The 56,788-nt window shown below is 58.9% G+C and carries 59 protein-coding genes, 1 tRNA gene and 1 riboswitch (2 of these 61 cut by a window edge); of the genes, 23 read left to right on the top strand and 37 right to left on the bottom strand.

Going from position 1 to position 56,788, the window contains the following annotated elements; genetic code table 11:
• Positions 1-68, top strand: a protein-coding gene (locus TG4357_RS17415) for an IS3 family transposase (RefSeq protein ID WP_139193705.1); it begins 1,062 nt to the left of the window's first position. Within the gene, positions 1-68 belong to an annotated coding region that runs on past the window's edge; the region does not span the whole gene.
• On the opposite strand, the gene TG4357_RS17410 is transcribed toward TG4357_RS17415, so the two are convergent.
• The 3 genes from TG4357_RS17410 to TG4357_RS17400 all read right to left on the bottom strand — a co-directional run.
• Positions 1-1,794, bottom strand: partial view of a DUF927 domain-containing protein gene (locus tag TG4357_RS17410; RefSeq protein WP_058264165.1) — the 5' portion only. It extends 15 nt beyond the left edge of the window; the window shows 1,794 of its 1,809 coding nt (coding positions 1-1,794); its start codon is at positions 1,792-1,794; its stop codon lies off the left edge, out of view. The genes TG4357_RS17415 and TG4357_RS17410 overlap by 83 nt on opposite strands.
• Before the next feature lie 118 nt (positions 1,795-1,912).
• Positions 1,913-2,149 carry a helix-turn-helix transcriptional regulator gene (locus TG4357_RS17405; protein WP_058264164.1) on the bottom strand — a complete coding sequence of 79 codons (237 nt, stop codon included), beginning with the start codon at positions 2,147-2,149 and terminating at the stop codon, positions 1,913-1,915.
• Between the two features lie 392 nt (positions 2,150-2,541).
• Positions 2,542-2,631, bottom strand: a tRNA-Ser gene (locus TG4357_RS17400).
• A 192-nt stretch (positions 2,632-2,823) separates the two neighbouring features.
• On the opposite strand from TG4357_RS17400, the gene TG4357_RS17395 reads away from it, so the two are divergent.
• Complete coding sequence (locus TG4357_RS17395) at positions 2,824-4,992, top strand: YjbH domain-containing protein (protein ID WP_233487559.1); 2,169 nt, start codon at positions 2,824-2,826, stop codon at positions 4,990-4,992.
• Entirely contained in the window at positions 4,989-5,663 is a 675-nt protein-coding gene (locus TG4357_RS17390) for a YjbF family lipoprotein (RefSeq protein WP_158509094.1), read from the top strand. The genes TG4357_RS17395 and TG4357_RS17390 overlap by 4 nt, the downstream gene beginning before the upstream one ends.
• A 68-nt stretch (positions 5,664-5,731) precedes the next feature.
• Here TG4357_RS17390 and ychF read toward each other — a convergent pair whose 3' ends face one another.
• Positions 5,732-6,829, bottom strand: a complete 1,098-nt coding sequence (gene ychF, locus TG4357_RS17385) for a redox-regulated ATPase YchF (protein ID WP_058264162.1) — start codon at positions 6,827-6,829, stop codon at positions 5,732-5,734.
• A gap of 229 nt (positions 6,830-7,058) precedes the next feature.
• Here ychF and trpA point away from each other — a divergent pair, with 229 nt between their 5' ends.
• From trpA to TG4357_RS17365, 4 genes are all read left to right on the top strand, one after another.
• Positions 7,059-7,850 carry a tryptophan synthase subunit alpha gene (trpA, locus tag TG4357_RS17380; protein ID WP_058264161.1) on the top strand — a complete coding sequence of 264 codons (792 nt, stop codon included), beginning with the start codon at positions 7,059-7,061 and terminating at the stop codon, positions 7,848-7,850.
• A 263-nt stretch (positions 7,851-8,113) separates the two neighbouring features.
• Positions 8,114-9,277, top strand: coding sequence for an alpha-hydroxy acid oxidase (locus tag TG4357_RS17375; RefSeq protein ID WP_058264160.1), 1,164 nt, complete (start codon positions 8,114-8,116; stop codon positions 9,275-9,277).
• A gap of 144 nt (positions 9,278-9,421) precedes the next feature.
• Positions 9,422-10,054, top strand: coding sequence for a hypothetical protein (locus tag TG4357_RS17370; RefSeq protein WP_058264159.1), 633 nt, complete (start codon positions 9,422-9,424; stop codon positions 10,052-10,054).
• Between the two features lie 177 nt (positions 10,055-10,231).
• A complete protein-coding gene (locus tag TG4357_RS17365; protein WP_058264158.1) occupies positions 10,232-10,867 on the top strand; it encodes a 50S ribosomal protein L25/general stress protein Ctc in 636 nt (211 codons plus the stop codon).
• 85 nt (positions 10,868-10,952) lie between these two features.
• Here TG4357_RS17365 and TG4357_RS19585 read toward each other — a convergent pair whose 3' ends face one another.
• Positions 10,953-11,126 carry a hypothetical protein gene (locus TG4357_RS19585; RefSeq protein ID WP_158509093.1) on the bottom strand — a complete coding sequence of 58 codons (174 nt, stop codon included), beginning with the start codon at positions 11,124-11,126 and terminating at the stop codon, positions 10,953-10,955.
• 47 nt (positions 11,127-11,173) lie between these two features.
• Here TG4357_RS19585 and pth point away from each other — a divergent pair, with 47 nt between their 5' ends.
• Complete coding sequence (gene pth / locus TG4357_RS17355; RefSeq protein WP_058264156.1) at positions 11,174-11,857, top strand: aminoacyl-tRNA hydrolase; 684 nt, start codon at positions 11,174-11,176, stop codon at positions 11,855-11,857.
• 102 nt (positions 11,858-11,959) lie between these two features.
• Positions 11,960-12,337, top strand: coding sequence for a DUF2237 family protein (locus tag TG4357_RS17350; protein ID WP_058264155.1), 378 nt, complete (start codon positions 11,960-11,962; stop codon positions 12,335-12,337).
• On the opposite strand, the gene TG4357_RS17345 is transcribed toward TG4357_RS17350, so the two are convergent.
• The 11 genes from TG4357_RS17345 to TG4357_RS17295 form a co-directional block, all read right to left on the bottom strand.
• Positions 12,319-12,852 carry a helix-turn-helix transcriptional regulator gene (locus tag TG4357_RS17345; protein WP_058264154.1) on the bottom strand — a complete coding sequence of 178 codons (534 nt, stop codon included), beginning with the start codon at positions 12,850-12,852 and terminating at the stop codon, positions 12,319-12,321. The two genes, TG4357_RS17350 and TG4357_RS17345, sit on opposite strands and share 19 nt — an antisense overlap.
• Positions 12,853-12,864: 12 nt before the next feature.
• Positions 12,865-13,347, bottom strand: coding sequence for a hypothetical protein (locus TG4357_RS17340; protein WP_074646842.1), 483 nt, complete (start codon positions 13,345-13,347; stop codon positions 12,865-12,867).
• Positions 13,348-13,434: 87 nt separating this feature from the next.
• Complete coding sequence (locus TG4357_RS17335; protein ID WP_058264153.1) at positions 13,435-13,974, bottom strand: hypothetical protein; 540 nt, start codon at positions 13,972-13,974, stop codon at positions 13,435-13,437.
• A 351-nt stretch (positions 13,975-14,325) separates the two neighbouring features.
• Positions 14,326-14,979, bottom strand: a complete 654-nt coding sequence (locus TG4357_RS17330; RefSeq protein WP_058264152.1) for a DsbA family oxidoreductase — start codon at positions 14,977-14,979, stop codon at positions 14,326-14,328.
• Positions 14,980-14,997: 18 nt separating this feature from the next.
• Positions 14,998-16,239 (bottom strand): tryptophan synthase subunit beta, encoded by a 1,242-nt coding sequence (gene trpB, locus TG4357_RS17325; protein WP_058264151.1) that lies wholly within the window; start codon positions 16,237-16,239, stop codon positions 14,998-15,000.
• Positions 16,240-16,485: 246 nt separating this feature from the next.
• The gene (locus TG4357_RS17320) at positions 16,486-17,130 is read right to left on the bottom strand and encodes a phosphoribosylanthranilate isomerase (RefSeq protein WP_058264150.1); all 645 of its coding nucleotides are present in this window, start codon (positions 17,128-17,130) and stop codon (positions 16,486-16,488) included.
• 4 nt (positions 17,131-17,134) lie between these two features.
• The gene (locus TG4357_RS17315; protein ID WP_058264149.1) at positions 17,135-17,491 is read right to left on the bottom strand and encodes a lipopolysaccharide assembly protein LapA domain-containing protein; all 357 of its coding nucleotides are present in this window, start codon (positions 17,489-17,491) and stop codon (positions 17,135-17,137) included.
• A gap of 7 nt (positions 17,492-17,498) precedes the next feature.
• Positions 17,499-17,780 carry an integration host factor subunit beta gene (gene ihfB / locus TG4357_RS17310; protein WP_058264148.1) on the bottom strand — a complete coding sequence of 94 codons (282 nt, stop codon included), beginning with the start codon at positions 17,778-17,780 and terminating at the stop codon, positions 17,499-17,501.
• Between the two features lie 396 nt (positions 17,781-18,176).
• Positions 18,177-19,856, bottom strand: a complete 1,680-nt coding sequence (gene rpsA, locus TG4357_RS17305) for a 30S ribosomal protein S1 (protein ID WP_175473927.1) — start codon at positions 19,854-19,856, stop codon at positions 18,177-18,179.
• A 289-nt stretch (positions 19,857-20,145) separates the two neighbouring features.
• A complete protein-coding gene (locus TG4357_RS17300) occupies positions 20,146-21,147 on the bottom strand; it encodes an aldo/keto reductase (protein WP_058264199.1) in 1,002 nt (333 codons plus the stop codon).
• Positions 21,148-21,259: 112 nt separating this feature from the next.
• Positions 21,260-21,889: a nitroreductase family protein gene (locus tag TG4357_RS17295; RefSeq protein WP_058264147.1), complete on the bottom strand. Its 630-nt coding sequence runs from the start codon at positions 21,887-21,889 to the stop codon at positions 21,260-21,262.
• Between the two features lie 97 nt (positions 21,890-21,986).
• On the opposite strand from TG4357_RS17295, the gene TG4357_RS17290 reads away from it, so the two are divergent.
• A complete protein-coding gene (locus tag TG4357_RS17290; protein WP_058264146.1) occupies positions 21,987-22,385 on the top strand; it encodes a winged helix-turn-helix transcriptional regulator in 399 nt (132 codons plus the stop codon).
• Positions 22,386-22,448: 63 nt separating this feature from the next.
• On the opposite strand, the gene cmk is transcribed toward TG4357_RS17290, so the two are convergent.
• The 17 genes from cmk to miaB form a co-directional block, all read right to left on the bottom strand.
• Positions 22,449-23,063, bottom strand: a complete 615-nt coding sequence (gene cmk / locus TG4357_RS17285; protein ID WP_058264145.1) for a (d)CMP kinase — start codon at positions 23,061-23,063, stop codon at positions 22,449-22,451.
• Complete coding sequence (locus tag TG4357_RS17280; protein ID WP_058264144.1) at positions 23,063-23,458, bottom strand: GFA family protein; 396 nt, start codon at positions 23,456-23,458, stop codon at positions 23,063-23,065. The genes cmk and TG4357_RS17280 overlap by 1 nt, the downstream gene beginning before the upstream one ends.
• Positions 23,455-23,967, bottom strand: coding sequence for a hypothetical protein (locus TG4357_RS17275; protein WP_058264143.1), 513 nt, complete (start codon positions 23,965-23,967; stop codon positions 23,455-23,457). The genes TG4357_RS17280 and TG4357_RS17275 overlap by 4 nt, the downstream gene beginning before the upstream one ends.
• Before the next feature lies 1 nt (position 23,968).
• On the bottom strand, positions 23,969-25,324 hold the full coding sequence (gene aroA, locus TG4357_RS17270) for a 3-phosphoshikimate 1-carboxyvinyltransferase (protein ID WP_058264142.1): 1,356 nt from the start codon (positions 25,322-25,324) through the stop codon (positions 23,969-23,971).
• A 99-nt stretch (positions 25,325-25,423) separates the two neighbouring features.
• Complete coding sequence (gene trmB / locus TG4357_RS17265) at positions 25,424-26,137, bottom strand: tRNA (guanosine(46)-N7)-methyltransferase TrmB (protein WP_058264141.1); 714 nt, start codon at positions 26,135-26,137, stop codon at positions 25,424-25,426.
• Between the two features lie 94 nt (positions 26,138-26,231).
• Entirely contained in the window at positions 26,232-27,413 is a 1,182-nt protein-coding gene (metK, locus tag TG4357_RS17260) for a methionine adenosyltransferase (RefSeq protein ID WP_058264140.1), read from the bottom strand.
• A 6-nt stretch (positions 27,414-27,419) separates the two neighbouring features.
• A riboswitch (SAM-SAH riboswitch) is annotated at positions 27,420-27,468 on the bottom strand.
• Positions 27,469-27,500: 32 nt separating this feature from the next.
• On the bottom strand, positions 27,501-29,042 hold the full coding sequence (gene lnt / locus TG4357_RS17255; RefSeq protein WP_233487556.1) for an apolipoprotein N-acyltransferase: 1,542 nt from the start codon (positions 29,040-29,042) through the stop codon (positions 27,501-27,503).
• A 2-nt stretch (positions 29,043-29,044) separates the two neighbouring features.
• Positions 29,045-29,935 (bottom strand): hemolysin family protein, encoded by an 891-nt coding sequence (locus tag TG4357_RS17250; RefSeq protein ID WP_058264197.1) that lies wholly within the window; start codon positions 29,933-29,935, stop codon positions 29,045-29,047.
• Between the two features lie 35 nt (positions 29,936-29,970).
• Positions 29,971-30,489: an rRNA maturation RNase YbeY gene (gene ybeY, locus TG4357_RS17245; RefSeq protein WP_058264139.1), complete on the bottom strand. Its 519-nt coding sequence runs from the start codon at positions 30,487-30,489 to the stop codon at positions 29,971-29,973.
• A gap of 71 nt (positions 30,490-30,560) precedes the next feature.
• Entirely contained in the window at positions 30,561-31,571 is a 1,011-nt protein-coding gene (locus TG4357_RS17240) for a PhoH family protein (protein WP_058264138.1), read from the bottom strand.
• Between the two features lie 145 nt (positions 31,572-31,716).
• Entirely contained in the window at positions 31,717-32,031 is a 315-nt protein-coding gene (locus tag TG4357_RS17235) for a hypothetical protein (RefSeq protein WP_058264137.1), read from the bottom strand.
• A 21-nt stretch (positions 32,032-32,052) separates the two neighbouring features.
• Entirely contained in the window at positions 32,053-32,625 is a 573-nt protein-coding gene (locus tag TG4357_RS17230) for an OmpA family protein (protein WP_082644189.1), read from the bottom strand.
• A gap of 231 nt (positions 32,626-32,856) precedes the next feature.
• On the bottom strand, positions 32,857-35,727 hold the full coding sequence (locus TG4357_RS17225) for a Calx-beta domain-containing protein (RefSeq protein WP_058264136.1): 2,871 nt from the start codon (positions 35,725-35,727) through the stop codon (positions 32,857-32,859).
• 179 nt (positions 35,728-35,906) lie between these two features.
• Entirely contained in the window at positions 35,907-37,076 is a 1,170-nt protein-coding gene (locus TG4357_RS17220; RefSeq protein ID WP_233487554.1) for a calcium-binding protein, read from the bottom strand.
• 210 nt (positions 37,077-37,286) lie between these two features.
• On the bottom strand, positions 37,287-39,941 hold the full coding sequence (locus tag TG4357_RS19870) for a calcium-binding protein (RefSeq protein ID WP_058264134.1): 2,655 nt from the start codon (positions 39,939-39,941) through the stop codon (positions 37,287-37,289).
• 88 nt (positions 39,942-40,029) lie between these two features.
• On the bottom strand, positions 40,030-41,595 hold the full coding sequence (locus TG4357_RS17210; RefSeq protein ID WP_082644182.1) for a CAP domain-containing protein: 1,566 nt from the start codon (positions 41,593-41,595) through the stop codon (positions 40,030-40,032).
• Positions 41,596-41,819: 224 nt separating this feature from the next.
• Positions 41,820-43,139, bottom strand: a complete 1,320-nt coding sequence (miaB, locus tag TG4357_RS17205) for a tRNA (N6-isopentenyl adenosine(37)-C2)-methylthiotransferase MiaB (RefSeq protein ID WP_058264132.1) — start codon at positions 43,137-43,139, stop codon at positions 41,820-41,822.
• A 113-nt stretch (positions 43,140-43,252) separates the two neighbouring features.
• Between miaB and TG4357_RS17200 the strand changes: the two genes are divergently transcribed.
• On the top strand, positions 43,253-44,122 hold the full coding sequence (locus TG4357_RS17200) for a hypothetical protein (protein ID WP_058264131.1): 870 nt from the start codon (positions 43,253-43,255) through the stop codon (positions 44,120-44,122).
• A 39-nt stretch (positions 44,123-44,161) separates the two neighbouring features.
• Here the strand turns inward: TG4357_RS17200 and TG4357_RS17195 are convergent, their stop codons facing one another.
• On the bottom strand, positions 44,162-45,079 hold the full coding sequence (locus TG4357_RS17195) for a LysR family transcriptional regulator (protein WP_058264130.1): 918 nt from the start codon (positions 45,077-45,079) through the stop codon (positions 44,162-44,164).
• 275 nt (positions 45,080-45,354) lie between these two features.
• On the opposite strand from TG4357_RS17195, the gene TG4357_RS17190 reads away from it, so the two are divergent.
• From TG4357_RS17190 to TG4357_RS17150, 9 genes are all read left to right on the top strand, one after another.
• Complete coding sequence (locus tag TG4357_RS17190) at positions 45,355-46,134, top strand: 5-oxoprolinase subunit PxpA (RefSeq protein ID WP_175473926.1); 780 nt, start codon at positions 45,355-45,357, stop codon at positions 46,132-46,134.
• A 38-nt stretch (positions 46,135-46,172) separates the two neighbouring features.
• The gene (locus TG4357_RS17185) at positions 46,173-46,406 is read left to right on the top strand and encodes an acetyl-CoA carboxylase (RefSeq protein ID WP_058264128.1); all 234 of its coding nucleotides are present in this window, start codon (positions 46,173-46,175) and stop codon (positions 46,404-46,406) included.
• A 3-nt stretch (positions 46,407-46,409) separates the two neighbouring features.
• Positions 46,410-47,786 carry an acetyl-CoA carboxylase biotin carboxylase subunit gene (locus TG4357_RS17180; protein ID WP_058264127.1) on the top strand — a complete coding sequence of 459 codons (1,377 nt, stop codon included), beginning with the start codon at positions 46,410-46,412 and terminating at the stop codon, positions 47,784-47,786.
• Positions 47,783-48,658, top strand: coding sequence for a 5-oxoprolinase subunit B family protein (locus TG4357_RS17175; protein ID WP_058264126.1), 876 nt, complete (start codon positions 47,783-47,785; stop codon positions 48,656-48,658). The genes TG4357_RS17180 and TG4357_RS17175 overlap by 4 nt, the downstream gene beginning before the upstream one ends.
• Complete coding sequence (locus tag TG4357_RS17170) at positions 48,648-49,619, top strand: 5-oxoprolinase subunit C family protein (protein WP_058264125.1); 972 nt, start codon at positions 48,648-48,650, stop codon at positions 49,617-49,619. The genes TG4357_RS17175 and TG4357_RS17170 overlap by 11 nt, the downstream gene beginning before the upstream one ends.
• A gap of 246 nt (positions 49,620-49,865) precedes the next feature.
• A complete protein-coding gene (locus tag TG4357_RS19740) occupies positions 49,866-50,276 on the top strand; it encodes a hypothetical protein (RefSeq protein WP_168370957.1) in 411 nt (136 codons plus the stop codon).
• Positions 50,254-50,922 (top strand): energy-coupling factor ABC transporter ATP-binding protein, encoded by a 669-nt coding sequence (locus tag TG4357_RS17160; RefSeq protein WP_233487552.1) that lies wholly within the window; start codon positions 50,254-50,256, stop codon positions 50,920-50,922. The genes TG4357_RS19740 and TG4357_RS17160 overlap by 23 nt, the downstream gene beginning before the upstream one ends.
• Entirely contained in the window at positions 50,897-51,511 is a 615-nt protein-coding gene (locus TG4357_RS17155) for a CbiQ family ECF transporter T component (protein WP_058264194.1), read from the top strand. The genes TG4357_RS17160 and TG4357_RS17155 overlap by 26 nt, the downstream gene beginning before the upstream one ends.
• 3 nt (positions 51,512-51,514) lie before the next feature.
• A complete protein-coding gene (locus TG4357_RS17150) occupies positions 51,515-52,069 on the top strand; it encodes a biotin transporter BioY (RefSeq protein ID WP_058264123.1) in 555 nt (184 codons plus the stop codon).
• A 165-nt stretch (positions 52,070-52,234) separates the two neighbouring features.
• Here TG4357_RS17150 and TG4357_RS17145 read toward each other — a convergent pair whose 3' ends face one another.
• Genes TG4357_RS17145 through fabA form a run of 3 tightly spaced genes read right to left on the bottom strand, consistent with a single transcriptional unit; the run spans position 52,235 to position 54,818 of the window.
• Positions 52,235-53,026 (bottom strand): enoyl-ACP reductase FabI, encoded by a 792-nt coding sequence (locus TG4357_RS17145; protein ID WP_058264193.1) that lies wholly within the window; start codon positions 53,024-53,026, stop codon positions 52,235-52,237.
• A gap of 6 nt (positions 53,027-53,032) precedes the next feature.
• Positions 53,033-54,262, bottom strand: coding sequence for a beta-ketoacyl-ACP synthase I (gene fabB / locus TG4357_RS17140; protein ID WP_058264122.1), 1,230 nt, complete (start codon positions 54,260-54,262; stop codon positions 53,033-53,035).
• A 46-nt stretch (positions 54,263-54,308) separates the two neighbouring features.
• Positions 54,309-54,818: a bifunctional 3-hydroxydecanoyl-ACP dehydratase/trans-2-decenoyl-ACP isomerase gene (fabA, locus tag TG4357_RS17135; protein WP_058264121.1), complete on the bottom strand. Its 510-nt coding sequence runs from the start codon at positions 54,816-54,818 to the stop codon at positions 54,309-54,311.
• Positions 54,819-54,987: 169 nt separating this feature from the next.
• Between fabA and irrA the strand changes: the two genes are divergently transcribed.
• From irrA to TG4357_RS17120, 3 genes are all read left to right on the top strand, one after another.
• Positions 54,988-55,410, top strand: a complete 423-nt coding sequence (irrA, locus tag TG4357_RS17130) for an iron response transcriptional regulator IrrA (protein ID WP_139193601.1) — start codon at positions 54,988-54,990, stop codon at positions 55,408-55,410.
• A gap of 142 nt (positions 55,411-55,552) precedes the next feature.
• A complete protein-coding gene (locus TG4357_RS17125; protein WP_058264120.1) occupies positions 55,553-55,867 on the top strand; it encodes a DUF1244 domain-containing protein in 315 nt (104 codons plus the stop codon).
• Positions 55,868-55,901: 34 nt separating this feature from the next.
• Positions 55,902-56,711 (top strand): enoyl-CoA hydratase/isomerase family protein, encoded by an 810-nt coding sequence (locus TG4357_RS17120; protein WP_058264119.1) that lies wholly within the window; start codon positions 55,902-55,904, stop codon positions 56,709-56,711.
• Positions 56,712-56,788: the final 77 nt, after the last annotated feature.

The raw sequence follows: 56,788 nt of genomic DNA, 5'->3' as shown, positions 1-56,788 counted from the left end.
ATCCGCGCCGACGCCATTCAGCACTGGGCTGGAAAAGCCCCGTCGCTTTTGAGCGGAAGGTGGCTTAAACGAGCACTTGGGGCGGCACGAAACCGTGACAGGTCCAATGGCGATACCCCGATTCCGCAGCGTCAGGCGATCGTAAAACGATTTCAGGGGAACCTCCAACGGGAGGGCTTGTTCGATCTTCTGATACTCGGCCCCAAGGCAGCTGGAACCGGGCTTAGGCTCGCCGGCTTCTGCACCAAGCAAGGCGAACCGCCCCAGGTTCTGGGACACATAGTTTCTGGTCCGCTCGACTGCCGCAGTGATCTCCCCACGGGTGACCCCATCACGGGCCTCGAACCAATTCAGGAAGAGTTCACGCGCGGCGGCGAATGACGCGCCAGTGCCCCAGCCGGTGATGCCGAATTTCGTGGCCATCTCACCAGCAAGAGCGGCGATACCAAACCGCGCAAGAACCCGCTGCACCTGCCCGTCCGGCGGAATGTCGGCTGCGACCAAACAGGACTGGCAGAATCCGTCGATCTGGCGCTGAAACAGGTCACGCCTATCAACGTTCGCCAGGAGCTTCTCGACGAAGGCCGGACCGGCCACGCCGTAGTTCTCCCGCCCAGCCCGCTGCATCCTCTCCGCGAAGGCGCGGCCATCAGGCTCTCCATGCAGGCAGTCGAAGGCGCCATACGGCCGGACATCGGCTGCGAGATCGATCAGCCTGATGCCCTGCCCGGCAAACATGCCGCAACCGCCGCTCGCCATGTGCTCCTCCAGGGAGAGCTCGCCGCTTGACAGCACGGATACACTCCAGCGCCGGGTCGGCTGGGCCTTACCGTTGGAACTCATACGCGTCTTTCCGCGGCCATTCGCCAGCATGTAGACAATATCTCCAGCCACACGCGGCTCCACCTGGTGGAGTTCATCAAGCACAAGCAGGCTGTCGTTACAGGCCGCTGCGATCCCTTCTATTCCGTTGTCGGTGCCACGCCAGCTCTGCACGAAGGACGGCGCGCCCCATACCGAGGCCGCCACGCCCAGCAGAGTGGACTTGCCGCGCGACGAGACACCACGCAGATGGAACCCTCCCCCGTCACGTCCCAGCACCGACAGGAGCGGACCGCTGAACGCGTGCGAAACCGCAAGCACCATCAACGGGTTCCCGGCGCAGGGCTCCGCCACGGCGGCACGCCAGCCCTCCAGCGTTCCCTTGACGTGCATTGCGGCGGCCACGTCATCGGAGACCGCATCAGTGATCACCCTGGCACCGCCAAGCACCCGGTGATCCCCCAACGTGAAGGCGCTGAAGGTCGTGTCCGCCCATCCCAGCCGGTCGGAGCGCACATACCGCGCGCCGGGCCGCCAAGCTGCGAGCAGCTCAGTAACGCTCTGTGCTGCCTTTTCGACCGGCGCCAACTCCAGCCCGTTATCGAACAAAACGTTCAGCGCCGCGGCCGACTTCCTCGACACGTCCCGCGCATCGAGGATCAGCTCGTGCCAGTTCCCGTCCGGGTCCTCGACTGCCACGACGCGGCCCCAACCGCCACCACTCGGCCTACTACAAATCCCCTTCACGATCAGAGGCGAGCAGATCCGGATCGGCAGAAGATCGTCGCCTTCGCCGGGCCGCAGCTGGTAGATGCCATCAGCGTTCAGCGAGAAGTTGCAGGGCATGCCGTCCGGCACCGGCTGCATATTTTCGAAGGACACTACACTTGCCGGCGATCCCGCGCATACGGGAAAGGACACGACGTTTTCGATATCGGAGCCGGGACGGAAGGTGAGGTTCTGGTCAGTCATTATGAAGTCTCTCTTGGACAAAAGGGGGCGTTCGGCGCGACGAGAGCCGCGCCGCCAAGGGGCAATGCGCCCCGCTGAAGCTCGGGGCTGGTTCAGGATGATGAAAAGGCGGCGGGCGTCAGCCCGCCATCAAAGCGTCCGGAGCGAAATCCAGGTAAGCGACAAGACCACAGGCGAGCTGGCCTTCCCATTCCTCGATGTCGGCAAGACGCCAGCGGGTGGTGGTCCCGCCCAATTTCACAGGTGCCGGAAAGTCGCCCTTGCGCTTCCAGCGCCAGATCGAGTCCTTGGAAACGCCGAAACGATGCGCAACCTGATCGACAGAGAGGTAGAGGGTGTTCGCGGGGGCAGTCACTATCGCAGATCTCCTGTTTAGGCACACGAATGCAGCCTGCTTCGGACAGTTCTACTGATCCGGCAGAGCCAACTCGGGTGCATGTTGTTGTATGGTTTGCGTATAGCAGATTTTTTCCCGATCCGCATGAGAATTCGAGAGAATTCTGAGCGAATTCGGCATTTTCCATACTTGGCGACGTCGAACAGCCGAGCCAGAGGCGTGAATCCCCTCCTGAATCGGAAAACAACATGGTGACTTCAGCCACGATAGAAATCGGCACACCTGGATCGGAAGCGGCAGGCGAATGCAATTCATTGCATTCCATAGAAATATTTTTGGTGGCAACTATGGTGGAACGACACCCCTCAATGAGAAATAATCACCTAAATTCAATACGTTAATGTGTTTGATGGCGGAGACGAAGGGATTCGAACCCTCGAGACCCTTCCGGGCCTACTCCCTTAGCAGGGGAGCGCCTTCGACCACTCGGCCACATCTCCGCGGACGGGTTTATCTAGGCTGACCGGCAGGGACAAGTGGAAAATGTCGGCTATGTACCAGGAGAGGCCGGGCATTTGTGGGACATCGGCAACGAAATGTCCGAATTGAGGCCCATTTGGAATGCCAGATGGACAGTCGAAGGTTTTTTTTCTACCCAGTAGTCTAGCGATCAATAAACTGGACTGGGCGTAATGCAGATGGAATTTTTCCGGGCACACAACAAAGCGGGAGGCTGCACGCTGCTGCGCTGGAGCCGATCCGTCGGCATGTCTGCCCTTTTGCTTGCGCCGGTCGCCGTCACTGCGGAAGACACGGCGGAAAACCCCTTTGTCGTGCCGCGCCCGCCCAGTTATAACCTTTACGGAACGGTCGGCCTGATCGACATGCCCTCGGCCGAAATGGCGCCGGACGCAACCCTGTCGACTACGCTTGCCCAACTGGGCGACACCACCCGGTCCACCCTGACATTTCAGATTCTGCCCCGGTTGAGCGGCAGTTTCCGCTATTCGGGCATTGCCGGGCTTTATATTCCGCCCGTCTACGATGGCAGCCGCACCTATTACGACCGCAGTTTTGATCTGCGCTATCAGCTGCTCACCGAAGATAAATGGCGTCCTGCGGTGTCGGTCGGGTTACAGGATTTTCTGGGCACCGGTCTTTATGGCGGTGAATACATCGTTGCCACCAAGGCGATCACGCCCAAGCTGCGCCTGACCGGTGGTCTGGGCTGGGGACGGTTGGGATCGTATGGTGCAATCGGTTCGACAGGAACCCGCCCGAGCGAAATCATCGGCCGCGGCGGCGTGCCCAATTACGACCGTTGGTTCCGCGGAGATTTCGCCCCCTTTGGTGGGGTGGAATGGCAGGCAACGGACAATCTGACCTTCACGGTGGAATATTCCTCGGACGCCTATATCGAAGAAAGCAGCGTCAGCGGCCTGTTCGACCGGCAATCACCGTGGAATTTCGGTATCGATTACCGGATGAAAAACGGCAACCAGCTGTCGCTGTTTTCGCTTTACGGCACCGAATTCGGCGCGATGCTGACGCTGCATAACAATCCGCGCTATGCCGGGTCGCCCGGCGGGCGGAACGGTGCGCCGGTGCCGGTAAAGCCGCGTCTGGCCGCAGATAAGCGGGATTTGGGTTGGACCGGAGACAGTGTCCAGACCGACAACATCAAATCCCGGCTGAAAAAGGCGCTGAAACGCGATGACCTGATATTAGAGGGGCTCACCTTGTCGGCGACCAAGGCGGTTCTGCGTCTGGGCAACCCGCGCTATATGGAAGAACCCCAAGCCATCGGCCGCGCCGCGCGGGTGATGACCCGGATCCTGCCGGCTTCGGTCGAAGAACTGACAATCGTGCCAATCGTCAATGGCATGACAACAACGTCGGTCACTTTCAACCGGACCGATCTGGAACGGCTGGAAAACGCGCCGGCATCCGAATTGCTGGCCAAGACCCGAATCGAAAACGCGTATGGCAAGGCCCCTGCGGCAGACGACGGCCTGTACCCCGCGCTCAGTTGGTCGCTGGGTCCCTATATCGCGTTCAGCATGTTCGACCCCGACAATCCGCTTCGGGCCGATTTCGGGGTTCGTCTGACAGCGGATTACCAGATTGCCCCCAACTGGGTTCTGTCCGGCTCGCTTGCCCAGAAAGTGTCCGGGAACCTGGATGAGACGACGCGGGCCACCATTTCGACGCTGCCGCGGGTGCGTACCGACCATGCCCAGTACAGCCGACAGGGCAATCCGGCGATTGAACACCTGACGCTGACCACGTTCGGCCATCCCGGCAAAGATATCTACAGCCGCCTGACTTTCGGGTATCTGGAAAAAATGTTTGCCGGTATTTCGGGCGAACTGCTGTGGAAACCCGTCGATAGCCGTCTCGCGCTGGGGGCCGAGCTGAACTATGTCCAACAGCGAGATTTCGATCAGTTGTTCGGTCTGCGCAGCTATGACACCTTTACCGGGCACTTGTCGGCTTATTACCAATTCGGCAACGGGTTCCACGGCCAGCTGGATGTCGGTCGTTATCTGGCGGGCGACTATGGCGCGACCGTGTCCGTGGATCGCGAATTCGACAATGGCTGGCGGGTCGGGGCCTATGCGACCTTCACCAATGTCGACTTCGACGATTTCGGCGAAGGGTCGTTCGACAAGGGCCTGCGGATCACCATCCCGGTGGCCTGGGTTCTGGGAAGCCCGACGCGTCAGGAAAACACGACCGTGATCCAGTCGCTGACCCGGGACGGCGGTGCCCGGCTGAATGTTCGCGACCGGCTTTATCCGCGGATTCGCGATTACCACAAACGAGAGCTGACCAACGAATGGGGCCGGGTATGGCGATGAATATGCAATCCGCTTTCAAGCGCCCGGCAGTGCTGGCCATCGCCGCATTGGGTCTTGTCGCCGCCTGCGGCAATGCGCCGGGCCGTGTCGACTACAAAAGCGAACTGATCGCAGCGTTCGGCAAGAAAAGCGCGCAAACGCCCGATGTCGATATTGCCGCCGCGCTGAAGGTGACACCGAAACCGTTGTCGCTGGTGGTGCGAGAGCAGGACAAAACCACAGCGATTATCCTCGAAGCCGAACGCAATGGCCCCTATCGCACCTTCATCACCTCGGCGCGGCAAACCCTGACCCTGCGTCAGGGGGTTGTTACCGCGACGCGCGGTATTGGCAATGACCTGATGTCATCGGATGTTGAAGATACGCTGCGGCTGCTGCGGGCGCGTCAGCCCGGTCACACCCGGCGTGTGATGCGCTATCTGACCGGCGACGAACACACCATCGCCTTCAGTTTCGACTGCACGATGGCGGTCGGCGAGACCCAAACCATCAATAGCGGCGAAATATCGGCCCAAGTCCGGGTCATGACGGAAAAATGCAGTGGGGACGGGTTGCAGTTCACCAATACCTATATGGTCGATCACGCGGGCGAAGTTCTTGGCTCACGCCAATGGATCAATCCGACCATGGGGTCTGTGGGAATTCAGGTTCTGCGGCGCTCTGCGGTCTGATCCGCCTGCCCGAAGCGGCCGGGCTGCGCGCCCGACCCGTTTCGTCGCAACGGTTTCAGCAAGCGGTATCAGGTGTTGAACAGGAAATGCAGGACATCGCCGTCCTTCACAACGTATCCCTTGCCTTCTGACCGCATCTTGCCGGCTTCCTTGGCCCCTTGTTCGCCCTTGCAGGCGATGAAATCGTCAAATGCGATGGTTTCGGAACGGATGAAACCCTTTTCGAAATCGCCGTGGATCACGCCAGCGGCCTGCGGTGCAAGGGTGCCATGCTTGATGGTCCAGGCGCGGGCTTCTTTGGGGCCGACGGTGAAATAGGTTTCCAGATGCAGCAATTCGTAACCGGCACGGATCAACCGGTCGAGCCCGGCTTCCTCCAGTCCCATTTCGCTGAGGAACATTTCGGCTTCGTCATCGTCAAGCTGGCTGATTTCTTCTTCGATCCGTGCCGAAATGATGACATGCGAATTGCCCTGTTCAGCAGCCATTGCAGCCACTTTTTCGGAATGGGCATTGCCGCTGGCAGCATCGTCTTCGGATACGTTGCAGACGTAAAGCACCGGCTTTGTGGTCAGCAATTGCAGCATTTTCCAGGCCTTGGCGTCGTCCTCGTCCACCGCGACCACGCGGGCGGGCTGACCATTTTCCAGCACCTCCTGCGCGGTGGCCAAAAGCCGGTCTTGCTGCTGGGCTTCCTTGTCGTTGCCCTTGAGCTTGCGCACTAGGTTGGCGCGGCGCTTCTCGATGCTTTCGAGATCGGATAACATCAGTTCGGTTTCGATCGTATCGGCATCGGCAACCGGGTCGACCCGGCCTTCGACATGGGTGACATCACCGTCTTCGAAACACCGCAGCACATGGGCGATAGCATCGACTTCACGGATATTGGCGAGGAACTGGTTGCCCAGACCTTCGCCCTTGGACGCGCCTTTCACCAGACCGGCAATATCAACAAAGGTCATCCGTGTCGGGATGATCGCTTTCGACCCGGCGGCCGCGGCCAGCTTGTCGAGCCGGGCATCGGGGACGTTCACCTCGCCGACATTGGGTTCGATGGTGCAGAACGGAAAATTCGCCGCCTGCGCAGCAGCGGTTTTCGTCAGCGCATTGAACAGGGTCGACTTGCCCACATTAGGCAGACCCACGATTCCCATCTTAAAGCCCATTCCCGGCCTCCTGTCACATATCCGTGCTGCTTCTAGGCAAGGACCGTGGAGGACGCAAGCGGCCTGTTTCCCCTGCCCCGCCGCAAGGCCAGAAATGCAACACGATTCAGCATGGTCCAGACCCAATTCGCCCGCAATGCCGGTTCAATGCGACGGCTGCACAAGCTGGCATTGATTTTCCCTGCCGAAACGGGCACATCCCCTCTGGAGACACAAAAGGGGTGCCCGCATGACACGCATTGACGCCAAATTCGCCGCCTTGAAAGCCGAAGGCAAGAAAGCTTTCGTGGCTTACATGATGGCGGGCGATCCCGATTACGACAAATCGCTGGAAATCATGAAAGCACTGCCCGAAGCGGGCGTTGACGTGATCGAACTGGGCCAACCTTTCACCGATCCGATGGCCGACGGCCCCACCATTCAACGGGCCGGTCAGCGCGCGTTGGAAAGCGGCCAGACCTTGCAAAAGACGCTCGATATGGCGACCGAATTCCGCAAGACGGACGATACCACGCCGATCGTGATGATGGGGTATTACAATCCGATCTATAGCCGGGGCGTGGACAGGTTTCTGGTCGATGCCAAGGCGGCCGGCATCGATGGGTTGATCGTGGTAGATCTGCCCCCCGAGGAAGACGATGAACTCTGCATTCCGGCGCAAAAGGCCGGGCTCAACTTCATCCGCTTGGCCACACCAACCACTGACGACAAACGGCTGCCCAAAGTGCTGCAAAACACCTCGGGTTTCGTCTATTACGTGTCGATCACCGGCATCACCGGCGCCGCCGAGGCACAGGCCACCGATGTCGGACCGGAAGTGGCCCGCATCAAGGCGCAGACAGATTTGCCGGTGATCGTCGGGTTTGGCATCAACACGCCCGACACTGCCGAAAACATTGCCAGCGTCGCCGACGGCTGCGTTGTCGGTTCGGCGATCGTCAAACAGATCGGTGAAGGCAAATCGGTCGCGCAAGTCGCCGCTTTCGTCAAGTCCCTGTCAGATGGGGCCCACCGCGCCTGACCCGAAGCGTATTTGGCGCAAGATGAAAACATGCCGTTTCTTCTTGGTGTAAATACTCGGGGGAGCCGTTGAAAACCTCTTGTTTTCAATGGCGGGGGCAGCGCCCCCATCTGCGTTGCACCTGTTGCAGTGCAAAACCTGTGCGCTCGATTTGGCAACGATGACCAATTGGGCCGGAACGGCCACATTTCCGCAATAACAGTTGCGATAGGCGGTTCTCATTGGTAAAAAATTTTAACCAATACCGCAGAAAGAGCGCCTTTATGCCAGTCATTACCTGCATCGATGACCTCAAACGAATTTACAAACGCCGCGCTCCGCGCATGTTCTATGACTACGCCGAAAGCGGCAGTTGGACCGAACAGACCTTCCGAGAGAACGTGTCCGATTTCGACCAGATCCGGCTGCGCCAGCGGGTGGCGGTGGACATGTCGGGACGCTCGACCGCGACCCAGATGATCGGCCAGAACGTGGCCATGCCGGTGGCACTGGCCCCGGTCGGGTTGACCGGCATGCAATGCGCCGATGGCGAAATCAAGGCGGCGCGAGCGGCGGAAAAGTTCGGCGTCCCCTTCACCTTGTCGACCATGTCGATCAATTCGATCGAGGACGTGGCCGAAGCCACCACCAAACCCTTCTGGTTCCAGCTTTACACCATGAAGGACACCGATTTCGTCAGCCGGCTGATCCAGCGCGCCAAGGATGCGAAATGTTCGGCCCTGGTCATCACCCTGGATCTTCAGATCCTCGGGCAGCGCCACAAGGATCTGAAAAACGGGCTGAGCGCACCGCCGAAACTGACACCCGCGACCGTCGCCAACCTGATGACGAAATGGCGCTGGGGTATTGGAATGCTGGGGGCGAAACGGCGCCATTTCGGCAATATCGTCGGTCATGCCGAAGGGGTGACGGACGCTGCCAATCTGGGGGCCTGGACCGCTGAACAATTCGACCCCACCCTTGACTGGGGCAAGATCGCCCGGATCAAGGAAGAATGGGGCGGTCCGGTGATCCTGAAAGGGATTCTGGACGCCGAGGACGCGAAAATGGCGCTGCAGGTGGGCGCCGACGCCATCATCGTGTCGAACCATGGCGGTCGGCAGTTGGACGGGGCGATCAGTTCGATCAAGGCGCTGCCGTCGATTCTGGATGCGGTGGGCGATCAGGTCGAAGTCCATCTCGACAGCGGCATCCGGTCGGGACAGGACATTCTGAAAGCCATGGCGATGGGGGCCAAGGGCACCTATATCGGCCGCGCCTTCGTTTACGGGCTGGGAGCGATGGGCGAACAAGGGGTCAGCACAGCGCTGGAAGTGCTGCACAAGGAACTGGACCTGTCCATGGCGTTATGTGGTCGGCGCCGGATCGACGAACTGGACCGATCCGTCCTGATGGTGCCGGAAGATTTCGCCGGACGCTGGCAGTAACAGGTCGCGACAAGGGGGGCTGTCTGCCCCCCAAGGCCCTTCGGGCCACCCCCCCGAGGATATTTTCAAACAGAAGAAGATCAGGGTTTTGACACTTCTTGCGGGCTGGGGCAGTGTGGCGCGAAGCAAGGAAGAGGCCCCTGAATGCTGGTTTTCGTTGACGCCAATCTGGTTTTGTTTGCGGTTCCCAAAACCGGTTCCACCGCTTATCACCTTGCGCTGAAAGGCAAGGCCGAGATCAGCTTTTCCGGCAAGGCCGCTTATAAGCATATGTCGCTGCGCAAATATGAGCGTCATTTCGGCCCGTATCTGCGGGAGGCGCATGGGCTGACCCCGGAACGCGTCGCGGTGATGCGTCATCCGATCGAACAGATCCGCAGTTGGTACCGATACCGCAGTCGTCCGACACCGAAGAAGGAAAAGGGCGTTCTGGAAGGCATGCGTTTTGACGACTTCGTGGCCGAAGTGATCGCGCCGCGGCCGCCGGAATTCGCCCGGATCGGCAGCCAATTGACCTTTCTGGCCTCAGAAGACGGTGCGGTCCGGGTTGATCACCTGTTTGCCTATGAGCGCCCGCTCCTGCTGCGGCAGTTCCTGTCCGCGCGGCTGGGGCAGGATTTCGAGACCAAGCAGAAGAACGTGTCACCGCAGATCGACGCGCCGTTGAGCGCCGAAATGGAGGCCCGGCTGCGCGACGCCCGGGCAGAAGATTTTGCGCTTTACGACCGGATCGTCGCGGCGGGCGGGTATCTGCATGAACCGGTCAGCGAAAACTGACCGGCGTTTGCATCGGGCCCCATAGCCGCGTTGACGTTTCGGTTTCAAGGAAACGGAACCGGCAACGCCTTGCGAAAAAGGCCTTTTCAATTTTCCAAGACTGGTCTATACGCGCGTCTTCATGCGGGTATACAGCCTTGGAGGATACCCGCGCATCTGACATATTGGAGAATTCAAATGGCTGGAGAAATTCCTGATCTTCACGCTGAGGCCCGGACGGGGACAGGCAAGGGCGCCGCTCGTCAGGCACGTCGCGAAGGCAAAGTTCCCGGTATCGTTTTCGGTGGTGACGCCGATCCGCTGCCGATCAACATCCCGTTCAACGCGCTGCTCAAGCGCCTGAAAGCCGGTCGGTTCAAGTCGACCCTGTTCAACCTCAAGGTTGACGGTCAGGACGACGTGCGTGTGATCTGCCGCGACGTGCAACGCGACGTGGTCAAGGATTTGCCGACCCATGTCGATTTCATGCGTTTGCGCCGCACCAGCCGGATCAGCTTGTTCATCCACGTGGACTTCCTCAATCAGGAAACTTGCCCCGGTTTGAAAAAAGGCGGCGTTCTGACCATTGTGCGCCCCGAAGTGGAATTGAACGTTCTGGCCGGTGACATCCCTGAGAAGCTTGAAATCGATCTGTCCGAGGTCGAAATCGGTGACGTGCTGCACATCAGCGACGTGACCCTGCCCGCAGGGGCCAAGACCACGATCGACCGCGATTTCGTGATCGCCAACGTGTCGGCCCCGTCGGGTCTGCGTTCGGCTGAGGACGAAGACGAAGGTGAAGGCGAAGAAGTCGCGGAAGCGGCTGAAGAATAATCTTCAACGCCATCGCGCTTTGAATTTTGGGAAACGCGGGCCTTCGGGTCCGCGTTTTTCTTTGGTCCAGATCGTGGGACCGGGATCAGTCCCCTTGCACCCACGCGAACCCGATCACCCGCCCGTTGCTGGCAACCGGATCATAGGTCAGCCCGCTTTCGGACATGCAATCAACGATCCGCTTGATCATCGTGCCGGGATATTTCTTCGATATTTCCATCTGCCGTTCATTCTGTTGCAACCCGTTGATTCCTTTCATGACGCCGGTTAAATTGTTGCAAACCAGATTGAAGGACCCCCCCCACAATGCAACTCTGGATTGGCCTGGGAAATCCGGGGGCGAAATACGCCGGCAACCGCCACAATATCGGCTTCATGGCGCTGGACCGGATCGCCGAGGATCATGGCTTTGCGCCTTGGCGGGCGAAATTTCAGGGCCAGTTGAGCGAAGGCAAGCTGGGCCGCGAAAAGGTGATCTTGCTGAAGCCCGAAACCTTCATGAACCTGTCCGGCCAATCGGTCGGCGAAGCGATGCGGTTCTATAAACTGAGCCCCGCCGACGTGATGGTGTTCCATGACGAGCTGGACCTAGCGCCGGGCAAATGCCGGGTCAAGCAGGGCGGCGGCCATGCTGGCCATAACGGGCTGCGGTCGATCCATCAACATATCGGGGCCGACTATGGCCGGGTGCGGTTGGGCATTGGTCATCCCGGCCATAAGGACCGGGTGGCGGGTTACGTGCTGTCTGATTTCGCCAAGGCCGATCAGGACTGGCTTGACGATCTGCTGCGCGGGATCAGCGACGGGGCAGCGAAACTTGCGTCGGGTGACAGCGGAAAATTTCTCAATGCGGTGGCGCTACGGGTGGCCCCGCCGCGCAGTTCCGGCGGCAACAACAAGACCAAACCGGACGCCCCCGCCACGCCTGAACCGGCAAAGCAGGCAGACAATCGCAGCCCGATGGAAAAGCTGATGGATAAGTTCAAGTGAGCCTGGCCGCGCATTTCCGGGCGCGGGCCAATCCGCCGCATTTGCCACTATCTCAAATGGCGTCGCCCGCCTAGACTGCGGTCAGAAAACAGGAGCGCGCACATGGTCATCCCGTCCCCGTCCGTCAATGTCATCGGCACCGCACTGGAACCTTGTTCCAACGACCCGCTTACCGGCTATTTCCGCGACGGCCACTGCAATACCTGCGCCGAAGACAGTGGAAGCCACACGGTTTGCGTGATCATGACTGCCGAATTTCTGGCGTTTTCGAAATATGTCGGCAACGATCTGACCACGCCAATGCCGCAATACCGTTTTCCCGGTCTGAAACCGGGGGATAAATGGTGTCTGTGCGCTGCGCGGTTCTTACAGGCGCATGACGAAGGCTGTGCGCCCTTGGTGCGGCTGGAAGCCACCCATCAGGCCGCGCTGGACATGGTCCCGCTGGATATTCTTGAGGTCTATCGCGTTCCAGATTGACGCTGTTGCAACGGTTCGACATCGACACCGGGCAAGGCATCGGCCATCAGGTCTTCGATGAACAGGCTTAAAAGCTGCGGTCGGCTTGTCACCTGCGCCTTGCGGTAGATCGCGTTGGTCTGGGCTTTCACGGTGCCTTCCGAGGTGTTGCGCAATCCGGCAATTTCGCCCGTGTTCATTCCCTTAATCGAAAACATCGCCACATCGCGTTCGGCGGGCGTCAATGCCCAAAGGTCGAACTTTTCCTCAAGCAGTTCCATGAAAGCCCCCGAAGCCACCCGCAACTGGCCCCGCACCTGGCGGGCTTCTTTCATGCTGTGAAGAATCGCTCCAGCCCCAAGGATCAACCCCAACAGCAGGCCCAGCGCAGCCACGATTTCCAGCAATTCGCGGGTCTGCCAGGATATGGGACTGCTGCGCAGGCCCAAAACGGTCAACAGGATGTCGGATACGAAAAAGATGGCACAGACCGCCTGAATGACGAATATGAGCGTGATGAAAGAGAAGCTTCGCATTGGTCAGTCCCCTCAGTCACTATCGCCGGAGTCACCATCGCCATCGCCGGAATCGCCGTCGCCGGAATCGCCTTCCCCATCGCCGCCGGAATCATCCCCCCCGTCATCACCAGAGTCGTCATCACCGGAATCGTCGCCGGAGTCATCATCACCAGAGTCGTCACCCGAAGCGTCTGCCCCCCCACCGGATCCACCGCCAGACCTTGCCCCGGCTTCCGGATGCGCCAACAGCGCTGCTCCGGTGGCAGCATCGCTGCGCCAGAAATCACGCAGGATTTCGCCGGTTCGGGGATTGATGATGATCTCGCGCCGTTCGCTTCCCCTCTCGGCGAGGATTCGCGTTCTGCCAAGCCATGTGCGGCTGACAGCGATCTGTTCATAACCTTGCTGTTTCAATTGGGATACGATGCTGTCGCGGATCTGATCCGCCGCCGCGGGCAATGCGGCCAGCGTCAGAACGGCCATCAGGAAAAGCAGGCGGATTTTTTTTAACATGCGATAAACCTAGGCAGGAATTTGGCCGCCCCGTCAAGCAGGGCAGCCGAGTGTTATGCAATTATTGGCATATGGGAACGCGACCGATCAGTCATCCCCGCCGTGGTCACCTTCGCCATCCCCACCATGGTCGCCTTCGCCATTGCCACCGTGGTCGCCTTCACCATCCCCGCTGTGGTCACCTTCGCCATTGCCACCGTGGTCGCCTTCACCGTTACCGCCGTGGTCGCCTTCACCGTTACCGCCGTGGTCGCCTTCACCGTTGCCACCGTGGTCGCTTTCGCCGTTGCCGCCGTGGTCGCCTTCACCGTTGCCACCGTGGTCGCTTTCGCCGTTGCCGCCGTGGTCGCTTTCGCCGCGCCCACCGCGGTCGTCATTGCCACCATCATGGCCGCCCCAGGCATTGGCTGGATCGCGGGGATCATAATCGGGGTCGTTCATGCGGTTCGATGCTTCCTGATAAGACGCCCCTTCAAAGCTGTCTGGCTTGGCCCAATTGTTCTGCCCGATCTCAAGACGAGCGACATAATTCGCGACAACGCGGTTCATCGCGGTTTCCAATTGGCTTGCTGCTGCCGGGTTGCTGAACATAAGAACCGATGCGGCCAGTGGGATAAGGACTTTCATGGGTTTTTCTCCTGGTTTGGGTGTCGCTTGTTTGCGTTTGTTATTTGACTTGTGGCCGAAACCGCGGCGAGGAACCGTGCTGCGGTCGGTGTGAAGACAAGAAACAACGGATGCAGTGCAACAGGCCATTCCACCCAGGTTCATGTGGCGGCCATAAACCATGGTTTATAGTTTTATGCTTTGGTTACATATTGTTAGTAAGATTATTTTTCATCTAAACCGGGCAATTCCGCGGCGGACGGATGCCGATTAAACCTGAGTTTACAAGCCCGCGTCACCGACTGCGGATTTTTACGCCGATTCTGGAATTGATTTGGCGGTGAGTCTGCCCACGGGAATCGCAACGGGGTGTTAAACCTGTTCGGTATCGGCCCCGGATAGCTGCCGCAGGATGTTCGCGTAATTCGCCACACCTTGCGCACCAACGACCAGATGTTTCTTATCGAACACCATCGCGGGCACGCCGGTGATACCGCGCGTGGTCCAGAATTGCTGCTTTGCGCGGACTTCGGCGGTGTAATCGTCGCCTTGCAGGATTTCCAATGCCCGATCCCGGTCCAGCCCGACGCCTGCCGCGACGTCGGCCATCGCATCGGCATCGTTCATGGTTTTGTTATCGGAAAAATACGCCTCGAGCAGCGCCAGCTTCAATGCGCTGCCAAGCTGCGCCTGTTCGGCCCAATGGATCATCCGGTGCAGCGGGAAGGTGTTGTAGATGCGCTTGTCATCGCTGAAGGTGATCGGTGCGCCCAATTCGACACCCAACGCGGTCAACCGATCCCGTGCGTCGGCGCTTTGTTGCTGCGTCGCGCCATATTTGCGCTTCATGTGATCGCGGATGTTTTCCCCGTCGGGGACCATGTCGGGATTAAGTTCGAACGGATGCCAATGGATATCCGCGCCGATCCCGGTCTGCTGTTGCGCCAGCCGCAGTTGATGATAGCCGACAAAGCACCAAGGGCACATGACGTCGGAAACAATATCAACGCGAATTGGGTTAGCCATACCGGTTTTTCCTAAAGTTCAGCGGCCCACTTCGCCAACGATATCGATGCCCAGATGGCGCGCCACGGTGAAAATATCCTTGTCGCCGCGACCGCACATATTCATCACCATGATATGATCGCTGGGCAGGTCCGGTGCGATCTTTGTCACATGGGCCAGAGCATGGCAGGGTTCCAGCGCCGGGATGATGCCTTCGGTCGAACAGCTCAGCTTGAACGCCTCCAAAGCTTCGGTATCGGTGACCGAAACATATTCGGCCCGTCCGGTATCGTGCAGCCAGCTGTGTTCCGGCCCGATTCCGGGATAATCAAGACCGGCAGAGATCGAATAGCCTTCGAGGATCTGGCCATCGTCATCTTGCAACAGATAGGTGCGATTGCCATGCAACACGCCGGGTCGACCGCCGGTCAACGACGCGCAATGTTCCATTTTTTCGTTCACGCCCTTGCCGCCGGCTTCGACCCCGATGATGCGGACAGATTTGTCATCGAGGAACGGATAAAACAGCCCCATTGCGTTCGACCCACCACCGATGGCGGCAATCAAGGAATCAGGCAGGCGACCTTCGCCTTCTTGTTCTTCCAACTGCCAGCGGACTTCCTTGCCGATGATCGACTGGAAATCGCGCACCATTGCCGGATAGGGATGCGGGCCAGCCACCGTGCCGATGCAATAGAATGTGTCGTGCACATTGGTGACCCAGTCGCGCAGCGCATCGTTCATCGCGTCCTTCAACGTGCCACGCCCCGACGTCACCGAAATCACTTCTGCGCCCAGAAGCTGCATCCGGAACACATTGGGCTTTTGCCGTTCAACATCATGCGCGCCCATATAGACGACGCATTTCAGGCCGAATTTTGCGCAAACGGTCGCGGTGGCGACGCCATGCTGACCGGCGCCGGTTTCGGCAATGATCCGGGTCTTGCCCATCCGGCGGGCCAGCAGTATCTGCCCCAGAACATTGTTGATCTTATGCGCGCCGGTATGGTTCAGTTCGTCGCGTTTGAGATAGATTTTTGCACCACCCAGATGCTTGGTCAGCCCTTCGGCGTAATACAGCGGCGAAGGACGGCCCACGTAGTTTTTCCACAGGTCATCCATTTCGGCCCAGAAATCCGCGTCGGTCTTGGCTTTTTCGTATTCTTCTTCCAACGACAGGATCAGCGGCATCAGTGTTTCAGACACGAAACGCCCGCCGAAATCACCAAAACGACCCTTTTCGTCGGGGCCGGTCATGAAGCTGTTGAAAAGATCGGTCATCGGGTGCGCCCTATATTTACATCGGCATCTTCATACTGGCTTCACTGCGTGAAGGAAATGCCCGAGGGGAAATTTAACCCGTCCTTACCCGGTCTCAATCCCGCACGGAAAAAATCGCTACGAAAGCAATCAGGATCTGGATGCGAAGACGTTCCCTTGGGCCGAACGCGCCGGCCCGGTGAGGTATTGCGGCAGGTGACAATAACGCATTGCATATCCGGTCAACCGTTGGTCAAGCCGCTTTGGTTACAACTTTGCTGCGGCCACGAAGGCTTCGATCAGGTTTAGGTCTTTGACCCCCGGCGCGCTTTCCACGCCCGAACTGACATCGACCTGCCGCGCCCCGGTCAGATTGATCGCCCTCAACACGTTGTCCGGGGTCAGCCCCCCGGCCAACATCCACGGGCAAGGCCAGTATTTCCGCACCACCAGTTGCCAATCGAAGGGCAACCCCCGCCCGCCGGGCAGATCGGCCCCTTTCGGGGCCTTGGCGTCGATCAGAAGCTGATCGGCCACCCCGGCATAGAGATCAATCGCAGCGACGTCTTGCTTGGTCGCGATACCCACCGCCTTCATCACCGGCAGGCCATAGCGCGCCTTGATTTCGGCCACCCGTTCGGGGCTTTCAGAACCGTGTAATTGCCACATATCGATGGCGACTTTGTCATTGATCGCATCCAGAAACGCATCGTCGGCATTCACCACCAAAGCCACCTTGGCCAGCCCGACCGGCGCGGCCCAAGCCAGTTCGCGCGCCTGTTCGACACTGACGTTGCGCGGCGATTTCGGGAAAAATACGAATCCTGCATAGGCCGCGCCGGCGCGGGCTACAACCTCGACCTCTTCGGGTTGGCGCAACCCGCAGATTTTCACTCTGACATCGGATGGCATGGGCTCAGGACGCTTCGTCCAGCAGAGCAAGGACTTCGTCCTTGTTTTCTGCACTGTCAGCGCGGCGTTTTTCCCGCTTCAACTGCCGTTCCAGATCATGCACTTCGCGCGATTTGCGCGAAGCTTCGGCGCGATGTTTGTATTCGCGCATCCATTCCCAAACAAAGCCGATCAGCAGCCCGGCAATGATCCCGCCGAAGATCACCACGAAAAGCGGCAATTCGATCCGGTAGGACAGACCGGTCAGGTCGGCCAGAGTTTCGGGCAGCAAAGCCAGCGAAACATCGCCACGATTGGCCAAGGCAATAGACACCAAAGCAATGCCCAGACAGGCGAGAAAGGCATAACGAATATAGCGCATAGGCGGTTTACTTTCCGTTCAGTCGATCGCGCAGCAGCTTACCGGTCTTGAAGAAAGGCACATGCTTTTCCTCAACCTCGACCGATTCACCGGTGCGTGGGTTTCGCCCGGTTCTAGCATCCCGTTGCTTGACTGAAAACGCGCCGAAACCACGCAGTTCGACCCGATCACCGCGCGCCATTGCGCCGGTGATTTCGTCGAAGATGGTATTGACGATTTTTTCGACATCGCGCTGGAAGAGATGCGGATTTTCATCAGCGATTTTTTGGATCAATTCCGATCGGATCATCGAGTATCTCTCCCCCGTCATAGGATTTGGATCTTATTGGCGCGTTGCGACTGACTATAGGAAGAAAGGCTGCGGGCGCAAACACGCAGTTGGCCGAAAACAATTGAATCTGTGGGATTTTCACCCCAAGGCACCAGATTCAGGCTCGTTTTCGCCCAGATTCCGGGAATTTCAGTTAACAATTCCGCGATGTGGACAATTTACCGGGCGGCCGGGCCGCTACTGCTGCACTGCAGAGAAGCCATTGATTCGCCTACAAATTCGCAACTCGGACTTGGCAAAGAACCAGATCCGGCCATCCCGAATGGCCCCGGATCACAATCTTTGGATGCAAAAAGGCCCCGCAACCTTGCAGTTGCGGGGCCCAATTTCCACGAACGTCCGATCCCGAAAGGATCAGTCGTCGTCGCCTTTCAGAGCGGCACCCAGGATATCGCCCAGCGATGCACCCGAATCCGAGGAACCGTACTGTTGTACAGCCTCTTTTTCTTCGGCAATCTCGCGTGCCTTGATCGACAGACCCAGACGGCGCGATTTCATGTCGACATTGGTGACGCGGACGTCGACCTTGTCACCGACCGAAAAACGCTCGGGGCGCTGTTCGGAACGATCACGCGACAGATCCGAACGGCGGATGAAGGATTTCATGCCTTCGAATTCGACTTCGATGCCGCCTTCTTCGATCGCAGTGACCGCAACGGTGATGATCGAACCACGCTTCACGCCGCCAGCCGCTTCGGCGAACTTGTCGCCGCCCAGCGCCTTGATCGACAGCGAAATACGCTCTTTCTCGACGTCGACTTCCGAAACCACGGCCTGAACGATGTCGCCCTTGCGGTAGTTCTGGATCGCCTCTTCGCCGCGTTCGTCCCAAGACAGATCGCTGAGGTGAACCATGCCATCGATTTCGCCCGGCAGGCCGATGAACAGACCGAATTCGGTGATGTTCTTGACTTCGCCTTCGACTTCGGTGCCTTCGGGATGGGTTTCTGCAAACACTTCCCACGGGTTGCGTTGGGTTTGTTTCAGACCCAGCGACACGCGACGCTTGGCCTGGTCGATTTCCAGAACCATGACGTCGACTTCCTGGCTGGTCGAAACGATCTTGCCGGGATGCACGTTCTTCTTGGTCCAGGACATTTCCGAAACGTGAACCAGACCTTCAACACCGGGCTCCAACTCAACAAACGCACCGTAATCGGTGATGTTGGTGACGCGACCCTTGTGGACCGAATTCAGCGGATACTTGGCAGCAACCAGATCCCACGGATCTTCCTGCAGCTGCTTCATGCCCAGCGAAATGCGGTGGGTGTCTTTGTTGATCTTGATGACCTGAACCTTGACGGTTTCGCCGATCGTCAGGATTTCCGACGGGTGGTTGACGCGACGCCATGCCATATCGGTAACGTGCAACAGGCCGTCAACACCGCCCAGATCAACGAACGCACCGTATTCGGTGATGTTCTTGACCACACCATCGACGGTCTGACCTTCGGTCAGGTTGCCAATGACTTCGGCACGCTGTTCGGCGCGGCTTTCTTCCAGGATAGCGCGGCGCGACACAACGATGTTGCCACGGCGACGGTCCATTTTCAGGATCTGGAACGGCTGCTTGAGGCCCATCAGCGGGCCAGCGTCGCGCACGGGGCGCACATCAACCTGTGAACCGGGCAAGAACGCAACAGCGCCGCCCAGATCGACGGTGAAGCCACCTTTGACGCGGCCAAAGATCGCGCCTTCGACGCGTTCTTCGTCGGCGTATGCTTTTTCCAGACGATCCCAAGCTTCTTCACGACGCGCCATTTCGCGCGAAATGACGGCTTCGCCACGGGCGTTTTCAGCCGAGCGCAAGAAGACTTCAACCTCGTCGCCAACGGCGATTTCGGGGGCTTCACCGGGATTTGCGAATTCTTTCAGATCAACGCGGCCTTCCATTTTGTAGCCGACGTCGATGATGGCTTGGCCCGCTTCAATTGCGATGACCTTGCCTTTGACAACCGAACCTTCGTCCGGGGTGTCCATTTCGAAGCTTTCGTTAAGGAGGGCTTCGAATTCCTCCATAGTGGTATCAGCCATGTGGCGTTTCAATCCTTTACATATCGATGTTACTGGCCTGGCGGTTGTCTCCACCGGTCTTGGTTTGGTCTGTCGGGCATTCACAAAACAAAGAGGGCCGGTGAACCGACCCTGCTCGATCTCTTTATTTTATGGCTTTACGCCTTATCGACGTGGGCGCATATACAGCGATGCGGCCTTGAAAGCAAGGCCTAACAGCCAGTGTTTTCTGCCCAACACCGACCCGGCACAGCCAACGCGGCCTTGGAAAGGCCAAGCTGTCACATCGGGCAGAAAGAAAGCCCCACCTTCAGCAATATCGTTCCGGCCCAACCCACTGCCCGGCATTGTAGCGGTCGCCATGTGCCCAGCCCACCGGCAGCACATCCTCGATCCGGGCCATATCGCTGTCGCTCAGCACCGCGTTCGCGCCTTGAACAAGTTCGGCAAAATGCGCGGTCGACCGGGTGCCGGGAATCGGCAGAACATGATCGCCCTTGTGCAGTGTCCAGGCAATCGCCAGCGACGCCGCCGGCATTCCCATGTCCGCTGCCAGCGCGCGGAATGGTTTGGTTGCGGCAATGTTGTAATCATAATTCGGCTGCTGGAACCGCGGATTGCTTTTCAAAAAGCCAAGATCGGATACCCGCGAGACCGGGATCGGGTCATCGGTTAGGAACGACCGACCCACCGGCGAAAACGCCACGAAGGCAGTGCCCAGGTCTGCGCAGGCCTGCAACAACCCCAGTTCGGGTGCCCGCGTGGCCAGCGAATATTCCGATTGTACCGCCGCAATCGGATGCACCGCAGCGGCGCGGCGCAGGGTACTTGGGGCGATTTCGGACAGGCCGATGGCTTTGGTCTTACCCTTCTTGACCAGCGCCGCCAGCGCTTCGGCCACGTCTTCGATCGGGCGGCTGGCATCATAGCGGTGCATGTAGAACAGATCGACGCAATCGATCCCCATCCGTTCCAGGCTCTTGTCCAGTTCGGCTTCGAAATGATCGAGCGAATTGTCGAATTTGCGGTTGCCGTCGGCATCCTTGGAAATCCCCGCCTTGGTGGCGATGACGAAATGATCCCGCGCCGCCTGACCGCGCGATTTCAAATACGCCCCGATAGCGGTTTCCGACCGGCCCATACCATAGACATTGGAAGTATCGATATGAGTGACCCCGGCGTCCATCGCCGCGTCCAGGATGGCATAGGAATTTTCATCCGTCGTCGGGCCGTAGAATTCGGCAAAGCTCATCGCGCCGATCCCAAGCGCGGAAACGTCGGCACCCTGTGTTCCAAGTCGTCTCGTTTGCATATCCTGTCCTTCTGGAAACCGCAGCATTTCGGGGCGCACAAAACAGGTTCCGGGCGCAGGTTGCAAGACCTCAGGCCGGGACGGCAGGGACCAATCGGCCCCTGCCCAATGATCAGGCGACCTCGGTCACGAAATGGTCGCGCGGGCGGCGCACCTTCTTGAGATTGACCAGCCAATCGCTGTCTTCTTGACGATACCCCAGCGGCACCACCAGCACCGACCGCAATCCGCGCGCCCGCAGGCCAAGGATTTCGTCGACCGCTGCCGGGTCGAACCCTTCCATCGGGGTCGCATCCACTTCTTCGAACGCGGCGGCCGTCAGCGCGATACCAAGCGCGATATAGGCCTGACGGGCTGAATGTTCGAAATTCACCTGTTCGTCACGCGGCAGATAAAGCGCCTTGAGCCGGGTGTAATAGGCATCCAGCATTTCGTTCGCGCCGCGTTCTTCGGCCATCTGGGCGACGACAGCGTCGATCCGTTCTTCGCTGTAATTGTCCCAGGCCGCAAAAACCAGAACATGCGACCCTTCGATCAGCTGCTGCTGGCCCATCGCCGCTTCGCTCAGCTTGGCGCGGGTTTCGGGGTTCTTGACCACAATCACCTCGAACGGCTGCAACCCGCTGGATGTCGGTGCCAGGCTGATCGCCTCGAGGATGGCATCGATTTTTTCATCCGGCACGGTTTTCGACGGGTCCATCTTCTTGGTCGCATAGCGCCAGTTCAGCTTTTCTTTCAACATGACTTCGGTCCTTCATTTGCTCTTCAACGCATAAGGCGGTATAGATTCGAAACCGGATACATAATCTATACCCGCCCAGTCGCAAGAAGGCACATCAATGACCCTCGGTTACATGGAAGATACCGCCGCCCACCCCGCCCAGGACGCGGCGCAATGCCAGCGCATAAAGGACGTGCTGGCGCGCGTCGGCGACCGGTGGAGCGTGATGATCGTGATCACGCTGGACGGTGGCACCATGCGGTTCAACGAACTCAAACGTCATCTTGGCATCACTCAAAGGATGCTCAGCCTGACCTTGAAGGAACTCGAACGCGATGGGTTGATCAGCAGGACCTATCACCCGACGATCCCCCCCAAGGTGGAATACGCCCTGACACCGCTGGGAAAGTCCTTCAGCGAACCGGTGCGGTCCATTGGCCGCTGGGCAATCGACAATCTGACGAATATCGATGTCTGCCGACAGCGTTATGATGCGGCAGCCGATACGCCGGACTGACCCGTTCACGCAGCGAACAGGGATCACATCCGGCAGATCGGGCGGCAGATCGGGATCGGGGGCTTACCCAGCCGCGTGTTTGCTGTCGATCGCGCGGATCGCGGCGGCCACCGCGTCGTCGATCGACAGGTTTGAAGTGTCGATCAGCACCGCATCTTCGGCCGGTTTCATCGGCGCGGTGGCGCGTTCGCTGTCGCGCGCGTCGCGTTCCTTCACTTCGGCCAGCACCTCGTCAAAGCTCAAATCCGACCCCTTGCCCTGCAATTCCTGAAACCGCCGCTCGGCCCGCACTTCGGCGCTGGCGGTCACATAGAGCTTGGCTTCGGCCTCGGGGCAAATCACGGTGCCGATATCGCGCCCGTCCAGAACCGCACCGCCCTGACGGCGGGCAAAAGCACGCTGAAAATCGACCAGCGCTTCGCGCACTTCGGGGATCGCGGCGACCTTGCTGGCGGCCTGCGCGACTTCATGCGTGCGCAGATTGGAAGCTTCCAGCGCGTCTTGTGACAACGTCCGCGCCGCTTCGATCGGTTCGACCCCGTCCAGCATCCGCGCCCCGACCGCGCGATACAACAACCCGGTATCGAGATGGGCAAAACCATATTTATTGGCCACGGCTTTGGAAATCGTCCCTTTGCCCGCCGCGGCTGGCCCGTCGATTGCTATGGTAAACGTCATCACTCGATCTCCTCGCTGGACCAGCCTTCGCGGTAATGCGGCACCGTGTCGGTCAGGTCGTGGTAATCGCCTTTGTAAGCGCAGAAAATATGATTTTCCAGCCGCGTTCCCGTCGGCCCGTCCACCGTTCCCAATGACACCCAGGTCAAGCCGTCGCCTTCTTCCCAGAACAGGTATGACCCGCATTCGGGGCAAAACCCACGCCGTGTTCCGGGCGAGGATACCAACCAGCGCGGTTCGCCGCTCAGAACCAGACTGTTTTGCGGCACCGGGGCGGCAACAGAATAGCTGCCGGTGATCTTGCGGCATTGACTGCAATGACAGGCCGTGGCCGGACCGAATTCAGCTTCGGTTTCATAGTGAACGCGCCCACACAGGCAACTGCCGCGTTTCATCCCCGCCGCTTCCAGCGCGCAATCAGGGCCAAACCGCCACCGATCAGCAGGGCCATATAACACAGGCTGTCAGCGCCGGATTTCACCAGTGTCCAGAAACTGGCGCTCTGCACCATTTCCACGCTGACCGCCTCGACCGCAGAGTGCAGGATCGTCGCGACATGCGCATTTTCGCTATAATCGGCCACCATCCCCAGCACAGCTGCCGCGATCAAACCCCAACGCAGCCACCCCGCATACAGGATCGCGAAACCGATGCCGAAACTCGCCGCCAACAAGGCGGGATACGCCAGATCCAGCCGGTGTTGTACCGTCAGATAAAACGCGCGACCGTCATCGCCCAAGGCGGCCAAATAATCGACCACTTCGGCATGGGAATAGCCCGTCGGGCGCATATCAAGGATCATCTGACCATCGGTAAGCGCGGCCAGATGCGGCACGGTCCAAAGCGCCATCGCCAGATAAACGGCCATAGACGTCGCGAACACGACCCAGAACAGGCGGGTCATATCAGATTCCTCCGTCGCGGTGGATATCGGCCCCCAAAGCGGCCATCAATCCTTCGAAGATCGGGAAGGACGTGGCGATCGGGCCGCCATCATCGACACCGACCGGTTTTTCGCTGGCCATGCCCAGCACCAGGAAGCTCATTGCGATACGGTGATCCAGATGGCTTTCGCAAGTCGCACCACCCGCCACTTTGCCGTGGCCGCGCCCCTTGACGACCCACCAATCAGGACCGTCTTCGACTTCGATCCCATTGGCGCGCAGACCCGCCGCCATCGCCGCGATCCGGTCGCTTTCCTTCACCCGTAATTCCTTGACCCCGCGCATCACCGTGTCGCCCGCCGCAAAGGCCGCAACCACCGACAGCACCGGATATTCGTCGATCATGCTGGCGGCGCGTTCGGGCGGCACTTCGATGCCGTGCAAATCAGGGGAAAACTTGGCGCGCAGATCGGCCACCGGTTCGCCGCCTTCTTCGCGCATATTTTCGAAACTCAGGTCGGCGCCCATGTCCTGCAGCGTATAGAACAGCCCCGCGCGGGTGGGGTTTAGCCCGATATTGGGCACCAAGACATCCGATCCCGGCACGATCAGCGCAGCACAGACCGGAAAGGCCGCGCTGGACGGGTCGCGCGGGACGACGATGGTTTGCGGCTGCAATTCGGGCTGCCCGGTCAGGGTAATGACCCGGCCCTCATCGGTCACCTCGGTGGTGATTTCGGCGCCAAAGCCCGCCAGCATTCTTTCGGTATGGTCGCGGGTGGCTTCCTTTTCGATCACCACGGTCTGTCCCGGCGCGTTCAACCCGGCCAGCAACACCGCCGATTTAACCTGTGCCGACGGCACCGGCACCTCATAGCGCACCGGCACCGGATCGACCGCGCCGACGATGGTCATCGGCAACCGCCCGCCTGACCGGCCCACCGCGCGCGCCCCGAACAATGCCAACGGATCAGTCACCCGCGCCATCGGTCGCTTGTTCAGGCTGGCATCGCCGCTAAAGGTGGCCACGATTGGCGACGTCGCCATCGAACCCATGATCAGACGCACGCCGGTCCCCGAGTTGCCGCAATCGATCACGCCCCCCGGTTCGGCGAAACCGCCGACGCCAACGCCGTGGACATGCCAGACCCCGGCGTCATCGCGGCTGATCTCGGCCCCGAAGGCACGCATCGCCTTGGCCGTGTCCAGCACGTCCTCGCCTTCCAGCAATCCGGTGATCACCGTTTCGCCCACCGCCAATGCGCCAAGAATCAGCGACCGGTGGCTGATCGACTTGTCGCCGGGCACATGCGCTTCACCGCTCAACGGTCCGCATTTGCGCGATGTCATCGGGATCGGGGTGCCGTGGCCTGACATGGGAGCTCTCCTCACTGACTGCCCGCCTGATAGCGGAAACCCAAAGTCCCGTCCATCTGCCCTTTCATCGTTCTGTAAATACTCAAAACGACGCGACGCTTAGCGCCTGCGGAAGGTCATGTAATGCGGCACCCGGCCTTCGCGCAGCGCCTTTTGTTCGTAGCGGGTGGAAATCCAGTCCTGCCACGGCTTGCGCCAATCGTCCGGCCCTTCGGCCAGCCATTCGAACCCGGCCTTTGGCACTTCTTCCATGGTCTGGCGCACGTAATCGGGAATATCCGTCGCCACCCGGAAAATCGATCCCGGCTTCAACACCCGGTGCAACGGGGTCAGGTATTCCGGCGTCACGAAACGGCGGCGGTGATGGCGTTTTTTCGGCCAGGGATCGGGATAGAGCAGGAACGCCCGATCAATCGACTGATCCGGCAGCACGTCGAACAGGTCGCGCACATCGCCGGGATGCACCGCCACATTCTGCGTGCCAAGGCGTCGGATCTTGCCCAACAGCATCGCGACCCCGTTGATGAACGGTTCGCAGCCGATGATTTCGACCTCGGGATAGCTTTCGCCCATATGGACCAGATGTTCACCGCCGCCAAAACCGATTTCCAGCCAGACCGGTTTGCCGTGAAACCGCTGTGCCATTTCGATCGGCGCACGGTCGGGGTTGTCTTCCCAGCCGATCGCGCCGGGCGACAGCGCCGCGAGGTCTTCGACAAGATAATCCTTCTGCGCCTGATTCAACGTCTTGCCGTGAATCCGGCCATAGAAATTGCGCCAAGGCGCACGGGGATGTTTGTTCGACGAAGTCATGGCGGGGTCTCTACTGCGTCAAGCCGCCCCGTTCAATGGTCAAGATAACCGGCGCAGATGTCAAAGCCCGCCCAAACGGGCGGGCTTTGTCCGATTACAGCGCGGCTTTCAGTGTTTCGACCAGATCGGTCTTTTCCCAGCTGAAACCACCATCGGCACTCGGTTCGCGGCCAAAATGGCCATAGGCGGCGGTGCGCGAATAGATCGGTCGGTTCAGCGACAAATGGGTGCGGATGCCGCGCGGGGTCAGGTCCATCACTTTGGGGATTGCCTGCTCGATCGCCGCGGATTCGATATCGCCAGTACCGTGCAGGTCGGCATAGATCGACAGCGGATGCGACACACCGATGGCATAGCTTAGCTGGATGGTGCAGCGGTCGGCCAATCCGGCCGCCACGACGTTCTTGGCCAGATACCGCGCCGCATAGGCGGCCGAACGGTCCACCTTGGTCGGGTCCTTGCCGGAAAACGCACCGCCACCATGCGGGGCCGCGCCGCCATACGTGTCGACGATGATCTTGCGACCGGTCAGACCGGCATCGCCATCGGGGCCGCCAATGACGAACTTGCCGGTCGGGTTCACCCACCACTGGGTGGCGTCGGAAATCCAGCCCTCGGGCAGCACTTCGCGGATATAGGGTTCTACGATTTCGCGGATATGGTCGCTGGTCTGCTCTTCGTCCGCATGCTGGGTCGACAGCACGATCGAATTCACCCCGACCGGTTTGCCATTTTCATAGCGGACCGAAATCTGTGACTTGGCATCCGGGCGCAGGGCCGGTTCCTGACCCGATTTACGCACTTCGGCCAGACGGCGCAGGATCGCATGGGCATAATGGATCGGTGCGGGCATCAACGCCGAGGTTTCGTTGGTGGCGTAACCGAACATGATGCCCTGATCTCCGGCACCTTCATCCTTGTTGCCACTGGCATCGACACCTTGTGCGATATGGGCCGATTGTTCGTGCAGCAGGTTGGTGATTTCCACCGTATTCCAGTGAAACTTATCCTGCTCGTATCCGATATCCTTGATGCAATCGCGGGCGATCCCATCGATCTTGCCCATGTATTCTGTCAGCTTGGACTGATCCGACAGACCTACCTCGCCGCCAATGACAACCCGGTTGGTGGTTGCGAAAGTTTCGCATGCGACCCGCGCTTCGGGTTCTTCGGCCAGCAAGGCGTCCAGAATTGCATCGGAAATGCGGTCGCACACCTTGTCCGGGTGTCCTTCCGAAACGGATTCGGAAGTGAAAATATAGTTCTGTCGTGACATGAAAAGTGCTCCATTAGTTCCTGCCCGCCACGTCAGGAAGCCGTTGTGGCGGGGATGAGTATTGGTTACGCGCGCCGGTCGACTGGGTCAATCGGCTTTTCGGTGCCGCCCTGCCGCATTACCCATGATAACGGCCAGAAGCAGTATAAGAATAGCGATTGCTGCAAAAATGTCGCCGGTGCGCGCATAAAGTGTGGGCGGCGCCGCGGCCGGCAAAGGCAGATCGATCCACCCGGCCTGCCCCAGCGGCAGACTGCCAGTCACCCGGCCGGTGGCATCGATCACCGCCGATATGCCGGTATTGGCGGCCCGCAGCATCGGCAACCCCTGCTCAATGGCCCGCAGCCGCGCCTGCGCCAGATGCTGATACGGGCCGGAAAACTGCCCGAACCAAGCATCATTGGTCAGTTGCAGCAAAAATTCGGGCCGCGACGGGGCTGCCGCCACATCCTGCGGAAACACCGCCTCGTAGCAGATCAGCGGCAACGCCGTGCCCAGGTTGCCCAGATCGAACAGGCGCGGACCGGGACCGGCGGAAAATCCGGCGCCCTCTTTTGCCGACATCCGGCCAATGCCGATCCGGCTCAGCATATCACCAAAGGGGATATATTCTCCGAAGGGCACCAGATGATGCTTGTCGTATACCTGCCCGACCGCCCCATCCGCGCCCAGCACGGCGGCGGCGTTAAAGATCCGCGCCCCCTCCAGCCGTTCGATGCCGAAAACCAACGGAACCCCCTGCGCCGCATCTGCCATCACCCCAAGCGTGTCCTGACCGTGGTCCAGAAACACCGGCACCGCGCTTTCCGGCCAGACGATCAGGTCAGGGCGCGGCAGCGCCGTCGTGGCGTCGATCTGGCGGCGAAAAAACACCGGGATGTAATCCGGGTCCCATTTTTGATGTTGCGGCGCATTGGGTTGAACCAGCCGCACGATCGGGGTGGTGCGCGGTGCCGGGGCCTGCGCGGCGATATACGCCCCGCCAGCGAACAGCGCCACCAATCCGAGAACCGGGACAGCCGCACGCAGCGGATGGGCGGCAAACATCTGCCGCACTGCAACGGCAGCGGCCAACGCGATCAGGCTCAGCCCATGCGGCCCGACCCAGGCCGCCCATTGCGCCATCGCAGAGGCGATCCAGATATGGCCGATCAGCGCCCAGGGAAACCCGGTCAGCAAGTAAGACCGCGCCAGTTCCGCCAGCGCCAGCGCCGCGATCCAGCCGACCGGCCCCTTGCCGACCCGGTGGGCCAAGGCTGTTGCCGCGCCCCAGAATAGCGCCAGACCCGACGCCATCAGGATCAGCGCGAACGGTGCCATCCAGCCATGCCGGGCGATATCGACCAGAAACGGTTCGACGATCCAGGCCAGCGCCAGCGCGAAATATCCCAGCCCACCGGCCCAGCCGATCCAAGCCGCATCCCGCCAGCGGTTGGAACTCAAAAAGCCAGAATACAGCCCGGCCAGACCGACCAGCGCCAACGGCCACAGATCAAACGGAGCTTGCCCGGTTGCAGCCAGCGCACCGAACAGCACCGCCAGCCCCATGCGGCGGCGCAATCCCTGCCCGTTCATCCAGGTTTCGAAATGCGGGGCCAGCGCCCAAAGCGGAGAGCGCGCGGTCGCCAATTTTACGCCCCTTGAGTTTTCAACCGGACCCGCAACCGCTTAATGCGGCGCGGATCGGCATCCACGACCTCGAATTCATGGCCCGCAGGATGCAGCACCACTTCGCCGCGCACCGGCACCCGACCGGCCAACATGAAAACCAGCCCGCCCAGCGTGTCGATTTCTTCTTCATCGACTTCTTCGGCCTCGGTCAGCGACAGGCCGCTTTCCGCTTCGAATTCATCCAGGGGCGTTTTCGCCACCGCCAGATATTGCCCGGGCTTTTCTGCTGTCCAGAACTGATCTTCATCGGTGTCATGTTCGTCTTCGATTTCGCCCACGACTTCTTCGATCAGGTCTTCGATGGTGACCAGCCCGTCAACGCCACCATATTCGTCGATCACCAGCGCCATATGCCGCCGTTCGGTCTGCATTTTCTGCAACAGAACCCCGATCGACATCGAAGGTGGTACAAACAGCAGCGGCCTGAGCAATCCGCGCAGATCGACATCCTTCTGGCCGTCACCATTGAAGCCATAGCCGAGCGCAAAGTCCTTCAGATGGACCATGCCTAGCGGGGTATCCAGCGTGCCATCAAAGACCGGCAGACGGGAAAACCCGGTATCGCGGAACACTTCGACCAGTTCTGATTTGGAAATGTCGGCGGAAACCGCGACGATATCTGCCTTGGGAATGGCCACATCATTAACCCGAATGCGTCCCAAAGATTGCAGATCAAGTGGCCGCCGGATCTGTTCCGGGCCGGTCTTCTGCTGATCAGAATCAAGCGCTTCTACAGCATCTTCGGGGCTGTGGGTCGCAAACATGCGCCGGAGGAAACCGGGTTTGCGAGTACTGTGTGTTGGCAGCGCGCTTTGCGCCGCCATAGAAGATCCGTCCGTGCTATCGCCCATCATACCTTACCAACGTGAACGGGCACACCGCCCGTCTATGTATCCCTATATGGGTCAGGAAGACCCATTTTGCCAAGTATTTCGATTTCCAAGCCTTCCATCAACGTGGCATCCTTGTCACGGATATGGTCATAGCCCAGCAAATGCAGCACCGCATGCACCATCAGATGAGTGATATGATGGTCTAATGGTTTGCCTGCCTGCATCGCTTCACGCAGGCAGGTTTCATACGAAATGGCAATATCGCCCAGTTCCTCGGCCGGGCCTTCGTCCGTTCCTGCCGGTCCGGCTTTGGGCAGGTCGGGCATGTCGCCGGCAATTTCCGCCCCGCGTTCTTCGCTGGGCCAACTCAGCACGTTGGTGGCGGTGGGTTTTTCGCGGAAATCTGCGTTCAGATCGGCAATCCGGGCATCATCGCAGCCCAGCACCGCGATTTCGTACGCGTCGGGGGCAAGACCGAGATGGACCAGCGCCGCACGCGCCGCGGATTCAGCCAACAGGTCCAGCTTGGCCTCCTGCCAGCGGTCGTCTTCGAGGATCGTATCGGTCAGCATCTGTCATCCGCATCGTTGCAGTGGGGGCCAGCCCCCACACCCCCGGAGTATTTCGGGTATGCTGAAAGAGATCAGGCTTCACCCGCCTCATAGGCTTCGATGATGGCAGCGACAAGGGGGTGGCGGACCACGTCCTTGGAAGTGAAATAATTGAAGCTGAGCGCCGGGATATGTTTCAGCAACCGTTCGGCATCGTGCAGCCCCGAAGACACCCCGCGCGGCAAATCGATCTGGCTGCGGTCGCCGGTGATCACCATGCGAGATCCTTCGCCCAGCCGCGTCAGGAACATTTTCATCTGCATCGAGGTGGCATTTTGTGCTTCGTCCAGAACCACGAACGCATTGGCCAAGGTCCGCCCGCGCATGAAGGCCAAGGGCGCGATTTCGATCCGTTTTTCTTCGATCAGCTTGGCGGTCTGTTTGCCGGGCAGGAAATCGTTCAGCGCGTCATAGAGCGGCTGCATGTAAGGATCGACCTTGTCCTTCATGTCGCCGGGAAGATAGCCCAGCTTTTCGCCCGCTTCGACCGCCGGACGGGACAGGATGATCCGGTCCACCAGCCCGTCAATGAACATCGACACGCCGACAGCAACGGCGAGATAGGTTTTACCGGTACCCGCCGGGCCGATGCCGAAGGCCAGTTCGCTGCCAAACAGGTTCTGAACATAGGCTTTCTGTGCTTCGGTGCGCGGTTCGACCAATTTTTTGCGGGTCTTGATTTCAACCTTGCCGCCGCGGAACATTTCCAGCTGGTCGCCATCCTGGATACCGGTTTCGGTTTCCGCGCTGCCCATGCGGAGTTCGCGGTCGATATCGCCGCTTTCCACGTCGCGGCCCGCTTCCAACCGTTCATAAAGCGCCTGCAAAACGGTTTCGCATTCTTGCACCGCGCCGGTTTCACCGTGAATCGACAGCTGATTGCCGCGCCGCAGGATATGCACCCCGAGTTTTTGTTCGATCGCGGCCAGATTGCGATCATATTCGCCGCAAAGGTCAATCAACAAGCGATTGTCTGGAAATTCCAAAACCGCTTCATTGAGGCTTTCGGGATCGGTGGGCGGGATCAGCACGCTGTGGGACAATCAGGTCTCCTTGCATCTGGTTGCAACCCGATGGTGCCAACTTCCCGGCCAACACGCAAGATATAGTGTCAGATTGTCACGAAACCGGCACAAAAAAAACCGCCGGTGGCGAAACCGGCGGCTTTCAAATTACATTCCCGTCAGATCACAGGACATCGGGGAAGGTGCTGCCGCTCTTGAACGGCCCCGTCGCCACGCCCGGAGGTGCCGCGCCGGAACAAACCGGCTTGCCGTATTTGTCCAGACGCTGTGACAGGTATCCTTCGACGCCATCGTCGATGATCCAGTGATCGCAGCCGTTCGGATCGACCCAGATACCGGCCTTCAACTGGCTGAGATGTTTCTTGTCAAAGCCCCGGTCGCGGGTCTTGTCAGATCCCACCGTGCCGTGGCCGGCCACTTCGCAACCGGCCAGCGTGCCGATCATAGCGAGAGCTGCGATGGCTTTCCCTAAAGTCATGTCGTTTTCTCCCTCGCTTGGTCAGCGGATACAGATGATTTCAACGCGGCGGTTCTGTTGCATCCCCGCAGCGGTCGAATTCGATGCTTTGGGCACACGTTCGCCGTAACCGCGCACGTCGACGACTGAAGCCCCGACCGAAGCAGCAACGCTGGCAACCGAATTGGCCCGGTTATAGCTCAGCCGCATATTATAGGCGTCCGATGCCCGGCTGTCGGTATGACCGGCGATGACATAGGCCCGCGCCTGCGATTGCTGGAAGAAATCCTGCAACCGTTGGCGTCCCGTCGCGTTGATGCGATAGCTGTCGGTCGCAAACAGCTGATCGCTGTTCATAACGCCACAGACATTACCCCGGCGACAGACCGGAATCCCCTGACGGTTCACATGCGGGCTCATATAGCCTTCTGCGCCGTCATCCATCACCCAATGTTCGCAACCATCCGGGTCGATCCAGATCGTTGGAATATAGCTTTCGCCTGAAACAGTCGTCCCGCCGGCATCCTGCGCGGCCGCAAATTGCGCCGAGCCCGTGATCCCCATAACCGAAACGACTGCGCATGCGAAAGCGGTACGAAATGCTTCGGAAATCATTTTCGCCACAGCCCTGTCCTTCGTGTTGTTACCCCCCGGGCCCGCCAAACTTGGCAGCAAACAATGCGAGGCCCGACGCAAATGAATGCGCCGAGTGTAACACCTTTATGGGGTAAGTGAAGGAAAATTAACTACATATTGCGTCGAATTTGGAAACAGTACTACAAATTCCCCCGGCATTGACGCAAAACGGACAAGGAAACGATCTTCGAAATCTTCGGAACGCCGCGCTCAGACCAACAGGTTATATTCGGTTCCGTCGATCAGGATGTTGATTTCACCCTGCGCGCCGCCATCGACAAGCGCCCACATGATCTGCCCGGTCGGGCGGTAGATCACGAAGGCCTCTTCGACACCGGCCACACCTGCATTGGCCGTTTCGGTCAGGTTGACCTGGAACTGGTCCGCCGTGGCACCGCTTTGGCCAAAGACCAGAACATCGCCATCCGCAGCAGTATAATCCTGAATCCAGTCGCTGCCGTGATCATAGACACCAAGATGAAAGAACCTGTCAGCACCATCACCGCCATTGACCCGATCATAGCCGAAACCACCATTGACGAAATCATCGCCATCGCCGCCGAAAATCAGGTCCGACCAGGCCTGCCCGGTCAGAACGTCATCCCCCGCCGCGCCGATGACGGTATCGACACCGAATCCACCCGAGATGGTGTCATTGCCGCTTTCACCGCGCAATTCGTCATTGCCATAGCCGCCGTCAATGCTGTCATCGCCATCGCCGCCATAAATGACGTCGCGCAGGTCATTTTCACTTGTCCCGCCGATCAGCGTGTCATCGCCGGCCCCGCCGCTAATCGTGTCGGTACCATCGCCACCCGACAGACTGTCATTCCCATCCAGCCCCGAAACGCGGTCGTTGCCCCCCAAAGCATCGATGCTGTCATCCCCGTCGCTGCCGGTCAGGGTGTCGTCACCTTCCGTCGCTTGGGCGTAATTTGTCAGCGTAATCGTGTGTTCCGGGATCACCCCTGCAAAACTGGACCCAGTTGCAGGTTGATAGTTCAGCACAATGGTTTCGGGGTTTTCATTGAGAAAATCCGCATTGACCTGCATCACGACGGCACCATCTGTCTGACCGGCAGCGAAAGTCAGTTGATTGGTTATCAAGCTGAAATCCGACCCATTGCTGGCCGTGCCGCCATTGACCACCACATTCAGGGTCAATTCGGAATCTGGAGCGCGCGAAAGCGTGACCGGCACCGTGATTGTCGCTACGCCTTCGGCGGGTTCGCCCACCGTCATCGGTTGGCCAGCCGCTGCGATGTTCAACCCGACCCCGTCATCGTCTCGAATGAAATTGGTTGCGGTCAGGCTGTCGGAGCCGCCCGCCAGAACCGCACCGGAAGCATTGCGAAGGGTGAGGAAAACAGATTCGTCACGTTCATCCTCAGTGTCGGAAGCTGCCCTGATATAAATGCTTCGAGAGGTTTCACCGGCTTCGAAAGTAAGCGTTCCGTTATTGCTGTCGGTGCTCGAACCGTAATAAAGATCGCTGTCCAGAGCGGTGCCCAACTGGGTCGAATAGTCGACTGTAACCGCTTCATCAGAAGGCTGCGACAGGGTCACGATATACCGTAAATATCCGGAATAGTGCTCTGCGGTTTCGACCACGTTGGTGATCGACACAACCGGTTGCGTACCGATGCCGGTATCGTTGTCGATCAACGTGGCCTGACCGGAAAGCCCTGCCGTCCCCAATGACACGTTGTCAGACGGTGTCAGATTCAGCGCAAAGCTTTCTGTAAATTCACCCGTCGTATCGCCCAGAACCTGCACTCGTACAGAAGCGTGATCCTGACCCGGTTTGAAGCTTAAAATCCCTGAAAGGGCGACATAATCGCTTCCCGCCAAGGCGGTTATATCAGCGGTTTCATAGTCAACCGTGAACGCTGTGTCAGCGGGACGCGACAGTTGAATATCAAAAACCGCGTATTGGGTGCCATTGTCGGCCTCGGTCAGAACCGGGTCAGAGACTTCGAGAATGGCGTTCGGCCCGACGCCATCATCGTCCAGCATGAAACCGCGCGCCGATACGCTGTTGTCCCCCCCGGCGAAATTGGCGTTGTCGCTCAGATTGACCAATTCAAGGGTGAACGCACCGTCGCGTTCATCATCGCTATCGCTTTGCAGCCGAATAAAAACATCAGTGGTGGTCTGACCCGGCGCGAAAGTGGCGGTTCCGTTATTGCTGGAATCCGAAGACCATCCATAGAGATCGTAATCTGAAGCCGTTTGGTCCAGTAGCAGCCGGTAATCCACAGAAACCGCATCCACGGCGGGTTCCGACAGGGACAGGGTGAAGCGAACGTAATCGCTATAATGTTCAATAGTCGCACCACCGGTGATCGACAAAGTCGGCCCTGGACCACTGTCATCATCCAGAATTAACGCGGTCCCCACCGCGCCGGTATCGTCTATGACCGGTGAATCTGGCGGCGTCACGACCAGCGAAAAATATTCGCTGGTTTCGCTCGTCATATCCGTGGTCACCGGCACCCGGACCTGCGCCGTTCTTTGACCGGACAGGAAGGTCAGCGTCCCATTCGTCGCCGTATAGTCAAGCCCGGCCAGCGCCGACCCGTCCGCAGTGTTATAAGAAAGCGTGAATTGTGAACTGGCCGGTTGCGACAAAACAATGTCGAACACAGCTTCCCGCGCGCCGTCATCACCTTCGACGATCACGGGATCGGAAACGAACACGGCAAGGTTCGATCCTTCTGCGTCATCATCGAGAACGGTACCGAACACCCGCGAGACCAATTCGCCATTTTCGAATTCGGCATTTGGCGACAGGTTGTTCAACTCAAGCGTGATGGACTCGTCCATCTCGTCGATCGAATCTGCACTGGATCGGATCATAATCGTGGCGGAGGTTTCACCGGGGGCGAAGGTGACGGTGCCGTTATTACGGCCGTCGGTCGTCCGGTAGTAGAGATCGAAATCGTCTGCTGTCCCGTTCAGCAGCGTCCTGTAATTCATCGTCACCACATCGACAGATGGTTCCGACAACGTGACAATGAATTGCAGGTAATTGCTATAGTGTTCTTCGGTTGTGGCGGGCGAAATTGAAACAGTCGGCATAGGAATCAGCCTTGTTCTAAGAGTTGAAGAGAAAAAGAAATTTTAATCGTAATCTGGTCAAAATCGGCTTCATTGTAGCAAAAAACCAATTTTGACTCAAATTCTGTTCTTTCTCACTCTTGCGAGGCCGCTACTTACACCAAGTTTTCTGTTCCTTTTGCATTTTCAATTCGATGGCATCACGCCAACAGGTCGTGTGTTACCCCGTCCAGCACCAGATTGATTTCATCCTGCGCGCCGCCATCGACAAGCGCCCACATGATCTGACCGGTCGGGCGGTAGATCACGAAGGCCTCTTCAACCCCGGCCACACCTGCATTGGCCGTTTCGGTCAGGTTGATCTGGAACTGGTCCGCCGTGGCGCCGGCTTGACCGAAGACCAGAACATCGCCATCCGCCGCCGTATAGTCCTGCACCCAGTCGGAGCCGTGATCATAAACGCCCAGATGATAAAAACGGTCCGCGCCTGTGCCACCATTGACCCGGTCATAGCCGAAACCGCCATTGAGGAAGTCATCGCCGTCACCACCATAAAGCAGGTCCGACCAAGCCTGACCGGTCAACGCGTCATCGCCCGCCATTCCGATCACTGTATCGACGCCGTAACCTCCGATAATCGTGTCGCTGCCGTCGTCGCCACGCAATTCGTCATTGCCGTAACCACCGTCAATGCTGTCATCGCCATCACCGCCATAGATGACGTCGCGCAGATCGTTTTCGCTTTCGCCACCGATCAGCGTGTCATCGCCATCATTACCGATCAGGGTATCGTTTCCGTCGCCACCGCGGATCGTGTCGGACCCAGCGGTGCCTTCAAGTCGGTCATCTGAATCAGTGCCCAAAATTTCGGTCGGCGTGTCGAAATCACCCCAACTTGCTGTTGCTCCTGCCGCATAGGGACCGCTTTCAGGCGCGGTGAACCAGCCCGTGCTTGCCATCACCCACGCATCGAATGCCTCGGGGGTATCGAACTCGGGCAAGGGATCACCGTCCAGATAGATATAGACGGTATCGAACCCGATAACCGCGTCTTCGGCCCCCCGGATATGCACATCAATCTGCATCACATCGGTGACCAATCCTTCGCCATGGGTGACGTGGTTGATCGAGACCGGATTGTCAAAACTCAGGCTGGCAACCTGTCCCTCTGTCACGCCAGTATAAAGCAAAGTGTGATCCGCCAACGCATCGCCGTCCAGACCGCCCCATTGGTCGATCTCGAACATCAACTCATCATCGGGGACCTCAATCGTGACTGGCCCATAGGCATAGGTGCTGGTGCTTTCGCTCCAGTCAGCATTGAACCGCTGGGTGTAAACATGTGCATCATACAAGAAGGAAACTGTCATCATAATCCCTTTAATCTGATCGGCAGGCGGCGTTCCCAGATTGGTCCGGGCACCTCCGATCCCTTATATGAATTATCGCATATAATATGGGCAGATCGCCTTGATATGGGTCAACAGTCTGGCGTGAAGGGGGCGGCAAACAGGACAAACGCCCGACCAACAGGCCGGGCGTTTGCACAAGTGTTCTTCAGGTTTTGATTTCGTCCCGGATTACGCCAACAGGTCGTGGGTGACCCCGTCCAGCACCAGATTGATTTCATCCTGCGCGCCGCCATCGACAAGCGCCCACATGATCTGACCGGTGGGGCGGTAGATCACGAAGGCCTCTTCGACACCGGCCACACCGGCATTGGCCGTTTCGGTCAGGTTGACCTGGAACTGGTCTGCGGTGGCGCCGGCTTGACCAAAGACCAGAACATCGCCATCCGCCGCCGTATAGTCCTGGACCCAGTCGGAGCCGTGATCATAAACGCCCAGATGATAAAACCGATCCGCGCCAGCGCCGCCATTGACCCGGTCATAGCCGAAACCGCCATTGAGGAAGTCATCGCCGTCACCACCATAAAGCAGGTCCGACCAGGCCTGACCGGTCAACGCGTCATCGCCCGCCATGCCGATCACCGTATCGACGCCGTAACCGCCGATAATCGTGTCGCTGCCGTCGTCGCCACGCAATTCGTCATTGCCGTAACCACCGTCAATGCTGTCATTGCCATCACCGCCATAGATGACGTCGCGCAGATCGGCTTCGCTTGTCCCGCCGATCAGCACATCATCGCCCGCTTCACCGTTCAACGTATCGTTGCCATCGCCACCGTTGAGCGTGTCAGCGCCTTCGCCGCCGATCAGGCGGTCATTGCCGCCTTCACCGTCGAAGCGTTGCGCCCCGTCATTGCCGGTCATCGTATCGTCAAACAACGTACCCTGCACCTGCTCGATACCGGTAAAGGTGTCGGTGTCGCCGAAACCATCGGTGGCCGATCCAGTGCCTTCTGCGGTGAAAACGACGCTGACGCCAGCGTTGCCACCGCCCGTTTCATTGTCCCAACGATAGACCAGCTGGTCGGTGCCGCCGCCTCCGGTGATTGTGTCGTCTCCTGCAAGCCCCGCCCAGCCGCGCCAACCGCTGCTATTGTCGCCGGTGAACTGATCGGCCCCGTCGCTGCCTTCGAAATAATGCGCATAGGTGAAACCGTCCGAAACCCCGACGTTGTTACTGGACACGTTGCCAGCACCGTCTTCGTTGACGTAGATGAACAGCCCGCCAGTGCCGGAAACATCGGCATAGGACAGGTCGATACCTTCGCCCGCAGCCCAAAGCGCCGCATTACCGATGATAGTATCGGCCCCTTCGCCGGGCCGGAAATAATCGCCGGAGCCTTCGGTCGTGGCATCGCCGGCCGACCCATCCAACAGATCGTTGCCACTGCCGCCAAAAAGATGGTCTTGGCCGGTGCCGCCAATCAAGGTGTCAACGCCGTCACCACCATAAAGCCAATCGTCCCCCGCGCCGCCTGACAGGCTGTCGAATCCATCCGCGCCGAAAAGCCAATCATTGCCAGCGCGACCATCCAGAATGTCATGGCCACCACGGCCATCAAGCGTCTCGTCGCCCGCCCCGCCCAGCAGCGTATCGTTGTCGGTGCGCGACCCGCGCACATCTTCGATATTACTCAGGTGGTGGGTAAAGCCATTGCCATCCCATTGGCCGGTTGCCATCCCTGCTTCCAGATCGACATTGACCGCCGTGACACCGGACCGATCATACCGCACCCGGTCATAGCCCGCGCCGCCATCCAGCGTGTCATCGCCCCGTTCCAAGATGAAGCTTTCGTCCCGGTCGCTGCCGGTGATGGAATCGTTGTAATCGGTGGCACCGATTTCCAACCTTTGATCACCACCCAGAATATTGATCTGATCGGTGCCGCCCAACCCGTCATTGCTGACCACGCCGGTAGACAGGTCGGCCACCATGCCCTGGGTCGCCCCATCGACTCCGTCCCAGCCAAAAAACAGACGGGTGATATTGTTCAGCGTCAGGTTGAAGGTGTCATTGCCCGCACCGCCGCTGACCGCGACCCACGCATCTGCAGCCGAGGTGATGGTAAACGTGTCGTTATGGGTGGTGCCGATGATGCCAAAGCCGCCATTTTCAGCGGTCATGGCCGGAGCAAGGGTATTGAACGTGTCGGTGCCATCAGCCCCGGTCACCGACGCGGTGCGGGCCCCGGCATCGACCGTGGCAGTGATGCCCGAAGACAGCAGGTCATATTCGATTTCATAGTAGCTGTTTTCGTTGGCTTGCGCGAAATCGTAGACGTCATTGCCAGCGGTGCCGTGCAGCCGGTCATAACCTTCGTTGGCACCTGGGTTTATCGTATCATTGCCGGCCCCGCCGATCAGGGTGTCGTTGAAATCGGTTCCGTTGACCGTCATGTTGGCCGTGATAAACGGCGACAAATCTTCAAAATCGTTCAGGCTCAAGCCACCAACCGCGCTGCTGGCGTCAATGGTGATCGGACCGGCAGAATTGAACAAATTGGCCAGAAGGGCCGGATTATCGGCCTCGATCCCGCCAAGGGCATTGTTGAATTCCACCAGCCCCCAGTTGATGCCCGATACCGTGGCGATTGTGTCGCTGCCGGACGTGGCAAAGCTCATGCCGGTGATCGTCCCACCGGTCGGGTCGTCGCCGGAAAAGGTGAACCCGCTGCCGGTCACCGTCGTCACGATGCCCGTCGTAGGTTGTTCCAGTAGAAACTCACTGGCGCTGTTAACGGTCAGGTCGACATCGACCTCGCCAGACGAGTTGAAAAAAGCGTCGCCCAGAAAATCCTGATAATATCCGTTATAAGTCAGAAGCATGGTGTCCCCCCGAAATAAAATATTAGCCTTATAAAGTGATAAGTTGCCGCCCGCGCCATGCTTAAGATAACATTTTTTACGTCGTGGATCAAACCAGCAGGTCGTAAGTTGTTCCGCCCAGAACAAGGTTGATTTCATCCTGTGCGCCGCCGTCGACCAGCGCCCACATGATCTGCCCGGTCGGGCGGTAGATCACGAACGCCTCTTCGACACCGGCCACCCCGGCATTGGCCGTTTCGGTCAGATTGACCTGGAACTGGTCGATCGTGGCGTTGCGACCGAACAACAGCACATCGCCATCCGCAGCGGTATAATCCTGAATCCAATCGCTGCCGTGATCGTAGATACCGAGATGGAAAAACCGGTCCGCGCCTGCGCCGCCATTAACCCGGTCATAGCCAAAACCGCCATTGATGAAATCGTTGCCATCGCCGCCGAAAATCAGGTCGGACCAAGCTTCGCCGGTCAACTGATCGTCACCGGTACCACCGACAATCGTATCGACGCCAAACCCGCCAACGATCGTGTCCATTCCAGCGTCGCCATACAATTCGTCATTGCCATTGCCGCCGCTGATGTAATCGTCGCCGTCGCCACCATAGATCACGTCGCGCAGATCGGTGCTGCTGCTGCCGCCAATAATGTAATCGTCACCAAGGCCGCCGAGAATTGTATCGGTTCCGTCGCCACCATCAAGAGTATCATCGCCTGCGCCGCCATCGAGACTGTCATCCCCCCCGGCACCGGTCAGAATATCCATCCCGTCATCGCCAGTCGCGTAAACCGGAGGAATGACGACCGCATCGGCGTAATAACCGTAAAGATGGACATTTTCGTTGCCCATCACCACTTGGTAACTGGCAATTCCTGTCAACACCCCACCTCTGAAACTAACCGTATAGGTGCCCGGGTCCAGTTCCATCTGAAACCCACCGCTGGCCCAGCTGGTTGTCACGCTTACATTGCCCGTCGCATCGGTGGCCCAGACTGAAATCCCGCCCAGCCCTTCGCCGGCATCGTAAAACGCGTCGCCGTCACCATCCCGGATCACCGCGCCCAGCAACATCGGTTGGTAGTCGCTGCGGGCGGCGAAATCCTGGGTCACGACCAGCGGTCCGACTGCGGTGGTGGAATTGGTTTCCGCCAGCGCGCTGATCCCCACTTCGGTATAATTTGCGTTCAGGATTGTGATGCGGTGTCCTGCCGGGTCCTGCATGCCGCCAGTGCCGTAACCCCAGTCGATATAAAACCCTGCATGGGCATAAATCGCGTCGTAAGCATAGGCATAGATGTTTTCACTTACCGTGGTTGCCGTGGAATACCCCGCCGCCACGATACGGGTCAGGAGACTCGATTCACCGGGCAACTGATGTTCCTGCGCATCCTGTTCAATCATCTGCACGGTATGGTCTGTCGCAGCTATGCTCAGACTGTCATTCCAAGCCAGCGGGGCCACCGAACTAAAAGCCGAAAGCTGGCTGCGCAGCAGGTCCAGATCGACCGAAAAATATTCCAAAGCAAAGGTGATTTCGGACGTCACCGCAGTAGCGGTCGCGGCATTGGTGATCAGTTGATCGAATTCGCCCGACGGATCGCTGCGCGCCCGGTTGATCAGTTCAAGAAGTTCCTGTTCCACCGCTGTTGGTGTCGCCACGACGCCTGCCCCCTACTTTTTTATGTTCCAAGACGATTGCGCCGAACCGTTGGCCCGAAGCACCTGCTTTAGTCGTCTCTACCGCTCATGTAGCAACATGATGAGTCGCAGACGGGAAAAAGGCAATCACAAAGCCGTGATACCCCTGCGACGGCCGGCTTATCGCGCCGCCATGCCTGTATATCGGGCGGCATCACGACCCTGAGTTGCGCCATCTCGGACCATCACAGCATTTCACCGGCTAGGGAATTCGTGCCGCTTTCGACGATCCGAACCCGAGCGATATCACCAACCTGCACCCCGGCATTGGCCACATGCACCGCGTGCAGATATTCTGATTTGCCGACCATCTGGCCTTCGAAACGGCCCGGCTTTTCGAACAATACCGATACGTCGCGCCCGACCATGCTGTCTTGCACCGCGCGCTGCTGTTCGGTGATCAACGCCTGCAATCGCCGCAACCGATCGCTGGCTTTGGCGTCGTCGACCTGTGCGCGCTCTGCTGCGGGGGTCCCCGGCCGGGTGGAATATTTGAAACTGAACGCCTGACCGTAATTCACCGCGCGGATCAGATCCATCGTAGCCTGAAAATCTTCTTCGGTCTCTTCCGGGAACCCGACGATAAAATCGCCCGAAATCAGAATGTCGGGCCGCGCCGCACGGATGCGTTCGATCAGCTTGAGATAGCTTTCGGCGGTATGCGAACGGTTCATCCGTTTCAGAATCCTGTCGCTGCCTGACTGCACTGGCAGATGCAGGTAAGGCATCAGCTTTGCGCAATCCCCATGCGCCGCGATCAAGTCATCGGACATGTCGTTGGGGTGACTGGTGGTGAAGCGGATCCGTTCCAACCCGTCAATGTCATTCAGCGCCCAGATCAGCCGCGCCAGTGACCAGTTCCCAACGTCTCCGGCCCCGTGATAGGCATTCACATTCTGCCCCAGCAGGGTGATTTCACGCACGCCGCGCTCGACCAGATCGCGCGCCTCGCTCAGCACCCGATCCGCCGGGCGGCTGACTTCGGCCCCACGGGTATAGGGCACCACGCAAAAGGCGCAGAATTTGTCGCAACCTTCCTGCACGGTCAGGAACGCCGCCGGGGCGCGCCGTGCCTTGGGCCGGTTTTTCAGCGTCTCGAACTTGTCCTCGTCCGGGAAATCGATATCGAGCGGTTTTTCACCCTGCCGCGCCTTGGCTTCCATCGCGGGCAGACGGTGATAGCTTTGCGGCCCGACCACCAGATCGACCAGCGGCTGACGGCGCATGATTTCTTCGCCCTCGGCCTGAGCGACACAGCCGGCCACCCCGATCTTCAGATCAGGTTTTTCCGCCTTCAGCCCCCTGAAACGTCCCAGTTCCGAATATACTTTCTCAGCCGCCTTTTCGCGGATATGACAGGTGTTCAGCAGGATCATATCGGCGTCATCAGGCGTATCGGTCTGAACATAACCCGCCCCGCCCATTGCTTCAGCCATGCGTTCGCTGTCATAGACATTCATCTGACAGCCATAGGTCTTGATATAGAGTTTCTTGGCGTCGCTCATCGGGCCGATCCTGTCCGCAGTTTCAGGCCGTGGTCCTATACCAGAACCACGACGACTTGCAATGCGGGCGGATTTGGCCGACTTTGGCGCCAATCACGGGCAGAGGTCTGGGCATGTACTATAATAACCTGTCGGAATTGCTTTCCCAGGGCCGCGCGGCCTTGGCCGAGGGGCCGCTGGCAATGATCTTTGCCGAGGACGAAGCCGAAATCGACACCACCATCCGCCACCATCAGAATTCCGGTTTCCGGTCCACGCTGGTCTTCATGCCCGACGAATTCGATCTGGCCGAAGATGTGATCGACAGCGTCCACCGCATCCGGTTCGATCCGCTGGCCGATAATGCAGTGCCCAAGGCGGTCAACGCGGTAATCGACGCCGCCCCCGGACTGTGGATGTACTACTGCTTCAACGCCGAATACCTGTTTTACCCATTCTGCGAAACCCGCACAGTGGGTGAAATGCTGGCCTTTCATGGCGAAGAACGGCGCAGTGCGATGCTATGCTATGTTGTCGATCTCTATGCCACGGACCTGGTGACAAATCCGAATGCGGTTTCGCTCGACACGGCTCATCTGGACAAGACCGGCTATTACGCATTGGCCCGTAATGATCCGAACAATCACAATTACCCCAAGGAACGGCAGCTGGATTTCTTCGGCGGGCTGCGTTGGCGTTACGAAGAACACATTCCAGCCAAGCGCCGCAAGATCGACCGGATTTCACTGTTCAAATCAAAACCGGGTCTGGTGCTGCGCGATGATAACACCTTCAATGACGAAGAATACAACACCTATGCCTGCCCATGGCATCATAATCTGACCGCCGCAATCTGTTCCTTCCGCACCGCCAAGGCGCTGAAACGCAATCCCGGATCGACCTATGACATCCAAAGCTTCCGCTGGCACAATTCGGCCCCGTTCGAATGGCATTCGCGCCAGTTGCTGGATCTGGGGCTGATGGAACCGGGGCAATGGTTCTGATCGGACCTTGCGCACCTAAGGCGCTCACGATCCCCGCAATCAGCCGTGTCTGCTTGCATTTGCCATTTGCGGGGACAGGTAGGCATCGCGGAAATAGTCCACAAACAACCGGACCGACGTGGGCAGGTCCTGATTTCGCCGCCATGCAAGGCCGACATCCATAGACGGGATTTCCCGCTCCATCACCACGGTCCCGATCCGGCGCCCTTCCAAAGACCAAGGGCGATACACCATATCCGACAGGATCGTCACGCCAAGCCCGTTGGCCACCATCGAACGCACCGCTTCGGTTGAAGATGTGCGCATTCGAATTTTGGGGGTAAGCCCCGTCGGACCCCAGTATTTCATGGACGTATTCGCGGCTTCATCTACGGTCAGCATGATGTAATCCTGTTCCGCCACGTCTTCGAAACTTGCTTGCTCACGGTTTGCAAGTTCGTGATTTTGCGGCACCCAAAGCCGCCGGTGCGACCGCAGCAGCGTTTGCGTTGTCAGTTCGGGATTCGAAGTGTTCGAGGTCAGAATGACGGCGATGTCGAAGCGGTTGGAGATCAACCCTTCTTCGATACTTTCGCGGTTCAGTTCGCTGATATTGATCGTCAGGTTCGGGAATCTATGCGCCAATCGGTCGAGATGAAACGGCAGGAAGTATCCGCATACGGTATATGTTGCCGCAACATTGATTGTGCCTGCGACATCCGAATGTCCCTGCCCGATGTCGCGGGCGATTTCCACTTTTTCCATCACGTCACGGGCGGCCCCCAGAAGTTTGCGGCCAGTCTGCGTCAGGTCCATGCCCTGCGCGGTGCGCGTGAAAAGGGTGACCCCCATATCCTGCTCAAGCTCGCGGATCGCCGAGGTGATGGACGACTGTGAAATAGACAGTTCCGAAGAGGCGCGGCTGACCTGCCCCAATTCGGCTGTCGCTATGAAATATTTAAGCTGCCTGAGATTCACACCGGGGCCCTGTCATCACGATTGCTATGTCCGGGGGACTATTCGAATTTATACAAAACTTCACAAGACCATTATCGGAAAATCAGAAGATTGCATCCTTTTCTTGCGTATTATTCGGTCACTTGGGTTGATAGTGTCGATTATTTGCCCATTTACTGGAGCTTTTCAGGGATCATACGTTCGGATTTTTCGATAATAGCATATCTAATAATTGAACTTTACAAAAATACAGCCCGTCTCTCATGATCGAGCGATCAGAAAATTAAGGGCATGTGATGCGAAAAATTGTCGATCTCAACTGTGACATGGGCGAAGGTTTTGGCCACTGGGTATTGAGCGACGCCCCGGACGAAGCGTTGATGGAACTGATCTCCTCGGCAAATATCGCTGCGGGGTTTCACGCAGGTGATCCGAATTCGATGGATCGCGTGATCAAGCTTGCCAATCACTATGGCGTCGGTCTCGGGGCACATCCCGGCTATCGTGATCTGCAAGGGTTTGGACGTCGCTTCATTCAGACCTCGCCCGAAGAGTTGGTCAACGACATCATCTATCAGGTCGGCGCGGTACGCGAATTCGGGCGCCGACATGGCATCCGGCTTCAGCATGTCAAACCCCACGGGGCGCTTTACATGGAAGCGGCCCGCAATGAAGAACTGTCCCGGCTGATGATCGAAAGCCTTTCGGCAATCAGTGGCGATCTCATCGTTTACTGCATGGGCGTTTCCAAGACTTATGAAGTGGCAAAGCGGTTGGGTCATCCGGTAGTCCGCGAATTTTACGCGGATCGCGATTATGGCGCAGATGGCGCGATCGTATTCGCCCGCAAGGTCGGGCGGCCCGACCCCGAGGCGTTGGCGCAAAAATGTGTGCGCGCATGTGTCGAAGGCCGGGTGACGACCGTGGATGGCGACGACATCGAAATAGAATTCGAATCCATCTGCTTTCACTCCGATACGCCCGGCGCAGTCGAGATCGGCCAAGCCATCCGCAGGGAATTGACCAGCAACGGCATCACCATTGCGCCGTCTTCGTCGGTGCTCGAAGCGACCTGACGGATCATGAAACTCCAAACAAACGACAGGGAAATACAATGACCGAGATTCAATCTCCCCTCCCGGGCACGTTTTATCAAAAACCGTCACCGGAAGAGCCGCCTTTCAAGTCTGAAGGTGATGCGGTCACCCTTGGCGACGTCATCGGGCTCGTCGAGGTGATGAAAACCTTCATTCAGGTGCAGGCCGAAGCTGATGGTATCTTTGTCAAATACGTTGCCGAAGACGCGTCCCCGATCATGGCAGGCGACGTGCTGGCGGAGATGAAATAAGTCATGGCTATCCAGCGGCTATTCATCGCCAACCGAGGAGAGATTGCGGTGCGCATCGTTCGCGCAGCACAGTCGCTTGGACTCCATTCGATCCAAGCCCATTCCGAAGCGGATGCGGACATGCTTGCGGTCAGGCTCGCGGATGAAGCGGTTTGTATCGGGCCGGCACCTTCAAAGGAAAGCTATCTCAATATCGACGCGATCCTGAAGGCGGCGCGGGAAAGCGGCGCGGATGCGATCCATCCGGGCTATGGTTTTCTGTCCGAAAACCCCGCTTTTGCCCGCGAGGTAGAACAGGCAGGGATGATCTTTGTCGGGCCGTCTGCGGATACGATCGAACGCATGGGCGACAAGGTTGCCGCCCGGCAGGCTGCGCAAGCCGCCGGCGTGCCGGTTGTGCCGGGGTCTGACGGTCGCGTCGACGGCATTGAACGCGCCTTGGCGGTTGCCAAAGAAGTGGGTTTCCCTGTCATGATCAAGGCCGCTGCCGGGGGCGGCGGGCGCGGGATACGCATCGCCAAAACTGCCGACGAGCTTAGAATTCTTGCGCCACAGGCAAAGGCGGAAGCCGAAGCGGCCTTTGGTGACGGCGGTCTGTATGTCGAACGCGCGATTCTGTCGCCGCGTCATATAGAGGTGCAGATCCTTGGCGACGGCACTAGTGCGATCCATTGCTATGAACGCGAATGTTCCCTTCAGCGACGCCGTCAAAAAGTCTGGGAAGAAGCCGGGGCAGTTTGCCTTGATGACGAAACCCGGGACGCATTATGCGCTTCGGCTGTCGCGCTTGCGAAGTCAGTGAATTATCGCGGGGCTGGAACGCTTGAATATCTGTACGACGAAGCGTCCAACGAATTCTATTTCATCGAAATGAACACCCGTATTCAGGTCGAACACCCGGTGACCGAAATGGTTACCGGCATCGACCTTGTCGCGGAGATGATCAAGGTGAGCGGTGGCAGCAAACTTTCGGTGACCCAGGCCGAGATTGCCAAGACCGGACATGCCATCGAGGTCCGAATCTGCGCCGAGGACCCTTTTGCGAATTTCATGCCCTGGCCGGGCCAGGTCAAGACGCTGAAAGAACCGACGGGCGACGGTGTGCGCTTCGATCACTTCCTGTCCGAAGGCTACCAGATCCCGCCGTTTTACGATTCGCTGCTTGGCAAGGTCATCGTGCACGCCCCGACCCGCGACATGGCAATCGACAAGCTTGTCGATGCGCTTAACGAGATGAAGATCGAGGGAACGAAGACAACGATTCCGCTGCATCTCGCGCTGGCCGCCGACCGGGACGTCCGGGCCGGTACCTTCCATACTCAATGGCTCGAACCCTGGCTTGAGGCCGAGAACCTGACCACAAAAGGAGACGCCGCATGAAAACGCGCTACACCTACGGGGGAGATGAGCACGTCTATGTCGAGGTAGATGATGAAATGTCTCTCGACGCTTTCTTCATCAGCCTATCCCTGAGCAAGCTTGTCCGCGCCGCGAACATTCCCGGCGTCACCGAAATCTGTCCCGCCAACGCTTCGTTTGAAGTGCGTTTCGATCCGGACGTGATCGCGCCTGACGAAATGATGGCAAGGATCAAGGAGCTCGAACACGAAGCCGAGGCGCAGGAAAAGCGACTTGATACGCGGATCATCGAGATCCCGGTTTTCTACGAAGACCCGTGGACTCACGAAACTTTGATGCGGTTCCGGGAACGCCATCAGGATCCGTCCGGCACTGATCTGGACTATGCTGCACGGATCAACGGTTTCGATTCTGTGGCCAGCTTCATCGAAGCCCATCATGCACAGCCTTGGTTCGTGTCTATGGTCGGGTTTGTGTCGGGCCTGCCGTTCCTCTATCAGCTCGTCGAGCGCGAAAAACAATTGCAGGTCCCCAAATACCTGCGACCGCGCACCGACACACCAAAACTGACGGTCGGGTATGGTGGCTGTTTTTCCTGTATCTACTCGGTTCGCGGGGCAGGAGGATACCAGATGTTCGGCATCACCCCGATGCCGATTTTCGATCCAGAACAGAAGATCAGCTATCTCAAAGACTTCATGGTCTTCTTCAAACCCGGCGATATCGTGAAATGGAAACCCATCGACCGCGCGGAATATGACCGCATCATCGATGAGGTCGAAAAGGGCACCTACGCGCCCAAGATCGCCGAAGTCGCATTCGATCTCGACGCATTCAACAAGGACATGACCGGCTTCAATGCCAAGCTGATGGAGGCCCTCAATGACGTTTGAGATTGTCAAACCGGGACTTGCAACAACCGTGCAGGATCTTGGCCGTCCGGGGTATTTCCACCTCGGGATTCCCGAAGGTGGCGCGATGGACCGTCTTGCCCTCAGGGCCGCCAACCTGCTGGTTGGCAATGATGAAGGCGCTGCCGGACTCGAAGCGGTTTTCATGGGGCCGGAAATCAGGTTCGGCGCGGATATGAGCGTCGCGATTACCGGTGCTGAACTGCCGGTATTGTTGGATGGGGACACCCGGGAAACCTGGACCACGTTCGACGTAAAGGCAGGCCAGACACTAAGTTTTGGTTTTCTCAAAGAGGGCGCGCGCATCTATATCGCCTTCAGCGGCGGGATCGACACGCCCTTGGCGCTTGGATCGCGTGCGACCTATGCGATTGGCGCACTTGGTGGCTTCGAAGGGCGCCCGCTGGCAGCCGGCGACAAGCTACCCGTGGGCCAAGGCGCCATTGTCGCCGAAGGCAGGACGGTGCCCGACGCGTTGCGCCGTGGTCCGGGCAAACCGGCAGACCTGCGTGTGCTGCCCGGCCTTTACTGGCATCGTCTGACTGAAAAGAGCCAAAACGCCTTCTTTGATGATGATTGGAAGGTCGCCCCCGAAGCGGACCGGATGGGATACCGTTTCCGCGGCGGCCAACCGATGGAATTTGTGGACCGCCCGCAGCCGTTCGGCGCCGGTTCGGATCCGTCGAACATCGTGGACGGATGCTATTCTTACGGATCGATCCAGGTTCCCGGTGGTTTGGAACCGATCGTTCTGCACCGCGATGCGGTGTCGGGCGGGGGGTATTTCACGCTTGGCGCGATCATTTCGGCAGACATGGACTTGATCGGGCAGTTGCAACCGAACTCTGCAGTCAAATTCCGGCGGGTCAATATGGAACAGGCGCTCGCTGCGCGGGCGGAACGAAAGAAAACCTTGGTGCAAATCCGTCAGGTGCTGGGCTAACCCCCGGTATCCTGCGGGACCGCCTTGTGCATCTTTCACCATGCAGTGCAGATCGCCCATCCCCTGATCAACCGCCAAGCGGCCAGAACAAGCAAACCCGCCCGGAAAACAGCTTCGGCAGTTCTTCTTCAGGCGGCTTTGCCGGTTTCGGCAGTGGTCGAAAACCTGTGATCACCGCGTTTGCCAACCTTGTGCTGATGGTGCGGATGGAAGCCGTAGACGCCAAATCCGGAAGATTGATCACGCTTGCACCTGATCGCGGCCTGCGTGGTCGCTGAGATTTCGGTTCGCGACGGGACCGGATGCGCCGAAAATGATGTGCCCGATGGCTTTTTCATCCTGCCTATGCAAAACGGGATCAACCTCGGGGAAATCAGCTTTTCCATGCAGATGGTTTTGCCAGGTGCGATGCGGTTTCTTGCAGGTCTCTTTAACCCGCTTGCTGACCGCATTATCATGAGCGAAACCCGATGGGCAGGCAGACCGGTCGTGCCGCCCGATTCCCTTGGCCAGCAGTCATCTGAAGGCGGAACCAACTATCGAAATACAGCGAAACATATTCACCGCCCGCGAAAAAACAACGCCGGTTCAGATCGCGTTGACGGGGCTGAGTCTGGCTTTCGAACAACGCCCGGTGCTATCGGATCTCGATCTTGACCTGCGTTTTTCGCGTCTCGGGATCGTTGGGCGCAATGGGTCGGGAAAATCGACGCTCGCGCGCGTGCTGGCGGGGCTGGTCGCCCCGTCTTCGGGCAAGGCGACGCTGGATGGTGTCGACATGTATGCCGACCGCCGGGCGGCGATCCGGGATGTCGGTATCCTGTTTCAAAACCCGGATCACCAGATCATCTTTCCCACCGTTCTGGAAGAAGTGGCCTTCGGACTGACCCAACTTGGGCGGTCAAAACGTCAGGCGGAACGCGATGCGCTGGATACGCTTGCAGCGTTTCACAAATCCGACTGGGCAGACGTTTCTGTCGCGACCTTGTCACAAGGGCAAAAGCATCTTGTCTGCCTGATGGCAATTGTCGCCATGGCGCCCAAAACACTTGTCTTGGATGAACCTTTCGCGGGTCTGGATATCCCGACAAAGGCACAGTTGCGTCGCTATCTGCACCTGTTTTCGGGGGCCGTGATCCATATTTCCCACGACCCGCAAGATCTGAAAGGATGCGAAACGGTGCTGTGGCTCGACAAGGGTCGGATCGAAAAGGTGGGCACAGGGCCGGATGTGATATCGGATTATCTAACTGAAATGACGCGACTAGGGGATGATGATGATATCTCTGACCTCCCCCGTTAGAACCCGGGCGCATGACCTTCCGGCGGGTTTGAAGCTTGGCCTGTTGTTGCTGGCAACGGTCGCTTTGGCGGCTTCTGCCGATCTGCGGTTTCATATCGCCGCCTTTCTTTCTGCCCTCGGGCTTTATTCGCTTCCGGGGGTCCGGTTCCTGCGCGGCGGTCTTTCGCGGCTTCGGATTCTGTGGCCTTTTGTGGCGGTTGTGCTGCTATGGCATCTTGTGACGCGGGATATATCTGCGGGGCTGGTGATCTGCTTGCGCATGGTGACCGCTGTGGGGCTTGCCAATCTGGTCACGATGACGACCCGCCTGTCCGACATGATGGCGGTGATCCGCTGGATCGGGACACCGTTCGCCCGGCTTGGTCTGAACATGCGGGCGCTTGAAATCGGGATCGCGCTGGTGATGCGCATGGTGCCCGTCCTGTCCGAAAAAGGACAGCAACTGACCCAAAGCTGGTCGGCGCGTTCGACCCGCAGGCCACGCTGGCACGTGGTGCTGCCATTGACGCTGCTGGCTCTTGATGATGCGGATAACGTCGCGCAGGCATTGCGGGCGCGTGGTGGCCTGAACAAATGGAACGAGGAGTAGGATATGGAAAAGTCTGTAGCGTATATCGCGCTGTTTGCCGCAATGATCGCGGTATTGGGTCTGTTACCGAAAATCTCACTGGGCTTCGGGGTGCCGATCACCGCGCAAAGCCTTGGTATCATGCTTTGCGGCACGGTTCTCGGGGCCAGGCGCGGTGCCTTGGCTGTGCTGCTTTTCTTGCTGATCGTGGCTCTTGGCTTGCCGCTCTTGTCCGGTGGACGCGGCGGGCTGGGCGTCTTCATGGGCCCGACCGCCGGGTTTTTGGTGGGCTGGGTCGCGGCGGCGTTCGTGACCGGCCTGATCGTTCAATATTGGCGCGGCATGCCGGTTGCAGTCGTCGCAAGCGTGGCATCGGTGATCGGTGGAATCATCGTCCTCTATGGGTTCGGAATCGTCGGCATGGCGATCGTGTTGAACAAGTCATTCATCGAGGCGGCGGCGCTGGTTGTGGCCTTCATCCCCGGCGACATCGTAAAAGCGATCATTGCCGGTCTGCTGACGGCGGCCTTGGCGCGCGCACGGCCCGGTAGCCTGATGGGACGCCGACCCGCCCGCTGAAACTGTTCTGGACAAGTTAAAACCTTGTTCTTCTGTTTCAAAATATCCCGGGGTTGAATTGGCCGCATGGCCAAGAAGGGGCAGCGCCCCTTCACCGCTTCGCACCTGTTGCGAAGCACAGCCTGCGCGCCCGGAACGGGCGCTCCGCGCGCATCGCAAAAGCGGTTACAGATGTTCCGGTTGCGGCATGCCCAATACGTGGAAACCGCCATCGACCCGGATGATTTCACCGGTGGTATAGGCCCCGGCCTCCGACGCCAGATAGACCGCCGTGCCCCCAACCGCTTCCAGCGTCGCGTTCGACCGCAGCGGCGCGTTCTGATCGGTGTGCTTGTAGGTCTTGCGCGCGCCACCGATGGCGGCCCCGGCCAGCGTCTTCATCGGCCCCGGCGAAATCGCGTTGACCCGGATACCGTCGGGTCCCAGATCGTTGGCCAAATACCGGGTCGCCGATTCCAGCGCCGCCTTGGCCACGCCCATCACGTTGTAATTCGGTGTCACCCGGTTCGATCCGCCATAGGTCAGGGTCAGCAGCGTACCGCCACTGTCTTTCATCATCGGATAGGCACGGCGCGCCACATCGATGAAGGAATAGCAGGAGATTTCCAGCGAGGTCTTGAAATTGTCACGGCTGGTATTGACAAACCGGCCTGTCAGTTCGGCCTTGTCGGAAAAGGCGATGGCGTGGACCACGAAATCGATGGTCGGCCAACGATCGCCCAGCGCGGCGAAAGCCGCATCGAGCGAGGCTTCGTCGGTCACGTCGACATCGACCATGAAATCCGATCCGACCGATGCCGCCAGTGGCTGCAACCGTTTGCCGAATGCTTCGCCCTGATAGGTGAAGGCCAGTTCGGCCCCGGCTTCGCTCATCGCCTTGGCGATCCCCCAGGCGATCGAGCGTTCATTGGCAACACCCATGATCAGCCCACGTTTTCCGCTCAGAACTCCGTTCATCGGCATCTACCCCAGATATTTCGACAGAAGCATCGACCCATTGGTACCGCCAAAGCCGAAGCTGTTGGTCATCACCGTATCGAGCCCTGCATTTTCGACCAACCGGGTCGCCACTTCGCCATCCTTGATCGCCGGGTCGAGCGTATCGACATTGATCGACGGGATAATGAAATCATGCTGCAGCGCCAGCAGGCAATACACCGCTTCCTGTGCGCCGGTCGCCCCCTGGCTGTGGCCGGTCATCGACTTGGTCGAAGAAATAGGCGGTGCATAGCCTTCGCCGAACACCCGGCGTACCGCTTCGATTTCGCCGACATCGCCGACAGGGGTCGAGGTGCCATGCGCATTGATATAGCTGACCTTGCGGTCCTCATCCAAGGTCGACAGCGCCAGACGCATCGCGCGTTCGCCACCTTCGCCCGACGGTGCGACCATGTCGTGACCGTCCGACGTCGCCGCAAACCCGGTCACTTCGGCATAGATCTTGGCCCCACGCGCCAGCGCGTGTTCCAGATCTTCCAGCACCACGATGCCGCCACCGCCCGAGATCACGAAGCCGTCGCGATCCGCGTCAAAGGCGCGGGACGCCTTTTCCGGCGTGTCGTTGAATTTCGAACTCATCGCGCCCATCGCGTCGAACAGGCAGGACAAGGTCCAGTCCAGTTCTTCGCCGCCACCGGCGAACATGACATCCTGTTTGCCCATCATGATCTGTTCGGCCGCATTGCCGATGCAATGCAGCGAGGTCGAACAGGCCGAGGTGATGGAGTAATTGATGCCCTTGATCTTGAACGCCGTCGACAGGTTGGCGGAAATGGTCGAACTCATGCATTTGGGCACCGCGAACGGGCCGATCCGCTTCGGGCTGCCTTTTTCAAGCACGGTCTGATGCGCCACCAGCATGGCGCTGGTCGACGGCCCGCCCGACCCGGCAACAAGCCCGGTGCGCGGGTTCACCACATCGCTTTGGTCCAGCCCGGAATCCGCGATCGCCTGTTGCATTGCGATATGAGCATATGCCGCCCCCGGCCCCATGAAGCGCAAGGTACGCTTGTCGACATGTTCGGTAACGTCGATCTTCACGTCTCCGGCAACCTGGCTGCGGAAACCGTGTTCGATCATCGCCGCATTGGCGCTGATCCCCGACTTGCCCGTTTTCAGCGAGGCCAGAACCTCGTCAACATTATTGCCGATGGACGACACCACGCCCATCCCGGTAACCACGACTCGGCGCATTTGCGCTCTCCTTTTATCCCCAGGGTCGTCTCTGCTTGCTCGACGCTTAGTTTTCCGACAGCGCGACCTTCATATCCTTGACCTGATAAATGACTTCGCCATCCGCTTCGACAATCCCATCGGCCACCCCCATGGTCAGCCGGCGGGTCTGTATCGCCTTGGTAAAATCGACCTTGTAAGTCAGCATCTTGCGATCCGGGCGCACCATGCCGGTCAGCTTGACCTCGCCCACGCCCAAAGCATAGCCGCGCCCCAGCCAGCCACGCCAGCCCAGATTGAACCCGGTCAACTGCCACAGGCCGTCAAGACCAAGACAGCCGGGCATGATCGGATTGCCGGGGAAATGGCAGTCAAAGAACCACAGATCGGGCGTGATATCGAATTCCGCCACGATATGGCCCTTGCCATGCAGACCGCCATCGCCGGAAACATCGGTGATCCGATCCATCATCAGCATCGGCGGTGCGGGCAGTTGGGCATTGCCGGGGCCGAACAATTCGCCACGGGCGCATTTCAAAAGGTCTTCTTTATCGAAGCTGCTCGGATAGTTTGCCATACAGGCCGGCTCCTCGGGGTAATGTGTTGCTTTCCTTACCCCTCTAGCACCCCGTGAAGAGGTCCTGCAAGCCTATGCGGAAAGGGGGTTCGGCCTTCTGCGAACTGTTTTCATTTGAATTCAACGTCGCCCCTCAGGTATATTAACCTGTGAACAAAGGGATGCGACAATGACAGTGACCGAAAAAGCGGCACAAACGGGATCAGATTGGTTGTCTACGGCGGGGCTGCGCCCGACCCGGCAACGGGTTGCCTTGGCGGCGCTTTTGGTCGGCGACGGTCAACATCGTCACGTCACCGCGGAAAGCCTGTTTGCCTCGGTCCGCGAAAATGGTGAAAGCGTGTCATTGGCCACGGTCTACAACACGCTGCGCGCCTTTTGCGATGTCGGCTTGATGCAGGAAGTCACCGTGGACGGGTCGAAAAGCTATTTCGACACCAACACCCATGATCACCCGCATTTCTTCTGGGAAGACGACGGTCAGTTGACCGATGCGCCCAGCGAACAGTTGGTCATTTCCCGCCTGCCCGACGCGCCCGCCGGGTCGGAAATCAGCGCCGTTGACGTGGTGATCAAGCTGCGTCGCAAATGACGCCACAGGCGTTGCGCCGATAGGCCCTTCGAAACGACGGTCCGAGGGCGGCCTGCGCCGCGCTGATCCGCCCGACCTTTCGCCCGGTTGACCTTGTTCACCGGAACCGGTCCTATACCGTGACACCACTACAGGAGCCCCCATGGACGACCAGACCCGTATCGAGCTTGAAGCCGCCGCGTTCCGTACGCTGCGCGCGCATCTGATGGAAAAGCGCACGGATGTGCAGAATATCGATCTGATGAACCTCGCCGGGTTCTGCCGCAACTGCCTCAGCCGGTGGTATCAGGAAGCCGCCAATGAACGCGGCATCGACATGTCCAAGGACGAAGCGCGCGAAATTTACTACGGCATGCCCTACGACGACTGGAAAGCGCAGAACCAGACCGCGGCCAGCGCCGAACAGCAGCGGGATTTCAAGAAATCCTTTGCCGAAAATGTCGGTGACAAGGGCTGATCCCTGACCGACAGGCACACCCGAGGGACCAGAAATGACCGAACAATTCGTCAGCATTGAACGCGCGGAAACGTCGCACGGCCAACGGATCGCGATCGTCCGCTTCGATACTGGCAGCAAGGCAAATGCGCTGTCACAGGAATTGATGCGCCAACTCATCACAGCGGCGCGCAGTTTCGAAGGCGACGCGGACACCAACGCCATCATCCTGACCGGCCGCGCCGACCGGTTCTGCCTTGGGATGGACCTGAAAGACCCCGAATTTCAGACCGCGCTCGACCTGCCGCTGAACGAACGTCGGCAATTGCTGCAACTGGGGCCTCGCATGTGCAAGGCTTGGGAAGACCTGGAACCGATGACCATCTGCGCCATCGAAGGCTGGTGCGTCGGCGGCGGCGTGGCGCTGGCGGCGTCGCTGGACCTGCGTGTCTGCGGCCACTCGTCGCAATTCTACATCCCCGAAATCGAACGTGGCCTGAACATGGGCTGGGGATCGCTGCCCCGGATCGCCGCGCTGATCGGCCCGGCCCGGGCCAAGCGGCTTGCCATCGTTGCCGAACAGATCAACGCGCAAACGGCCGAAAGCTGGGGCTGGATCGATTACCTCACCGAAGACGGCAACACGATGACCAAAGCCCTGTCTGTTGCCGAACAGATCGCGGCGATGCCGCCTGTCGCGGTCCGAATGATCAAGCAGGGGATCGAAACCGCGACAAAACCTCTCCATCACGCGGTCAGCGCGATGGACATGGACCAGTTTGCGCTGATGCAGTGCTCAGCGGATCATGCGGAAGGTGTGGCGTCTTTCCTTGAACAGCGCGATGCCAAATTCACCGGCGGCTGAGTGGCGATGGTTTGACCGCTTCAGCTCTGCCCCCCCCCCCGCACACACACTGTTCGTCAATCGGCCTACTGATCCTG

The sequence above is a fragment of the Thalassovita gelatinovora genome (assembly GCF_001458355.1).
In the GTDB taxonomy this organism is placed as follows: Bacteria; Pseudomonadota; Alphaproteobacteria; order Rhodobacterales; family Rhodobacteraceae; genus Thalassobius; species Thalassobius gelatinovorus.
The sequence above is the reverse complement of the archived record's forward strand: the minus strand, read 5'-3'. Positions and strand labels throughout refer to the sequence as shown.

Excerpts from the sequence above, each read along its gene's own strand:
- TG4357_RS17280 (WP_058264144.1), bottom strand. The coding sequence starts at position 23,458 with ATGAAACGCGGCAGTTGCCTGTGTGGGCGCGTTCACTATGAAACCGAA.
- TG4357_RS17220 (WP_233487554.1), bottom strand. The coding sequence starts at position 37,076 with ATGACAGTTTCCTTCTTGTATGATGCACATGTTTACACCCAGCGGTTC.
- TG4357_RS17235 (WP_058264137.1), bottom strand. The coding sequence starts at position 32,031 with ATGACTTTAGGGAAAGCCATCGCAGCTCTCGCTATGATCGGCACGCTG.
- TG4357_RS17150 (WP_058264123.1), top strand. The coding sequence starts at position 51,515 with ATGGAAAAGTCTGTAGCGTATATCGCGCTGTTTGCCGCAATGATCGCG.
- TG4357_RS17350 (WP_058264155.1), top strand. The coding sequence starts at position 11,960 with ATGGTCATCCCGTCCCCGTCCGTCAATGTCATCGGCACCGCACTGGAA.
- TG4357_RS17230 (WP_082644189.1), bottom strand. The coding sequence starts at position 32,625 with ATGATTTCCGAAGCATTTCGTACCGCTTTCGCATGCGCAGTCGTTTCG.
- TG4357_RS17250 (WP_058264197.1), bottom strand. The coding sequence starts at position 29,935 with ATGGGCGATAGCACGGACGGATCTTCTATGGCGGCGCAAAGCGCGCTG.
- TG4357_RS17295 (WP_058264147.1), bottom strand. The coding sequence starts at position 21,889 with ATGTTGAAAGAAAAGCTGAACTGGCGCTATGCGACCAAGAAGATGGAC.
- TG4357_RS17185 (WP_058264128.1), top strand. The coding sequence starts at position 46,173 with ATGACCGAGATTCAATCTCCCCTCCCGGGCACGTTTTATCAAAAACCG.
- TG4357_RS17170 (WP_058264125.1), top strand. The coding sequence starts at position 48,648 with ATGACGTTTGAGATTGTCAAACCGGGACTTGCAACAACCGTGCAGGAT.
- fabB (WP_058264122.1), bottom strand. The coding sequence starts at position 54,262 with ATGCGCCGAGTCGTGGTTACCGGGATGGGCGTGGTGTCGTCCATCGGC.
- trpB (WP_058264151.1), bottom strand. The coding sequence starts at position 16,239 with ATGACCGATCTTTTCAACAGCTTCATGACCGGCCCCGACGAAAAGGGT.
- ihfB (WP_058264148.1), bottom strand. The coding sequence starts at position 17,780 with ATGATCCGATCGGAATTGATCCAAAAAATCGCTGATGAAAATCCGCAT.
- ybeY (WP_058264139.1), bottom strand. The coding sequence starts at position 30,489 with ATGCTGACCGATACGATCCTCGAAGACGACCGCTGGCAGGAGGCCAAG.
- TG4357_RS17375 (WP_058264160.1), top strand. The coding sequence starts at position 8,114 with ATGCCAGTCATTACCTGCATCGATGACCTCAAACGAATTTACAAACGC.
- aroA (WP_058264142.1), bottom strand. The coding sequence starts at position 25,324 with ATGTCAGGCCACGGCACCCCGATCCCGATGACATCGCGCAAATGCGGA.
- irrA (WP_139193601.1), top strand. The coding sequence starts at position 54,988 with ATGACAGTGACCGAAAAAGCGGCACAAACGGGATCAGATTGGTTGTCT.
- TG4357_RS17175 (WP_058264126.1), top strand. The coding sequence starts at position 47,783 with ATGAAAACGCGCTACACCTACGGGGGAGATGAGCACGTCTATGTCGAG.
- TG4357_RS17125 (WP_058264120.1), top strand. The coding sequence starts at position 55,553 with ATGGACGACCAGACCCGTATCGAGCTTGAAGCCGCCGCGTTCCGTACG.
- cmk (WP_058264145.1), bottom strand. The coding sequence starts at position 23,063 with ATGACGTTTACCATAGCAATCGACGGGCCAGCCGCGGCGGGCAAAGGG.
- TG4357_RS17330 (WP_058264152.1), bottom strand. The coding sequence starts at position 14,979 with ATGGCTAACCCAATTCGCGTTGATATTGTTTCCGACGTCATGTGCCCT.
- TG4357_RS19870 (WP_058264134.1), bottom strand. The coding sequence starts at position 39,941 with ATGCTTCTGACTTATAACGGATATTATCAGGATTTTCTGGGCGACGCT.
- TG4357_RS17120 (WP_058264119.1), top strand. The coding sequence starts at position 55,902 with ATGACCGAACAATTCGTCAGCATTGAACGCGCGGAAACGTCGCACGGC.
- ychF (WP_058264162.1), bottom strand. The coding sequence starts at position 6,829 with ATGGGCTTTAAGATGGGAATCGTGGGTCTGCCTAATGTGGGCAAGTCG.
- trpA (WP_058264161.1), top strand. The coding sequence starts at position 7,059 with ATGACACGCATTGACGCCAAATTCGCCGCCTTGAAAGCCGAAGGCAAG.
- TG4357_RS17145 (WP_058264193.1), bottom strand. The coding sequence starts at position 53,026 with ATGAACGGAGTTCTGAGCGGAAAACGTGGGCTGATCATGGGTGTTGCC.
- TG4357_RS17370 (WP_058264159.1), top strand. The coding sequence starts at position 9,422 with ATGCTGGTTTTCGTTGACGCCAATCTGGTTTTGTTTGCGGTTCCCAAA.
- TG4357_RS17200 (WP_058264131.1), top strand. The coding sequence starts at position 43,253 with ATGTACTATAATAACCTGTCGGAATTGCTTTCCCAGGGCCGCGCGGCC.
- TG4357_RS17275 (WP_058264143.1), bottom strand. The coding sequence starts at position 23,967 with ATGACCCGCCTGTTCTGGGTCGTGTTCGCGACGTCTATGGCCGTTTAT.
- trmB (WP_058264141.1), bottom strand. The coding sequence starts at position 26,137 with ATGACTTCGTCGAACAAACATCCCCGTGCGCCTTGGCGCAATTTCTAT.
- TG4357_RS17180 (WP_058264127.1), top strand. The coding sequence starts at position 46,410 with ATGGCTATCCAGCGGCTATTCATCGCCAACCGAGGAGAGATTGCGGTG.
- TG4357_RS17395 (WP_233487559.1), top strand. The coding sequence starts at position 2,824 with ATGCAGATGGAATTTTTCCGGGCACACAACAAAGCGGGAGGCTGCACG.
- TG4357_RS19585 (WP_158509093.1), bottom strand. The coding sequence starts at position 11,126 with ATGAAAGGAATCAACGGGTTGCAACAGAATGAACGGCAGATGGAAATA.
- TG4357_RS17335 (WP_058264153.1), bottom strand. The coding sequence starts at position 13,974 with ATGAAAGTCCTTATCCCACTGGCCGCATCGGTTCTTATGTTCAGCAAC.
- TG4357_RS17155 (WP_058264194.1), top strand. The coding sequence starts at position 50,897 with ATGATATCTCTGACCTCCCCCGTTAGAACCCGGGCGCATGACCTTCCG.
- TG4357_RS17290 (WP_058264146.1), top strand. The coding sequence starts at position 21,987 with ATGACCCTCGGTTACATGGAAGATACCGCCGCCCACCCCGCCCAGGAC.
- fabA (WP_058264121.1), bottom strand. The coding sequence starts at position 54,818 with ATGGCAAACTATCCGAGCAGCTTCGATAAAGAAGACCTTTTGAAATGC.
- TG4357_RS17345 (WP_058264154.1), bottom strand. The coding sequence starts at position 12,852 with ATGCGAAGCTTCTCTTTCATCACGCTCATATTCGTCATTCAGGCGGTC.
- metK (WP_058264140.1), bottom strand. The coding sequence starts at position 27,413 with ATGTCACGACAGAACTATATTTTCACTTCCGAATCCGTTTCGGAAGGA.
- TG4357_RS17340 (WP_074646842.1), bottom strand. The coding sequence starts at position 13,347 with ATGTTAAAAAAAATCCGCCTGCTTTTCCTGATGGCCGTTCTGACGCTG.
- TG4357_RS17315 (WP_058264149.1), bottom strand. The coding sequence starts at position 17,491 with ATGCGCTATATTCGTTATGCCTTTCTCGCCTGTCTGGGCATTGCTTTG.
- TG4357_RS17365 (WP_058264158.1), top strand. The coding sequence starts at position 10,232 with ATGGCTGGAGAAATTCCTGATCTTCACGCTGAGGCCCGGACGGGGACA.
- TG4357_RS17190 (WP_175473926.1), top strand. The coding sequence starts at position 45,355 with ATGCGAAAAATTGTCGATCTCAACTGTGACATGGGCGAAGGTTTTGGC.
- rpsA (WP_175473927.1), bottom strand. The coding sequence starts at position 19,856 with ATGGCTGATACCACTATGGAGGAATTCGAAGCCCTCCTTAACGAAAGC.
- TG4357_RS17225 (WP_058264136.1), bottom strand. The coding sequence starts at position 35,727 with ATGCCGACTGTTTCAATTTCGCCCGCCACAACCGAAGAACACTATAGC.
- TG4357_RS17390 (WP_158509094.1), top strand. The coding sequence starts at position 4,989 with ATGAATATGCAATCCGCTTTCAAGCGCCCGGCAGTGCTGGCCATCGCC.
- miaB (WP_058264132.1), bottom strand. The coding sequence starts at position 43,139 with ATGAGCGACGCCAAGAAACTCTATATCAAGACCTATGGCTGTCAGATG.
- TG4357_RS17300 (WP_058264199.1), bottom strand. The coding sequence starts at position 21,147 with ATGCAAACGAGACGACTTGGAACACAGGGTGCCGACGTTTCCGCGCTT.
- pth (WP_058264156.1), top strand. The coding sequence starts at position 11,174 with ATGCAACTCTGGATTGGCCTGGGAAATCCGGGGGCGAAATACGCCGGC.
- TG4357_RS17320 (WP_058264150.1), bottom strand. The coding sequence starts at position 17,130 with ATGCCATCCGATGTCAGAGTGAAAATCTGCGGGTTGCGCCAACCCGAA.